The sequence below is a fragment of the Tsukamurella strandjordii genome (assembly GCF_039525985.1).
Lineage (GTDB): Bacteria > Actinomycetota > Actinomycetes > Mycobacteriales > Mycobacteriaceae > Tsukamurella > Tsukamurella strandjordii.
Genome location: NZ_BAAAII010000004.1, coordinates 15,056 through 69,931, shown reverse-complemented (window position 1 = coordinate 69,931; position 54,876 = coordinate 15,056). Strand labels below are relative to the sequence as shown.

55 protein-coding genes and 1 tRNA gene (1 of these 56 running past the window's edge) are annotated in these 54,876 nt (G+C 70.5%); 33 read left to right on the top strand and 23 right to left on the bottom strand.

Annotated elements, in window-relative coordinates:
* Nucleotides 1-744: the 5' portion of an acyl-CoA dehydrogenase family protein gene (locus ABD108_RS06275; RefSeq protein WP_343930080.1), read on the bottom strand. The gene continues 405 nt to the left of window position 1, outside the view; 744 of the gene's 1,149 nt are visible here — the first part of the coding sequence; its start codon is at nucleotides 742-744; the stop codon falls past the left edge of the window.
* Between the two features lie 122 nt (nucleotides 745-866).
* Between ABD108_RS06275 and ABD108_RS06270 the strand changes: the two genes are divergently transcribed.
* The 6 genes from ABD108_RS06270 (at nucleotide 867) to ABD108_RS06245 (ending at nucleotide 7,498) form a co-directional block, all read left to right on the top strand.
* Nucleotides 867-2,396, top strand: coding sequence for a FadD3 family acyl-CoA ligase (locus ABD108_RS06270; RefSeq protein ID WP_220657569.1), 1,530 nt, complete (start codon nucleotides 867-869; stop codon nucleotides 2,394-2,396).
* Complete coding sequence (locus ABD108_RS06265) at nucleotides 2,393-3,295, top strand: enoyl-CoA hydratase (RefSeq protein ID WP_220657568.1); 903 nt, start codon at nucleotides 2,393-2,395, stop codon at nucleotides 3,293-3,295. Before ABD108_RS06270 ends, ABD108_RS06265 begins: the two co-directional genes overlap by 4 nt.
* A complete protein-coding gene (locus tag ABD108_RS06260; protein ID WP_220657567.1) occupies nucleotides 3,295-4,455 on the top strand; it encodes an acyl-CoA dehydrogenase family protein in 1,161 nt (386 codons plus the stop codon). Before ABD108_RS06265 ends, ABD108_RS06260 begins: the two co-directional genes overlap by 1 nt.
* Nucleotides 4,452-5,453 (top strand): acyl-CoA dehydrogenase family protein, encoded by a 1,002-nt coding sequence (locus tag ABD108_RS06255; protein ID WP_343929800.1) that lies wholly within the window; start codon nucleotides 4,452-4,454, stop codon nucleotides 5,451-5,453. Before ABD108_RS06260 ends, ABD108_RS06255 begins: the two co-directional genes overlap by 4 nt.
* Nucleotides 5,450-6,508 (top strand): acyl-CoA dehydrogenase family protein, encoded by a 1,059-nt coding sequence (locus tag ABD108_RS06250; RefSeq protein WP_343929799.1) that lies wholly within the window; start codon nucleotides 5,450-5,452, stop codon nucleotides 6,506-6,508. The genes ABD108_RS06255 and ABD108_RS06250 overlap by 4 nt, the downstream gene beginning before the upstream one ends.
* Nucleotides 6,509-6,580: 72 nt before the next feature.
* Complete coding sequence (locus tag ABD108_RS06245; RefSeq protein ID WP_343929798.1) at nucleotides 6,581-7,498, top strand: SAM-dependent methyltransferase; 918 nt, start codon at nucleotides 6,581-6,583, stop codon at nucleotides 7,496-7,498.
* Nucleotides 7,499-7,588: 90 nt separating this feature from the next.
* Here ABD108_RS06245 and hsaB read toward each other — a convergent pair whose 3' ends face one another.
* From hsaB to hsaA, 4 genes are read right to left on the bottom strand one after another with little or no spacing between them, the layout of a single operon-like run.
* Complete coding sequence (gene hsaB / locus ABD108_RS06240; RefSeq protein ID WP_343929797.1) at nucleotides 7,589-8,170, bottom strand: 3-hydroxy-9,10-secoandrosta-1,3,5(10)-triene-9,17-dione monooxygenase reductase subunit; 582 nt, start codon at nucleotides 8,168-8,170, stop codon at nucleotides 7,589-7,591.
* Nucleotides 8,170-9,075, bottom strand: a complete 906-nt coding sequence (hsaC, locus tag ABD108_RS06235) for an iron-dependent extradiol dioxygenase HsaC (protein WP_220657562.1) — start codon at nucleotides 9,073-9,075, stop codon at nucleotides 8,170-8,172. The genes hsaB and hsaC overlap by 1 nt, the downstream gene beginning before the upstream one ends.
* 3 nt (nucleotides 9,076-9,078) lie before the next feature.
* Nucleotides 9,079-9,960, bottom strand: coding sequence for a 4,5:9,10-diseco-3-hydroxy-5,9,17-trioxoandrosta-1(10),2-diene-4-oate hydrolase (hsaD, locus tag ABD108_RS06230; protein WP_220657561.1), 882 nt, complete (start codon nucleotides 9,958-9,960; stop codon nucleotides 9,079-9,081).
* Between the two features lie 2 nt (nucleotides 9,961-9,962).
* Nucleotides 9,963-11,138, bottom strand: a complete 1,176-nt coding sequence (gene hsaA / locus ABD108_RS06225) for a 3-hydroxy-9,10-secoandrosta-1,3,5(10)-triene-9,17-dione monooxygenase oxygenase subunit (protein WP_220657560.1) — start codon at nucleotides 11,136-11,138, stop codon at nucleotides 9,963-9,965.
* Between the two features lie 208 nt (nucleotides 11,139-11,346).
* Here hsaA and ABD108_RS06220 point away from each other — a divergent pair, with 208 nt between their 5' ends.
* The 7 genes from ABD108_RS06220 (at nucleotide 11,347) to ABD108_RS06190 (ending at nucleotide 18,893) form a co-directional block, all read left to right on the top strand.
* On the top strand, nucleotides 11,347-12,807 hold the full coding sequence (locus ABD108_RS06220) for an FAD-dependent oxidoreductase (protein ID WP_220657559.1): 1,461 nt from the start codon (nucleotides 11,347-11,349) through the stop codon (nucleotides 12,805-12,807).
* Between the two features lie 241 nt (nucleotides 12,808-13,048).
* Nucleotides 13,049-13,501 carry a hypothetical protein gene (locus tag ABD108_RS06215; RefSeq protein ID WP_343929796.1) on the top strand — a complete coding sequence of 151 codons (453 nt, stop codon included), beginning with the start codon at nucleotides 13,049-13,051 and terminating at the stop codon, nucleotides 13,499-13,501.
* Between the two features lie 187 nt (nucleotides 13,502-13,688).
* On the top strand, nucleotides 13,689-15,407 hold the full coding sequence (gene kstD, locus ABD108_RS06210) for a 3-oxosteroid 1-dehydrogenase (protein ID WP_343929795.1): 1,719 nt from the start codon (nucleotides 13,689-13,691) through the stop codon (nucleotides 15,405-15,407).
* Nucleotides 15,404-16,582, top strand: coding sequence for a 3-ketosteroid-9-alpha-monooxygenase, oxygenase component (locus ABD108_RS06205; RefSeq protein WP_220657556.1), 1,179 nt, complete (start codon nucleotides 15,404-15,406; stop codon nucleotides 16,580-16,582). Before kstD ends, ABD108_RS06205 begins: the two co-directional genes overlap by 4 nt.
* A 5-nt stretch (nucleotides 16,583-16,587) precedes the next feature.
* Entirely contained in the window at nucleotides 16,588-16,920 is a 333-nt protein-coding gene (locus ABD108_RS06200) for a hypothetical protein (protein WP_220657555.1), read from the top strand.
* Between the two features lie 14 nt (nucleotides 16,921-16,934).
* A complete protein-coding gene (locus ABD108_RS06195; RefSeq protein ID WP_343929794.1) occupies nucleotides 16,935-18,014 on the top strand; it encodes a 2Fe-2S iron-sulfur cluster-binding protein in 1,080 nt (359 codons plus the stop codon).
* A 21-nt stretch (nucleotides 18,015-18,035) separates the two neighbouring features.
* Nucleotides 18,036-18,893 (top strand): MaoC/PaaZ C-terminal domain-containing protein, encoded by an 858-nt coding sequence (locus ABD108_RS06190; protein ID WP_343929793.1) that lies wholly within the window; start codon nucleotides 18,036-18,038, stop codon nucleotides 18,891-18,893.
* A 78-nt stretch (nucleotides 18,894-18,971) separates the two neighbouring features.
* Here ABD108_RS06190 and ABD108_RS06185 read toward each other — a convergent pair whose 3' ends face one another.
* On the bottom strand, nucleotides 18,972-19,382 hold the full coding sequence (locus tag ABD108_RS06185; protein ID WP_305111345.1) for a nuclear transport factor 2 family protein: 411 nt from the start codon (nucleotides 19,380-19,382) through the stop codon (nucleotides 18,972-18,974).
* An 8-nt stretch (nucleotides 19,383-19,390) separates the two neighbouring features.
* The gene (locus ABD108_RS06180) at nucleotides 19,391-20,257 is read right to left on the bottom strand and encodes a TIGR03619 family F420-dependent LLM class oxidoreductase (protein WP_220657551.1); all 867 of its coding nucleotides are present in this window, start codon (nucleotides 20,255-20,257) and stop codon (nucleotides 19,391-19,393) included.
* A gap of 133 nt (nucleotides 20,258-20,390) precedes the next feature.
* Between ABD108_RS06180 and ABD108_RS06175 the strand changes: the two genes are divergently transcribed.
* Genes ABD108_RS06175 through ABD108_RS06155 form a run of 5 tightly spaced genes read left to right on the top strand, consistent with a single transcriptional unit; the run spans nucleotide 20,391 to nucleotide 25,841 of the window.
* A complete protein-coding gene (locus ABD108_RS06175) occupies nucleotides 20,391-22,646 on the top strand; it encodes an acyl-CoA dehydrogenase family protein (RefSeq protein ID WP_343929792.1) in 2,256 nt (751 codons plus the stop codon).
* Complete coding sequence (locus ABD108_RS06170; RefSeq protein ID WP_343929791.1) at nucleotides 22,643-23,629, top strand: bifunctional MaoC family dehydratase N-terminal/OB-fold nucleic acid binding domain-containing protein; 987 nt, start codon at nucleotides 22,643-22,645, stop codon at nucleotides 23,627-23,629. Before ABD108_RS06175 ends, ABD108_RS06170 begins: the two co-directional genes overlap by 4 nt.
* Nucleotides 23,626-24,042: a MaoC family dehydratase gene (locus ABD108_RS06165; RefSeq protein WP_220657548.1), complete on the top strand. Its 417-nt coding sequence runs from the start codon at nucleotides 23,626-23,628 to the stop codon at nucleotides 24,040-24,042. The genes ABD108_RS06170 and ABD108_RS06165 overlap by 4 nt, the downstream gene beginning before the upstream one ends.
* Entirely contained in the window at nucleotides 24,039-25,211 is a 1,173-nt protein-coding gene (locus tag ABD108_RS06160) for a lipid-transfer protein (RefSeq protein ID WP_220657547.1), read from the top strand. Before ABD108_RS06165 ends, ABD108_RS06160 begins: the two co-directional genes overlap by 4 nt.
* Nucleotides 25,212-25,214: 3 nt before the next feature.
* Nucleotides 25,215-25,841, top strand: a complete 627-nt coding sequence (locus tag ABD108_RS06155; protein WP_305111348.1) for a hotdog fold domain-containing protein — start codon at nucleotides 25,215-25,217, stop codon at nucleotides 25,839-25,841.
* Here ABD108_RS06155 and ABD108_RS06150 read toward each other — a convergent pair whose 3' ends face one another.
* Both ABD108_RS06150 and ABD108_RS06145 read right to left on the bottom strand, forming a co-directional pair.
* On the bottom strand, nucleotides 25,842-26,537 hold the full coding sequence (locus ABD108_RS06150; RefSeq protein ID WP_305111349.1) for a hypothetical protein: 696 nt from the start codon (nucleotides 26,535-26,537) through the stop codon (nucleotides 25,842-25,844). It abuts the gene before it with no gap.
* Nucleotides 26,538-26,673: 136 nt separating this feature from the next.
* Nucleotides 26,674-27,147 (bottom strand): SgcJ/EcaC family oxidoreductase, encoded by a 474-nt coding sequence (locus ABD108_RS06145; protein WP_220657544.1) that lies wholly within the window; start codon nucleotides 27,145-27,147, stop codon nucleotides 26,674-26,676.
* Nucleotides 27,148-27,422: 275 nt separating this feature from the next.
* Between ABD108_RS06145 and ABD108_RS06140 the strand changes: the two genes are divergently transcribed.
* The 5 genes from ABD108_RS06140 (at nucleotide 27,423) to ABD108_RS06120 (ending at nucleotide 30,216) form a co-directional block, all read left to right on the top strand.
* Nucleotides 27,423-28,343 (top strand): SPFH domain-containing protein, encoded by a 921-nt coding sequence (locus tag ABD108_RS06140; protein WP_305111350.1) that lies wholly within the window; start codon nucleotides 27,423-27,425, stop codon nucleotides 28,341-28,343.
* Nucleotides 28,343-28,570 carry a type II toxin-antitoxin system antitoxin gene (locus ABD108_RS06135; RefSeq protein ID WP_013128435.1) on the top strand — a complete coding sequence of 76 codons (228 nt, stop codon included), beginning with the start codon at nucleotides 28,343-28,345 and terminating at the stop codon, nucleotides 28,568-28,570. The genes ABD108_RS06140 and ABD108_RS06135 overlap by 1 nt, the downstream gene beginning before the upstream one ends.
* A gap of 63 nt (nucleotides 28,571-28,633) precedes the next feature.
* Nucleotides 28,634-29,134 carry a DinB family protein gene (locus ABD108_RS06130; RefSeq protein WP_343929790.1) on the top strand — a complete coding sequence of 167 codons (501 nt, stop codon included), beginning with the start codon at nucleotides 28,634-28,636 and terminating at the stop codon, nucleotides 29,132-29,134.
* Nucleotides 29,135-29,202: 68 nt separating this feature from the next.
* A tRNA-Thr gene (locus ABD108_RS06125) sits at nucleotides 29,203-29,278 on the top strand.
* 164 nt (nucleotides 29,279-29,442) lie between these two features.
* Nucleotides 29,443-30,216, top strand: a complete 774-nt coding sequence (locus tag ABD108_RS06120; protein ID WP_220657540.1) for a S1 family peptidase — start codon at nucleotides 29,443-29,445, stop codon at nucleotides 30,214-30,216.
* 10 nt (nucleotides 30,217-30,226) lie between these two features.
* On the opposite strand, the gene ABD108_RS06115 is transcribed toward ABD108_RS06120, so the two are convergent.
* Together ABD108_RS06115 and ABD108_RS06110 are read right to left on the bottom strand one after the other, a co-directional pair.
* Nucleotides 30,227-31,108, bottom strand: a complete 882-nt coding sequence (locus tag ABD108_RS06115; protein ID WP_343929789.1) for a dihydrodipicolinate synthase family protein — start codon at nucleotides 31,106-31,108, stop codon at nucleotides 30,227-30,229.
* A gap of 30 nt (nucleotides 31,109-31,138) precedes the next feature.
* On the bottom strand, nucleotides 31,139-31,918 hold the full coding sequence (locus ABD108_RS06110) for an aldolase (protein ID WP_305111353.1): 780 nt from the start codon (nucleotides 31,916-31,918) through the stop codon (nucleotides 31,139-31,141).
* A 158-nt stretch (nucleotides 31,919-32,076) separates the two neighbouring features.
* Here ABD108_RS06110 and ABD108_RS06105 point away from each other — a divergent pair, with 158 nt between their 5' ends.
* The 5 genes from ABD108_RS06105 to ABD108_RS06085 all read left to right on the top strand — a co-directional run bounded on the left by ABD108_RS06105 (nucleotide 32,077) and on the right by ABD108_RS06085 (nucleotide 38,061).
* Nucleotides 32,077-32,625: a helix-turn-helix domain-containing protein gene (locus ABD108_RS06105; RefSeq protein WP_305111354.1), complete on the top strand. Its 549-nt coding sequence runs from the start codon at nucleotides 32,077-32,079 to the stop codon at nucleotides 32,623-32,625.
* 107 nt (nucleotides 32,626-32,732) lie between these two features.
* Nucleotides 32,733-33,950 carry a PucR family transcriptional regulator gene (locus tag ABD108_RS06100; protein WP_343929788.1) on the top strand — a complete coding sequence of 406 codons (1,218 nt, stop codon included), beginning with the start codon at nucleotides 32,733-32,735 and terminating at the stop codon, nucleotides 33,948-33,950.
* Nucleotides 33,951-34,157: 207 nt separating this feature from the next.
* Nucleotides 34,158-35,654: a flavin-containing monooxygenase gene (locus tag ABD108_RS06095; RefSeq protein ID WP_343929787.1), complete on the top strand. Its 1,497-nt coding sequence runs from the start codon at nucleotides 34,158-34,160 to the stop codon at nucleotides 35,652-35,654.
* A 110-nt stretch (nucleotides 35,655-35,764) separates the two neighbouring features.
* The gene (locus ABD108_RS06090; protein WP_305111356.1) at nucleotides 35,765-36,310 is read left to right on the top strand and encodes a dihydrofolate reductase family protein; all 546 of its coding nucleotides are present in this window, start codon (nucleotides 35,765-35,767) and stop codon (nucleotides 36,308-36,310) included.
* Nucleotides 36,311-36,381: 71 nt separating this feature from the next.
* The gene (locus ABD108_RS06085; protein ID WP_343929786.1) at nucleotides 36,382-38,061 is read left to right on the top strand and encodes a serine/threonine-protein kinase; all 1,680 of its coding nucleotides are present in this window, start codon (nucleotides 36,382-36,384) and stop codon (nucleotides 38,059-38,061) included.
* Here ABD108_RS06085 and ABD108_RS06080 read toward each other — a convergent pair.
* The gene (locus ABD108_RS06080; RefSeq protein ID WP_343929785.1) at nucleotides 38,058-39,278 is read right to left on the bottom strand and encodes a DNA polymerase III subunit delta'; all 1,221 of its coding nucleotides are present in this window, start codon (nucleotides 39,276-39,278) and stop codon (nucleotides 38,058-38,060) included. The genes ABD108_RS06085 and ABD108_RS06080 overlap by 4 nt on opposite strands.
* Nucleotides 39,279-39,363: 85 nt before the next feature.
* Here ABD108_RS06080 and ABD108_RS06075 point away from each other — a divergent pair, with 85 nt between their 5' ends.
* Nucleotides 39,364-40,863 carry an adenylate/guanylate cyclase domain-containing protein gene (locus ABD108_RS06075; RefSeq protein ID WP_220657532.1) on the top strand — a complete coding sequence of 500 codons (1,500 nt, stop codon included), beginning with the start codon at nucleotides 39,364-39,366 and terminating at the stop codon, nucleotides 40,861-40,863.
* Here the strand turns inward: ABD108_RS06075 and topA are convergent.
* The 3 genes from topA to ABD108_RS06060 form a co-directional block, all read right to left on the bottom strand.
* Complete coding sequence (gene topA, locus ABD108_RS06070; RefSeq protein WP_343929784.1) at nucleotides 40,860-43,811, bottom strand: type I DNA topoisomerase; 2,952 nt, start codon at nucleotides 43,809-43,811, stop codon at nucleotides 40,860-40,862. The genes ABD108_RS06075 and topA overlap by 4 nt on opposite strands.
* 177 nt (nucleotides 43,812-43,988) lie before the next feature.
* Nucleotides 43,989-44,567 (bottom strand): hypothetical protein, encoded by a 579-nt coding sequence (locus ABD108_RS06065; protein WP_220657530.1) that lies wholly within the window; start codon nucleotides 44,565-44,567, stop codon nucleotides 43,989-43,991.
* A 146-nt stretch (nucleotides 44,568-44,713) separates the two neighbouring features.
* A complete protein-coding gene (locus ABD108_RS06060; protein WP_220657529.1) occupies nucleotides 44,714-44,917 on the bottom strand; it encodes a cold-shock protein in 204 nt (67 codons plus the stop codon).
* Between the two features lie 321 nt (nucleotides 44,918-45,238).
* Between ABD108_RS06060 and ABD108_RS06055 the strand changes: the two genes are divergently transcribed.
* Nucleotides 45,239-47,602 carry a DEAD/DEAH box helicase gene (locus ABD108_RS06055; protein WP_343929783.1) on the top strand — a complete coding sequence of 788 codons (2,364 nt, stop codon included), beginning with the start codon at nucleotides 45,239-45,241 and terminating at the stop codon, nucleotides 47,600-47,602.
* A 4-nt stretch (nucleotides 47,603-47,606) separates the two neighbouring features.
* Here the strand turns inward: ABD108_RS06055 and ABD108_RS06050 are convergent, their stop codons facing one another.
* Entirely contained in the window at nucleotides 47,607-47,936 is a 330-nt protein-coding gene (locus ABD108_RS06050) for a TfoX/Sxy family protein (protein WP_305111360.1), read from the bottom strand.
* Nucleotides 47,937-48,002: 66 nt separating this feature from the next.
* Between ABD108_RS06050 and ABD108_RS06045 the strand changes: the two genes are divergently transcribed.
* From ABD108_RS06045 to ABD108_RS06035, 3 genes are all read left to right on the top strand, one after another.
* On the top strand, nucleotides 48,003-48,479 hold the full coding sequence (locus ABD108_RS06045) for a tetratricopeptide repeat protein (RefSeq protein ID WP_220657526.1): 477 nt from the start codon (nucleotides 48,003-48,005) through the stop codon (nucleotides 48,477-48,479).
* A 98-nt stretch (nucleotides 48,480-48,577) separates the two neighbouring features.
* Nucleotides 48,578-50,077, top strand: a complete 1,500-nt coding sequence (locus ABD108_RS06040; protein WP_343929782.1) for a SulP family inorganic anion transporter — start codon at nucleotides 48,578-48,580, stop codon at nucleotides 50,075-50,077.
* Nucleotides 50,078-50,087: 10 nt separating this feature from the next.
* Nucleotides 50,088-50,501 (top strand): MerR family transcriptional regulator, encoded by a 414-nt coding sequence (locus ABD108_RS06035; RefSeq protein WP_220657524.1) that lies wholly within the window; start codon nucleotides 50,088-50,090, stop codon nucleotides 50,499-50,501.
* A gap of 12 nt (nucleotides 50,502-50,513) precedes the next feature.
* On the opposite strand, the gene ABD108_RS06030 is transcribed toward ABD108_RS06035, so the two are convergent.
* From ABD108_RS06030 to ssd, 7 genes are all read right to left on the bottom strand, one after another.
* On the bottom strand, nucleotides 50,514-50,867 hold the full coding sequence (locus ABD108_RS06030; RefSeq protein WP_305111363.1) for an Rv3654c family TadE-like protein: 354 nt from the start codon (nucleotides 50,865-50,867) through the stop codon (nucleotides 50,514-50,516).
* On the bottom strand, nucleotides 50,864-51,172 hold the full coding sequence (locus ABD108_RS06025) for a TadE family type IV pilus minor pilin (protein ID WP_305111364.1): 309 nt from the start codon (nucleotides 51,170-51,172) through the stop codon (nucleotides 50,864-50,866). Before ABD108_RS06025 ends, ABD108_RS06030 begins: the two co-directional genes overlap by 4 nt.
* A gap of 23 nt (nucleotides 51,173-51,195) precedes the next feature.
* Nucleotides 51,196-51,390 carry a DUF4244 domain-containing protein gene (locus tag ABD108_RS06020; RefSeq protein ID WP_220657522.1) on the bottom strand — a complete coding sequence of 65 codons (195 nt, stop codon included), beginning with the start codon at nucleotides 51,388-51,390 and terminating at the stop codon, nucleotides 51,196-51,198.
* A 23-nt stretch (nucleotides 51,391-51,413) separates the two neighbouring features.
* Nucleotides 51,414-52,010: a type II secretion system F family protein gene (locus tag ABD108_RS06015; protein ID WP_220657521.1), complete on the bottom strand. Its 597-nt coding sequence runs from the start codon at nucleotides 52,008-52,010 to the stop codon at nucleotides 51,414-51,416.
* Entirely contained in the window at nucleotides 52,007-52,813 is an 807-nt protein-coding gene (locus ABD108_RS06010) for a type II secretion system F family protein (protein ID WP_343929781.1), read from the bottom strand. Before ABD108_RS06010 ends, ABD108_RS06015 begins: the two co-directional genes overlap by 4 nt.
* Entirely contained in the window at nucleotides 52,810-53,994 is a 1,185-nt protein-coding gene (locus ABD108_RS06005) for a TadA family conjugal transfer-associated ATPase (protein ID WP_343929780.1), read from the bottom strand. Before ABD108_RS06005 ends, ABD108_RS06010 begins: the two co-directional genes overlap by 4 nt.
* Nucleotides 53,991-54,876, bottom strand: an 886-nt coding sequence (ssd, locus tag ABD108_RS06000; protein WP_343929779.1) for a septum site-determining protein Ssd, incomplete at its 5' end; no start/stop codon positions are given. The genes ssd and ABD108_RS06005, both read right to left, overlap by 4 nt.

Here is a 54,876-nt window from a genome sequence, read left to right as displayed (position 1 = left end):
GACACCGCGCTCGAAGGCGAGGGTGCCCATCGCGACCCGCCAGCCCTCGCCGGGTTCGCCGACCACATTGGCGGCGGCCGTGCGCGCACCGTCGAAGAAGACCTCGTTGAACTCGGAGGTGCCGGTGAGCTGCACGATCGGTCGCACCTCGATACCCGGCTGATCCATGGGCACCAGGAGGTACGACAGGCCCTTGTGCCGAGCGCTCCCCGGCTCGGTGCGGGCGACCACGAAGCACCAGTCGGCCACGTGCGCGAGAGAGGTCCACACCTTCTGCCCGGAGATCACCCACTCGTCGCCCTCGAGCCGGGCCTGCGTGCTGACATTGGCGAGGTCGGATCCCGCGCCCGGCTCCGAATAGCCCTGGCACCACAGCTCGCGGACGTCGCGGATCGCGGGGAGGAAGCGCTGCTTCTGCTCCTCGGTGCCGAAGGCGATGAGCGTGGGGCCCAGCAGTTCCTGGCCGAGGTGCGAGACCTTGGCCGGCGCCTCGGCGCGGGCGTACTCCTCGTGGAAGATCACCTGCTGGGCGAGCGTGGCCCCCGCCCCTCCGTACTCGGTGGGCCACCCCACGCAGTTCAGCCCCGCGGCCGCGAGATGGCGCTCCCACACCATCCGCTCCTCGAAGAACTCGTGTTCGCGGCCCGGGCCGCCGGCGCCCCGCAGGCCGGCGAACTCGCCGGCCAGGTTCGTCGCGAGCCAGTCCCGGATCCGCGCGCGGTACTGCGCATCGGACTCGTCCATCGCCGTGGCCACCGCTCTCCTTCCCGCTCACCAAGCGATTGCTTGGTGGAATCAGGTTACATAGAAACCACCGGCACTGTAACGTGTTCTACCAAGCACTTGCTAGGTAGGAGGCTTTTCGCATGTCGGGCACCATTGCATCGGTCCTGCGCGCGGCCGCAGAGCGGTTCGCGGACCACCCCGCGGTGGTCGACGGCGAGCGCCGCATCGGCTACGCGGAGCTCCACGATCGGGCTCGGGCGGTGGCCAAGGCGCTGCTGGCCGACGGGGTCCGCCCGGGCGACCGGGTGGCGATCTGCGCACCCAACGGGCACGAGTGGATCGAGGCGGCGCTGGGCCTGGCCTACATCGGCGCCGTGCTGGTACCGGTGAACACCCGCTACACGGGCCCCGAGATCGTGGACCTCCTGGTGCGCACCCGTGCACGGGCCTTCGTGGTGGCCGGCCCCTTCCTCGGGGTCGACCGGCTCGAACTCGTACGGAGCACCGCCGGGGAGCTGCCCGCCGACATCGTCTCCGTGCTGCGGCTTCCCGAGTGGGAGGGCGTCCCCGCGCGCGGCGCGACCGTCCCGGACGCGGAACTCGACGCGGTGGCCGCCACCGTGACCGCGCAGTCACCGTCGGACATCTTCTTCACCTCGGGCACATCGGGCCGCAGCAAGGGTGCCGTGAGTACCCACGCGCAGACCCTCGCCAACGCGGCCAACTGGGCCGAACTGGTCGGCGTCAGCGAGGCGGACCGCTACCTGATCCTCAGCCCGTTCTTCCACATCTTCGGATTCAAGGCGGGCATCCTGGCCGCGCTCCAGCACGGTGCCACCATCTACCCCGAGCAGACCTTCGACGTGGTGCGCGCCTTCGAACTCATCGCGCGCGAACGGATCTCGATCCTTCCCGGCGTCCCCACCATCCACCAGATGATGCTGGACCATCCCGAGCGCGAGCACTACGACCTGTCGAGCCTGCGCGCCGCGACCACCGGAGCAGCGACGATTCCGGTGGTGCTGATCGAGCGGATGCGCGATGAACTGCGCTACGACCGCGTGCTCACCGCGTACGGGCTGTCCGAGGCCCCGGTGGTCACCATGTGCCACGCCGACGACGATCCCGCGGTCATCGCCACCACGTCCGGACGGGCCGTGCGCGATATGCAGGTCCGCATCGCCGAGGACGGCGAGATCCTGGTGCGCGGCCCCAACGTGATCACCGAGTACTTCGAGGATCCCGAGGCCACCGCCAAGGCCTTCGACGACGCCGGGTGGTTCCACACCGGCGACGCCGGGAGCATGGACGAGGCGGGGAACCTGCGGATCACCGACCGCATCAAGGACATGTTCACCAACGGCGGCTTCAACGTGTATCCCGCCGAGGTGGAACAGGTGATCGCGCGGATCCCCGGGGTCTCGGAGAGCGCGGTCGTGGGAGTGCCCGAGCCCCGGCTGGGCGAGGTGGGCAAGGCCTTCGTCGTGCTCACCGCCGGCCAGGCGCTCACCGAGGATGCCGTGATCGAGCACTGCCGCGGCTCCCTCGCGAACTTCAAAGTCCCCCGCAGCGTGGAGTTCGTCGCCGAGCTCCCCCGCAACGCCACCGGAAAGGTGCTCAAGCGCGTCCTGCGCGGCGAGCCCGATCCCGTATCAGGAGAGAAGCGATGACCGACAGCCCCACGTCCGCGAGCGAGCAGGAGCCCGTGACCTACGAGGTCCGCGGGCCCGTCGCCGTGGTCACCATGAACCGTCCGGAGTACCGCAATGCGCAGAACTCCGCGATGACCTACGCCCTCGATGCGGCCTTCGTACGCGCCGTGGAGGATCCGGCGGTCAAGGCGATCGTGCTGGCGGGAGCGGGCAAGCACTTCTCGGCGGGGCACGACATCGGAACGCCCGGACGCGATGTGGACACCCGGTTCGAGAACAAGGCCGTGCTGTGGTGGGACCACGTGGGACGCGAGGGCGGCGACCAGCGCTTCGCCCGCGAATCCGAGGTGTACCTCGGGATGTGCCGCCGCTGGCGGGAGATCCCGAAGCCCGTGATCGCCTCGGTGCAGGGCGCCTGCATCGCCGGTGCGCTCATGCTGGCCTGGAGCTGTGACCTGATCGTGGCCTCCGAGGACGCCTTCTTCTCCGATCCCGTGGTGCGGATGGGCATCCCGGGCGTGGAGTACTTCGCCCATCCGTGGGTGATGGGACCGCGGGCGGCGAAGGAGTTCCTGTTCACCGGCGACCGGTTCTCGGCGCAGCAGGCCAAGGAATGGGGCATGGTGAACCGGGTGGTGCCGCGCGCCGAGCTCGAGGAGGAGACGCTCGCGCTGGCCGAGCGGATCGCCGAGATGCCGAGTTTCGGCCTGGCGCTGACGAAGAAGGCCGTGAACCAGTGCGAGGACCTGATGGGGATGCGCGCCGGAATGGACTCGGTGTTCGGGCTGCATCACTTCGCGCACGCGCACAACGCCGAACTCTCGGGCGGGGATTCGCTGGGCGGCCAGGACGCCAAATCGATGGCGTCCGGCGCACGCAGCGCCACCGATGACAAGGCCACCGGGAAGGCCGAGTAGTGGACCTCGAGTTCGACGAGGCCACCCTCGCCTTCCGCGATGAGGTGCGGGCCTGGCTCGCCGCGAACGTTCCGGCGCAGCCGCTTCCGTCCTTCGACACCGTCGAGGGATTCGCGGCGCACCGGGCCTGGGACGCGGTGCTGGCCGATGCCGGCCTCGCCGCCGTCTCGTGGCCGCGCGAGTACGGCGGCCGCGAGGCCACGCTGCTGCAGTGGGTGCTGTTCGAGGAGGAGTACTACGCCTCGGGCGCACCGCTGCGAGTGAACCAGAACGGCCTGTTCATGCTGGCCCCCACGTTGTTCAGCCACGGGACCGAGGAGCAGCGCGCCCGCATCCTTCCCGCGATGGCGCGGTCGGAGCGGGTGTGGGCGCAGGCGTGGTCGGAGCCCGAAGCGGGCAGCGATATCGCCTCCCTGCGTTCCACGGCGACCCGCGTCGAGGGCGGCTGGAAACTCTCGGGACAGAAGACCTGGAGCTCGCGCGCCGCCTTCGCGGACAGCGCCTTCGGTCTGTTCCGCAGCGAACCCGGTTCGGAGCGGCACCGCGGCCTCACCTACCTGATGTTCGACCTGCGGGCGCCCGGTGTGACGGTGCGGCCGATCCCCCAGCTCGACGGCGAACCGGGCTTCGCCGAGATCTTCCTCGACGAGGTCTTCGTTCCGGACGCCGATGTGATCGGCGAGCCCGGCCAGGGGTGGCGGGTCGCGATGACCACGGCGAACAACGAGCGCGGACTCTCCCTGCGCAGCCCCGGCCGGTTCCTGTCCGCGGCGGATGCGCTGGTGGACCTGTGGGATCGGGAGGACGGATCAGCCGATTCGGCTGCTGCCCAGCGGGTGGCCGATGCCTGGATCGGGGCGCGGGCGTACCAGCTGTACACCTTCGGCACCGTCACCCGGCTGCAGGACGGCGGCGAGCTGGGCCCGGAGTCGAGCGTCAACAAGCTGTTCTGGAGCCACCTGGACGTGGGCCTGCACGAGACCGCGCTCGACGTGCTCGGCGCGCGTGGCGAGCTCACCGGAGCGGACGCGCCCGACGGTGGGCGGTGGCCCGCCGGCTACCTGTTCTCCCTGGCCGGCCCGATCTACGGCGGCACCGACCAGATCCAGCGCAACACCATCGCCGAGCGTCTCCTCGGCCTACCTCGGGGGTCCCGATGAGATTCGCACCGTCGGACGAGAACCGCGCCTTCGCGGCGTCCCTGAACGATCTGCTGTCGTCGGCGGGCACCGTGTCCGCCGCGCGGGCCTGGGCCACCGGCGACCATGAACCCGGCCGCAAGATCTGGGCCTCGCTCGCCGACCTCGGCGTCACCGCGCTCGCGATCGATGAGGTCCACGACGGTGTGGGCGCCGATGCCGCCGACCTCGCCGTCGCGCTCGAAGCCCTGGGATACCACGGCGTTCCGGGACCGGTGGTCGAATCGATCGCAGTGCTTCCGGCGCTGCTCACGGGCGATCTCGGCGACCGGCACCTGCCCGCGCTCGCGGGCGGGGCGATGGGCACCGTCGCGCTCGCGCCGCGCACGCCCTACCTGCTCGACGCCGATGCGGCGGACCTGCGATTCGTGGTCGCGGAGGACGGCGCTGTCGCGGAAGCCGCTGCCCCCGAGGCGGGTCCGCATCGATCGGTGGATCCCACCCGTCGCCTGTTCCCGGCGCCCGCAGCCGCGGGCGGCGTGAGCGGTGACCGCGATCGCGCGCTCCTGCTCGGCGCCTTCGGTGTCGCCGCGCAGTCGCTCGGCGCGGGGCGGCGACTCCTCGACGAGGCCGTCGCCTACGCGAAGGCCCGTGCGCAGTACGGCCACCTGATCGGCGAGTACCAGGCGATCAAGCACCTGTTGGCCGATGTGGTGACCCGCCTGGAACTGGCGGCGCCGCTGGTGCAGGGCGCCGCGGTCGCACTGTCCGGAAGCGGTACCGGTGTCGATCTCGATGCGGCGCGGGACGTCTCGGCGGCCCGGGTCGCCGCGGCCGATGCGGCGAACCTGGCGGCGCGCACCGCGCTGCAGGTGCACGGCGCCATCGGCTACACCGCTGAGCACGACCTCGGGATCTGGCTCACCAAGGTCCGGGCGCTGCAATCGGCGTGGGGCACCCAGGCCGAGCACCGCACCGTCGTGCTGGAGTCGGTGCGCGGCCGGGCGGTGGCCCGATGAGCTCGGAACTCGACGATCTGGCGAGTGCGGTCCGCAGCGTGCTGGACCGGCGCTGGTCGGACGCGGCACTGCGTGCGGCGATCGACTCCCCCGCCGGCTACGACGCCGACCTGTGGGCGGTGCTGTGCGAGCAGGTGGGCGTCGCGGCGCTGGCCGTCCCCGAGGAGTTCGACGGTGTCGGCGCCGGGGTCCGCGCCCTGCAGACCGTGGCGCAGGAGCTCGGTCGGCGGCTGATCCCGTCGCCCTTCCTGGGCTCGGCGGTATTCGCGACCACGCTGCTCAGCGCAGCCGGAACGCCCGCAGCGGGCACGCTCGGCGATCTCGCGGCGGGCACCCGCACGGCGGCGGTCGCCTTCGCCGGCGAGGATTTCGCCGACCGGGCGCTGCGCGTGCGCGACGGCTCGGTATCCGGGACGGCGCGCTTCGTCCTCGACGGCGATCTCGCGGACGATCTGCTGCTGGTCGCCGGCGACGGCGACCGGACGGTGGTGCACCTGATCGACGGCGAGTCCGCGTCGCGGCGGCACACACCCACGATGGATCCCACCCGGCGCCTCGCCGAGGTCACCGTCGACGGTGCGACCGGGACCGTGGTGCTCGACGACGCGGGCTCCGTGTTCGCGCACGCACTGGACGTGACCTGCGCGGTGCTCGCCGCGGAGCAGGTGGGCGCGGCCGCGCAGGCGCTGGCGGCGACCGTCGAGTACGCGAAGTCGCGGGTGCAGTTCGGTCGCGCGATCGGCTCCTTCCAGGCCCTCAAGCACCGGATGGCGGACATGTTCGTCCTGGTCGAGGCGGCACGCTCGGCGGCCTACGCGGCGGGCGAGGCCCTCGACCGCGGCGATGCCGATGCCGGGCTCGCGGTGGCCACGGCGAAGGCCTACTGCTCGGAGGCCTTCGAGGCGGTGGCCGGCGAGATGATCCAGTTGCACGGCGGTATCGGCATCACCTGGGAACACGATGCGCACCTGTACTTCAAGCGTGCGCACGGCAGCGCCCAGCTGTTCGGCGATCCGGCCTCGTTCCTGAACCGCCGCGCGCTCATCCATTCCTGAAACAGGTTCTTGTCCTGCGCCCGCAACGCGGGTACTTTCGTTAGCGAAGTACCCCACGAGGCGGAGGTTCACATGACGGACAGCGTGCGCACGGACGGCGACACCTGGGACATCACCACCAGCGTGGGGTTCACCGCCCTCCTGGTGGCGGCGGCACGTGCCGTGGAGAACGATCGCCCGGACGCCCTCGCCCACGACCCGTACGCGCGCGTCTTCCTGGAGGCGGCCGGCGACCCGCGCACCCTGGCGATGCTCGCCTCCGCCGACGATTCGGGCAGCCCGATCAGTGCGAGCCGCCACCTCGGCATCCGCACGCGGTTCTTCGACGACTTCGTGATCGACGCCATCGCCGCCGGCCTCCGGCAGGTGGTGATCCTGGCCTCCGGGCTGGATTCCCGCGGATACCGCCTGGAGCTGCCCAGCACCACCGTGGTCTTCGAACTCGACCAGCCCGAGGTGCTCGCGTTCAAGTCCGCCACGCTCGGTGAGCACGGGGCGACCCCGGCGGCCCACCTGCGCGCGGTGCCCGTCGACCTGCGCGACGACTGGCCCGCCGCACTCAGCGCCGCCGGTTTCGACCCGGGCGCACCGTCGGCCTGGCTGGTGGAGGGACTGCTCCCGTACCTGCCCTCGGACGCCCAGAAGCTGCTGTTCGAGCGCATCGTGACGCTCGCGGCACCGGGGAGTCGGGTGGCCGTCGAGGGCCAGATCGGCAAGCTCGACCTGGACGGCTTCCGCGCCGTGCAGCAGAAGTACTCGACGCCCGACAATCCGCTCGGCGACTTCGACGTGACCTCGTTGTTCGTGGCCGATGCCGAGCGCGAGGACCCCGCCGAGTACCTCGCGAGCGAGGGGTGGACGGTGCGGCGCGAGGGCGGCCCCGTGGAGCTGGGCAGCCGGTACGGGGTGGACGGCGCGGTGCTCCCGGAGGACGCGGCGCGACTGTCGGGCGTGATCGAGTACTTCAGCGCTGAGCTCCCCGCGAGCTGACTGTCCCGGATCGCGATCGGACGTCGGCCCGCCGGACCCGTGCGGCCTCGCGCTACGCCGGGCTCACGAACGGGGACTGAACACCGAGGACTACATCCAGTCGTCGCCGACCGGCCAGGTGAGGAAGGCGTCGAGCGAGAGGGCGCGCGGGATCGCCTGCCCGGGATCGGTCACCGTCTGGGTGTACCGGCCGCGGTAGAACAGCAGCGGGCGACCGGGATTCGGCGGGCTCAGTTGCTGGACCCGGCCGATCACGATGTGGTGGTCGCCGCCGTCGTGCACGGTCTCGACGGTGCAGTCGATCCAGCTGAGCGCGTCGTCGAGCAGCGGCGATCCCGTGGGCGACGGCCGCCACCGGACCTCCCCGAATTTGTCGGGGTGCCGGGAACCGAAGACCGAGCTCACGGCCTGTTGGTTCTCCGACAGCACGTTCACGGCGAACCGGCCGGTGCGCTCGATGGTGCGCCAGGCACCCGAGGTCTTCATCGGGCAGAACAGCACCAGCGGCGGGTCGAGCGACAGTGCGGAGAAGGACTGGCAGGCGAAGCCCACCGGTCCCTCCTCGTCGGCCGCGGTGATCACGGTGACGCCGGTGCAGAAGTGCCCCATGGCCGTGCGATACGCCAGCGGTTCGATCGGATCGATCTTCACGGGGGACGTCTGCTCGGTCATCACTGCTCCTTGAAGCCGATGGTGAAGTCGTGGCCCCACAGGCTGACCGCGGTGGACTCGCGAGCGATCCAGTTCTCGTCCTCGACCTCCATACCCTCGCAGCCGAATTCGATATCGAATCCGCCGGGGGTCTTCATGTAGAAGGACAGCATCTTGTCGTTGATGTGCCGCCCGAGGGTGGCCGACATCTTGACCTTCTTGCGGTAGGCGCGATCGAGGGCCAGACCCACATCGTCACTGTTCTCCACCTCGACCATGAGGTGGACGATGCCGGTGGGGTTGGGCAGCGGCAGGAAGGCCAGCGCATGGTGGCGCGGGTTGCACCCGTAGAACCGCAGCCAGGCCGGATCGCCATCGGCCGGACGGCCCACCATCTGCGGCGGGAGACGCATCGAATCGCGCAGCCGGAAGCCGAGCACGCCCTGGTAGAAGTCCTGCGCGGCGGCGTCATCGGTGCACGTGAGCACCACGTGGCCGAGGCCCTGTTCCGCCGTGACGAACTTGTGCCCGTACGGGCTGACGAACCGGCGGCCCAGGTACTGCGCGCCGTGGAAGGCCTCGAGCGTGTTGCCCGCGGGATCCTGGAACCGGATCAGACCCTCGACGCGGCGCTCGCCCTTCTCCTCCTTCGTGCCCTCCTCGAAGGCGACGCCCGCGGCGGCGAGCGTCTCCCGGAGTTCCTGGAGGGCAGGCGCGTCGGTGACCTCCCAGCCGGAGACCAGCAGCCGGTCCTTCTCGCCCGGCACGATCACCAGGCGGGCCGCGAAATCGTCCATCCGCAGGTAGAGCGAGTCGGGGTCGTTGCCCGTGCCCTCCATCATGCCGAGCACCTTGAGCCCGTACTCGCGCCAGGCCGCCATATCGGTGGCCTCGATGCGCATGTACCCGAGCGCCTTGATCGCCATCGCCTACTTCTCCTTGGACCCGGCCAGGAAATCCGCTGTGAGCCGGTTGAACTCGTCGAACTTTTCCAACTGCGCCCAGTGTCCGCACTGCCCGAAGACGTGCAGCTGCGCGCGCGGGATCTGCTTGAGCGCGAGTAGCGCACCGTCGAGCGGGTTCACCCTGTCTTCCCGGCCCCAGATCATGAGCACGGGCTGGCGCAGCTTGTAGGCGTCGCGCCAGAGCATGCCCTTCTCGTAGTCCGCCGAGGCGAAGGACTTCCCCATCGCCTTGAACGCCGCGATCGCCTCGGGGTCGAGCGCGAGCTCGAACCGCTCCTCGATCAGCTCGGGCGTGATCATCTTCTGGTCGAAGACCATGATCCGCAGGAAGTCCTCCAGCCGCTCCTTACTGGGCGCGGCGTAGAACTTCTGCAAGGTGCGCAGCCCCTCGGTGGGGTCGGGCGCGAAGGTGTTCACGCTGAGGCCGCCGGGGCCCATCAGCACGAGGCGTCCCGCCCGCTCCGGGAAATCGAGAGCGAACCGCACCGAGGTGCCGCCGCCCAGCGAGTTGCCCACCAGGTGCACGCGTTCCGTGATCCCGAGGGTGTCGAGCAGGCCCGCGAGCGCCGTCGCGCTGTGCACGAAGTACTGCGGGTGCTCCGTGGGCTTGTCCGATCGCCCGAACCCGGGCTGATCGACGGCGAGCACGTGGAAGCGCTGCGCCAGCACCGGGATGTTGCGTCCGAAGTTGCTCCACGAGGAGACACCCGGGCCGCTGCCGTGCAGCAGCACGACGGTGCCGTTGGCCCGGTTCTCCTCGCCGGCCTCGTGGTAGTGCAGCGTGAGACCGGCTGCGGTGGTGGCGAACTTGCCCTCCTTGAGGACGTCGACCTCGGTCTCGGGCACGGTCAGACCATCCCGTCCATGACCGGCTCGCCGAACTCGCCGGTGCCGAACATCTTGTACGCCCGCTCGGGATCGTTCGCGGCGTGCACCCGGCCCGCGTGGGCATCGCGCCAGAACCGCTGGATCGGGGTGCCCTCGGCGAGCGCGCGGCCGCCGGAGTTCTCGAACATCCGATCCACCGCGAAGATCGCGCGCTCGGTGCCGCGCACCTGATCGCGCCGGACCTTCAGGCGCAGGTTGAACGGGATCTTCTCGCCGGCCTTGACCAGCTCGAACTCCTCGCGGATGTTGCTGGTGAGCTGCAGCCAGGCGGCGTCGATCTCACTGCCCGCCTCGGCCACCCGGACCTTGGCGAACGGGTCCTCCTTGGCGTTCTCGCCCGCGTAGGCGGCGCGCACGCGGCTGCGCTGATGCTCGACGTGGGCGTCGTAGGCGCCCTGCGCCATACCGATGATCGGGGCGGTGATGGTGGACGGGTGCACCGAGCCGAAGGGCAGCTTGTACAGCGGGCTGGTGTTGACCTCCTGGCCCGGCCCCTTGCACTTGGAGACCTGCTGGAAGCTGAGCGCGCGGTGGGCGGGCACGAAGACGTCCTCGACCACGATGTCGTTGCTGCCGGTGCCGCGCAGGCCGACGGTGCGCCACACGTCGTTGATCGTGTAATCACTGATCGGCACCAGGTAGGTGAGGAAGTCGACCGGCTTGCCGTCCTGGAACGCCGGGCCGCCGAGCAGCGCCCACGTGGCGTGGTCGCAGCCGGACGAGAAGCTCCACTTGCCGGAGAGCCGGTAGCCGCCCTCGACGATCTCGGACTTGCCCATCGGCGCGTACGACGAGGAGACCAGCGTGTCCTGATCCTCGCCCCACACCTCCTGCTGCGCGCGGTCGTCGAAGAGCGCGATGTTCCAGGGATGGATGCCCAGGATCGATGCCACCCAGCCGGTGGAACCGCAGGCGCTGGCGAGCGCCTTGACCGCGGTGTAGAACTCGATCGGATCGGCCTCGAAGCCGCCGTACCGCTTCGGCTGGAGCAGCCGGAAGAAGCCGCTCTGCTGCAGCGCCTTGATGGATTCGGCCGGAACGCGACGCGCGTCCTCCGTCTCCTGCGCGCGATCCCGGAGCGTGGGCAGCAACTCCGCCACCTCGGCCAGCACGGCGCTGACGCTCTGTTCGCTCATGTTTCCTCGCTCTCTGCGACTCTCGGACGGGCATCGCGCCTGCCGGTGGAACCGATACTAGAACACGTTCTCATTTTCTGGACGGAAACGCTACATCAAGGCCGCGGATCCGCCTATCTTGCTGGTATCTCCCGTGGCCGCGGCCCTCGTGGACCGCGGGCACGATAGAGATGCAACCGGTTTCCATCACTGCTGCCGAGGAGCCCCGATGACCACCAGCCGACGCCCGATCGACGCCGAATCCGTGACCGCCTGGGATCTCGAGGCCGATGTGGTGATCGCCGGCTACGGCATCGCCGGTGTGTGCGCCGCCATCGAGGCCGCCCGCGCCGGCGCCGAGGTCCTGGTCCTGGAACGGGCGGGCGGCTGGGGCGGCGCCGCCGCGGCCTCGGGTGGCTGGATCTACCTCGGCGGTGGCACCGGGCTGCAGCGCTCGCTCGGCTTCGAGGACACCGCGGAGAACATGGAGAAGTTCATGTCGGCCGCGCTGGGTCCGGGGGTCGACGAGGCGAAGATCCACGACTACGCCCACGGCAGCACCGAGCACTACGACTGGCTGGTGGACTGCGGCGTGGTCTTCAAGGAGGAGTTCTGGGGTGAGCCGGGATGGGAGGTACCGCACGACGAGGGCCTCGGGTACTCCGGCGGCGAGAACGCGGCCCCGTTCAACACCCTCGCGCAGCCCGCTCCGCGCGGTCACGTTCCGCAGATGGCCGACAAGCAGACCGGCGTCCGCGGCGCGGGCTACATGTTGATGAAGCCTCTGGTGGAGACGGCGGAAACGTTGGGCGTCCGTGGCGAATTCGATATCCGCGCGCACACGTTGATCAGTGACGCGCAGGGCCGGGTGTGCGGAGTCCAGGCCCGCCGGTTCGGCCAGGACCTCACCGTGCGCGCCCGCCGGGGCGTGGTTCTCGCCACCGGCAGCTTCGCCTACAACGCGGAGATGATCGCGACCTACGCGCCGCGGCTCATCGGGCGGCCCGCGGCGGCCGTCGAGGAGCACGACGGTGCGGGCATCCTCATGGCACAGGCCGCCGGCGCCGGACTCGCGCACATGGACGCCACCGAGGTGGCGTTCTTCGGCGACCCGCAGATGATGGCGCGCGGGATCCTGGTCAACGGCCGCGGCCAGCGCTTCATCGCCGAGGACACCTACGGCGGCCGGATCGGGCAGGCCGCGCTGATCCAGCAGGACAACGCGGTGTTCCTGGTGATGGACATGGATTCGCACGAGGAGGCGCTCGGTACCGAGACCTCCACGCCCTACTTCCGGCAGCCGCCCACCTGGGCCGCGGAGACGGTCGAGGAGTTGGAGTCCGATATGGGGCTGCCCGCCGGGGCGCTCACGAGCACCGTCGAGACCTACAACCGGCACGCGGCGGACGGTGACGACCCGCTACTGCACAAGAAGCAGCAGTGGGTGCGCCCGCTCACCGGTCCGGTCGCGGCCTGGGACATGCGGGGCTTCACGGCGGGGTTCACGCTGGGCGGGCTGCGCACCGATGTCGATTCGCGGGTGCTGCACGTGGACGGGGCGCCAATCCCCGGCCTGTTCGCCGCCGGGCGCTGCACCTCCGGCGTCTGCGCGGGCGGCTACGCCAGCGGGACCAGCCTCGGCGACGGCAGCTTCTTCGGCCGGCGGGCCGGGATCTCCGCCGCAACCTGATCGCTTCTCGTTTTGCAACCGCGCCGCCCTGTCGGGTGAGCCCAACTGGCCGCCGGCGTGATCGCAAAACCGAGGCTGATTCACCTCTGTGCACACAAGTGTGCCGGATGAATCATCGCTGTCCCGTTGGCTATTCGACGTTCTCCCCTCCTCGCCCACGGCCGCCTCCGCACTGAGAGGATGTGGCCATGAACGCGATATCAACGACCGCGTCGACCGCCCGGCGAGAGAGTCGCGCAGCATGACGCACCGCCTCGACAAGTCCACCGGCGGGACCGGGCTGCTACGCGGATCGTCGGGCCGATTCCTCGCGCTGGGAGCGGCCGCCGTGCTGTGCGCCGCGGCGATCGCGGTGGTCGTCGGTCTGAGCCTGCGCGACGACACCACGCCGGTGCCCGCATCCGCACCGTCGAGCGTGGCGCCCACCTCGGCCGTGCACGCGGTCGCTCCCGCACCGAACACCCCGTCGCCGAGCGGCGCACCGTCGTCCGCCCCGGCCGAGCCCACTGCGGCGCCGACCACCGCGGCGCCCGCCCCCACGACGGCGCAGCAGGCACCGGCGGCCACCGCACCCGTTCGCACCGCCGTCCCGCGGACCACGGCGCGGCCCGCACCGTCGACCTGTCGACCGCAGACCAAGTGGGTCTTCCGGCCCAGCACCGGCAGCTACGAGCGGATGACCATCCCCTGCTGACCCCTCGCTGATCGCCGCCCTGCGGCCGCACCCGTGAGCCCCCGGCTCACGGGCCTCTCGGGTACCCGGTTCACTCCATCCCTGGATACTGGAACACGTTCTAGTCTATGCTGCACTGAGAGCTAGAACACACTGCGCATCGGTGCAGTTCAAGCCAGAGAACCTGTTACATCGACGAGGAGAGCCGATGACGGCGGAAGCCACCGAATACGACGTGATCGTGGTGGGAAGCGGTGCCGCGGGCATGGCGGCGGCACTCAAGGCCGCGGACAGCGGACTGAGCGCGCTGATCGTGGAGAAGGCGCCGCACTACGGCGGTTCGACGGCCCGCTCGGGCGGCGGCGTGTGGATCCCCGGCAACGAGGCCCTCGCGAAGGCCGGCGTCAAGGACAGCCCCGACGAGGCCCGCAAGTACCTGCACTCGATCATCGGCGATGTGGTCCCGGCGGAGCGGATCGACACCTACATCGATCGCGGCCCCGAGGTGATCTCGATGCTGCACCGGATGAGCCCCCTGGAACTCACCTGGGTGCCCGGCTACTCGGACTACTACCCGGAGGCGCCGGGCGGGCGCGCGCACGGCCGCTCCTGCGAGCCGAAGCCCTTCGACGGCAACCAGCTCGGCGACGAGCTGAAGAACCTGGAGCCCGACTACACCAAGGCGCCGATGAACCTGGTGGTCACGCAGGCCGACTTCAAGTGGCTCAACCTGATCATGCGCCACCCCAAGGGCATCCTCCGGGCACTCCGGGTGGGCGGCCGGTTCTACGCCGCCAAGGCCCGCGGCAAGCACCTGCTGGGCCGCGGGCAGGCACTCGTGGCCGCGCTCCGCGTGGGCCTGCAGCGCGCGAACGTCCCACTGTGGCTGAACACCTCGCTCGTCGCGCTCACCGAGGCGAACGGCCGGATCACCGGCGTCACGGTGGAGCGCGACGGGAAGCAGGTGCAGCTCACGGCCCGCCGCGGCGTGATCCTGGCCGCGGGCGGCTTCGAGTCCAGCGAGGAGATGCGCGCGCAGTACCAGCGCCAGCCCATCGGCACCGAGTGGACCAACGGCGTGCCCGCCAACACCGGTGACGCGATCCGCGCCGGCGAGGCCGTGGGCGGCGCCCTCGAATTCATGGACGACGCCTGGTGGGGGCCGTCGATCCTGCTGCCCAAGATGGCCTGGTTCGCCCTCTCGGAGCGATCGCTACCCGGCAGCCTGATGGTCAACACCGACGGTGAGCGGTTCGTCAACGAATCCGCCCCGTACGTCGAGGCCGTGCACTCGATGTACGGCGGCGAGTACGGCCAGGGCGAGGGGCCCGGCGAGAACGTGCCCTGCTGGCTCGTCTTCGACCAGCGGTACCGCAACCGCTACCTGTTCGCCGGCCAGCCGCCGCGCCAGCCGCTGCCCAAGCGCTGGTTCGAGTCCGGGTGCATGGTGCGCGCCACCACGCTCGCCGAACTCGCCGAGAAGATGGGCGTGCCCGCCGACACGCTGACCGGCACCGTCGAGCGGTTCAACGGTTTCGCCCGCGCCGGCCGGGACGAGGACTTCGGCCGCGGCGTGAGCGCCTACGACCACTACTACGGCGATCCGCGGAACAAGCCGAATCCCAGTCTCGCCGAATTGTCCACCGGGCCGTTCTACGCTGCTCGTATGGTTCCCGGCGACCTCGGCACCAAGGGCGGCCTGCGCACCGACGTGGCCGGCCGGGTCCAGCGCGAGGACGGTTCCGTGATCGACGGCCTGTACGCCGCCGGCAACACCAGCTCCCCCGTCATGGGCCACACCTACGCCGGCCCCGGCGCCACCATCGGCCCCGCCATGGTGTTCGCCTACCTCGCCGTGGAGGACATGGCGGCAGCCCCCGCCGCCTCCACCTCAGCCCCCGTTCGCGCGGAAGAGGAGATCTCATGAGTAACACCGAAACCGCCGCCCGCCTGATCGACAGCGGCACCGCACCCACCCGGTACGCCCGGGGCTGGCACTGCATCGGCCTGCTCAAGGACTTCGCCGACGGGAAGCCCCATGCGGTCGAGGCCTTCGGCACCAAGCTCGTGGTCTTCGCGGGCGAGGACGGCAAGGTGAACGTGCTCGACGGGTACTGCCGGCACATGGGCGGCGACCTGACGCAGGGCACCGTCAAGGGCAACGAGGTGGCCTGCCCGTTCCACGACTGGCGCTGGGGCGGCGACGGCAAGTGCAAGGGCATCCCCTACGCCAAGCGCGTCCCGCTCCGCGCCCGGACCCGCACCTGGCCCACCATGATCGAGAACGATCAGCTGTTCATCTGGCACGACGTGGAGAACTCCAAGCCGACCGAGGACGTGGCCATCCCCAGGATCGACGGCGACGTCGACGGACCGGAGTGGTCGAACTGGGTGTGGAACGAGATCATCATCGAGGGCAGCAACTGCCGCGAGATCGTCGACAACGTGGTCGACATGCCGCACTTCTTCTACATCCACTACGGCCTGCCCACGTACTTCAAGAACGTCTTCGACGGACACATCGCCTCGCAGTACCTGGATACCAAGGGCCGCAACGACGTCACCGACATCGGACTGTCCGGCGGCGACGACGTGCTGCTCAAGTCCGAGGCGCACTACTTCGGGCCGTCGTACATGATCAACTACCTGCACAACGACTACAAGGGCTTCCAGATCGAGAACATCTTGATCAACTGCCACTACCCGATCGATCAGCACTCGTTCAAGCTGATGTACGGCGTGAAGGTCAAGAAGCTCCCCGGCTTCGACGACGAGAAGTCCGACTACCTGGCGGGCAAGTTCGCCAAGAACGTGGGCCTGGGTTTCCTGCAGGACGTGGAGATCTGGAAGAACAAGACCCGCATCGACAACCCCCTCCTGTGCGAGGAGGACGGGCCCGTCTACCAGCTGCGCCGGTGGTACGAGCAGTTCTACGTGGATGCCGCCGAGGTCTCCGAGGACATGACGCAGCGCTTCGAGTTCGAGATCGACACCACCCACGCCGTGGAGGCCTGGGAGGCGGAGGTCGCCGACAACATCGCGCGCCAGGAGGCCGAGAAGGCCTCGGATCAGGCCGCCGACAAGCAGTCCGCGGAGGCCTGATCGCCATGTCCCCCACGGTGACGATGTTCGGCGAGCCGGTCACGCAGCCGGCCACGGTGGCCGACCGCGAGGCCTTCCTCACGGACGGTTTCACCCCGCTGAACTGCGGCACCTGCGGCGTCGCGGTGCAGGTGCGCAAGAACAGCCGCGAGCAGACCTCCATCCAGTGGTGCGGGTCGGCACGCGACTGCTCCGTCTTCGCCGCCGACGGTGCCGGTTCCGCCCTGCGGGCCACCTGCCCGCGGCTGATGGACTCGATCACCCGGGCGGCCAAGCTGGGCGCGGTCCCCGTTCCACCGGAACCCCTCCCGTCGACCAACGACGCGGACGCCGACTAGGAGAGACAGAACAAGTGAGCATCCACCGACTGCTCGTCGCCAAGGTGGTCGCGGAGACGCACGACGCGCACTCCATCGAGTTCGAGGTGCCCGCCGAGCTGGCGGACCAGTTCACCTACAAGCCCGGCCAGTTCCTCACCGTGCGGGTTCCCAGCGACCGCACCGGGTCGGTGGCCCGCTGCTACTCGCTGTGCAGCGCACCGCACGACGGCGGCCCGCTGCGGGTGGCCGTCAAACGCACCGCCGAGGGATACGCCTCGAACTGGCTGTGCGACAACGCCACCCCGGGCCTCGAACTCGATGTCCTCGTGCCCGCCGGCATCTTCACGCCGAAGTCCTTCGACACCGATATGCTGCTCTTCGCCGGAGGCAGCGGTGTCACGCCGATCCTGTCGATCCTGCGATCGGTGTTGGAAGCGGGCACCGGCTTGGTCGCGTTGATCTACGCCAACCGCGACGCACAGTCGGTGATCTTCGCCTCCGCCCTCGCCGAGCTCACCCGGAAGTACCCGGAGCGCCTGGTGGTGGTGCACTGGCTGGAATCGGTACAGGGACTGCCCAGCGCCGCCAACCTCGCCGCCCTGGCCGCGCCGTACGTGGCCCGCGAGGTCTTCGTGTGCGGTCCCGGCCCGTTCATGGACGCGGTCTCCGAGGCCATGACCTCACTCGGCAAGGGCCGCCGAGAGGTGCACGTCGAGAAGTTCCGCTCGCTGCCGCGCAACCCCTTCGAGGTGGAGGCCTCCAAGGAGGAGGCGGAGGAGAAGGCCGCCATCGCCGAGGCGGAGGACCTGCCGGATCCGGCCGCACCCGTTGCGGACGACGGCGGCACCGTGACCGTCGAGCTCGACGGGAAGACCACCGAACTGGCCTGGCCGGCGGAGAAGAAGCTGCTGGACGTGATGCTCGACGCCGGCCTGGACGCGCCGTACTCCTGCCGCGAGGGCGCGTGCAGTGCGTGCGCCTGCCGCATCGTCGACGGCGACGTCGAACTCGCGCACAACGAGGTGCTCGATCAGGAGGACCTCGACGACGGCCTGATCCTGGCCTGCCAGTCGCTGCGCCGGTCCCAGACCGTGCACATCACCTACGAATAGACCTACTGCACAGGGAGCTTCATGCCCATCGATCCGTCCGTCGCGATCGGTGCCGATCTCGGCACCGCCGAATTCGCCTGGAGCACCTCCGATGTGCTGCTGTATCAGCTGGCCCTCGGCGCCGGTGCCGACCCGGTGTCGTCGCGCGAGCTGCGCTACGCCACCGAGAAGGACACCGTGGTGCTGCCGACCTTCGCCACGGTCGCGCAGAACTTCCATGCCACCGAGCCGCCGAAGGTGTCCTTCCCCGGCGTCGAGATCGACCTCGCGAAGGTGGTGCACGGCAGCCAGTCGGTGACCGCGCACCGCCCCCTTCCCACCAGCGGGAAGGCCGTCTCGCGCACCCGGATCAGCGATGTGCACGACAAGGGCAAGGCCGCGGTGATCTGGCAGGAGACCGAGGTGGTCGACGAGTCCGGCGAACCGCTGTGGACCGCCCGCTCGTCGATCTTCGCCCGCGGCGAGGGCGGCTTCGGCGGCGAGCGCGGACCATCGGACAGGATCGAGCTGCCCGACCGCGACGCCGATGTCACCGTGGACGTGCCCACACTCGGCCAGCAGGCGCTGCTCTACCGGCTCTGCGGCGACCGGAACCCGCTGCACTCCGACCCCGGCTTCGCGAAGGCCGCCGGCTTCGACGCGCCGATCCTGCACGGCCTGTGCACCTACGGGATCGTCGCCAAGGCCGTCACGGACGCCGTACTCGACGGTGACGCCTCCGCAGTGGGGTCGTGGTCGGCCAAGTTCGCCGGCATCATGCTGCCGGGCGAGACCCTGCGCGTGCGGATCTGGCACGACGGTGACCGGCACCTGGTGACCGCGGAGTCGGTGGAGCGGGCCGCGCCGGTACTCGCCGACGCGGTCTTCACCGCGCGCTAGCTACTGAAACCGGCGGTTTCCTCGGCGATACGACGTGACGCGTCGCAACGCGGAGGAAACCGCCGGTTTCCGTTCGGCTCAGGCGGGGCGGGCGGTGGCCATCGCGCGGTCGACCTCCCAGAAGGCACGCAGCGCCACGATCTTCCCGGCGTCGTCGACCTTGTACGTGAACACGCCCTCGGCGTCGATGATGTGGCCGCCGATCACGGTGCGGATCAGGCCGGTGAAGGCCACCTCGTCGCCGCAGGCGAAGCCGTCGCCGAACAGGAACTCCAGCGATTCGGCCACGCCGATGGTCTTGTCGTAGAACGCCGCGATCTCCTCGCGACCGTGGTGCCCCTTGCCCTCCGGGTCGAATCCCGATGGGCCCACCGGATCCTCGACCACGCCGTCGGCGGCGAACAGATCGAGCCAGGCCTGCTTGTCGTGGGCGCTGGCGGCGGCCTGCGAGGCGCGGCCGGCACGGACGGCGGGGTGGTCTTCGTTCATCGTGTCTCCTAGAACTTGCTGATCACGGAATCGGCGTAGCGGCGCAGGTTGTCGATCTTCGGCTGCAGCGGCTCCGTATCGGGGCCCAGCTGGTAGGGCAGCCGGAAGCCCACGATCACATCGGTCACGCCCTTGTCCTCCAGCCGCTTGATGCCGTCCACCGTGTAGGCGTCGAGCGAGATCACGTGGATCTCGAAGTCCTTCTTGTCGTGTTCGGCGCGCAGCTCGTCGATCCGGGCCAGCATCCGGTCGAGCTCCTCGCCGTCGCCGCCCGCGTGCATCCAGCCGTCGCACAGCCGCACCGCCCGCCGCAGGGCAGCGTCGGCATGGCCGCCCACCAGGATCGGCAGCGGCTCAGTGGGCACCGGCGAGATCTTGATCGAGGGGATGTCGTAGAACTCCCCGTGGTACTCGAAGTACTCCCCTGTGGACAGGCCGCGGACGATCTCGATGCACTCGTCCATGCGCTTGCCGCGCCGCTCGAAGGGCACGCCCATTATCTCGAAGTCCTCGGGCCACGGACTGATTCCCACGCCGAGCGAGAAGCGGTTGCCGCTGATCGCGGCGAGCGAGGCCGCCTGCTTGGCGACCAGCACCGGCGGCCGAATGGGGAGCTTGAGCACGAACGGGGTGAACCGCAGCGTGGTGGTGGAGGCGGCGAGCGTGGCGGCGAGCACGAAGGTCTCAACGAACTCCTTCCCGTCCAGGAACTCCCGGCTACCGTCCGGGGTGTACGGGTAGGTCGAGTCGGAGACCTCCGGATAGGCCACGCTGTCGGCCACGCACATGCCGTGGTAGCCCGCCTCCTCCGCCGCCTGCGCCAGGGGCACGTAGAAGGCCGGATCCGTCATCGCCTCCGCGTAGGTGAATCGCATCGTGGTCCCGTCTCTCGATCCGCTCTCTGTGAGCTGCCGGTCAGTTTCCCGACTCGCTTGCGGGCGCTGCGCCCACCTTGCTAAAAATAGAACACGTTTCACTGATTTTCAGCCGTATGAACCAGGAGTGTGCGTGGACTTCCACCCGGACGAGAACCAGGCCGCCGTCGCCGGTCTGGCGGCGGACGTGCTCGCGCGTTCGACGGAGCAGGGCGACTGGCGCGCCACCTGGACCGACCTCGCGCGCGCCGACCTGCTGGGCCTGCCCGCACCGGAGAGTGCCGGCGGCGCCGGACTCGGCGCGGAGGAGGTGGCCGCAGTCCTCACCGAGGCGGGGCGGCTGCACAGCACCGCTCCCCTGCTGCCCGCGCTGGCACTGGGCATCGCCCCGGTGGCCGCGTACGGCACGGAGGAGCAGCAACAGCGACTCCTGCCCGCGGCGCTGCGCGGCGAACAGCTCGTGGTGGGTGCCCTCAACGAGGCCGGGGCCGCGCTGCCCCGCCGGCCCCGCACCCGCGCGGAGCGCACCGCCGAGGGCTGGACGCTCACCGGCCGCAAGGTGGCGGTCGGCTACGGCCAGCACGCGACACACCTGCTGGTGAGCGCGACCACCGATTCCGGAGCCGCGGTCTTCCTCGTGGATCCCGAGGCGCCCGGCGTCACCGTGCGGCCGAGCCCCACCTCGTCCTCGGCGCCCGAGGCCACCGTCTACCTCGATGCGGTCGCAGTGCCGGACGACGCGGTGCTCGGCGCCGACGTCGACGGCGTGGTCGCTCGATCGGTGCGCGAGTACGGCCTACTCGGTGCCGCCGCGCTGGCCGACGGTGCGCTCGCCGGGGCCCTCGCGCTCACGGTCGACCATCTGCGCAAGCGGGAACAGTTCGGGCGGCCGCTGGCGGCCTTCCAGGCCGTCGCGCAGCAGATCGCCGACGTGTACATCGCCTCACGCACCCTGCACCTGGCCGCCACCAGCGCGGCGTGGCGCGTGGGCACCGGATCGGCGGCCGACGAGGCCACCGCGCTCGCCGCGTACTGGCTGGCCGCCGAGGCACCGGCGGCCGCGCGGACGTGCCATCACCTGCACGGCGGCGTCGGCGTGGATGCGACCTACCCGCTGCACCGGTTCTCCTCGCAGCTCAAGGATCTCGTCCGGTTCGTGGGCGGCGAGGTCGCGACGCTGCGCGATCTCACGATCGCCGACCGCGACGATTCCGTAACCGGCGGCGAAAACGGCAGGTTCATCGCCCTCACGGACGCGCAGCGCGCCCTGCAGTCCGAGCTGCGCGATTACTTCTCCACCCTGATGACGCCGGAGGAGCGCACCGCGATGCTGGTGCAGCGGCACGGCGAGGTGTTCCGGAACGTGGTGCGCCGCATGGGGCTCGACGACCGCCTGGGCGTGGGATGGCCCGCCGAGTTCGGCGGGCAGGGCTTCGGCCCCATCGAGCAGTACCTGTTCGTCAACGAGGCCTCCCGCGCCGATGTGCAGCTGCCCTCGGTGACCCTGCAGACCGTGGGCCCCACGCTGCAGGCCTTCGGCACCGATGCCCAGAAGGCGCAGTTCCTCCCGAAGATCCTCTCGGGCGAGGTGCATTTCGCGATCGGCTACACCGAGCCCGAGGCGGGCACCGACCTCGCCTCGCTGCGCACCACCGCCGTCCGCGACGGGGACCACTACGTGGTGACCGGGCAGAAGATCTTCACCACGGGCGGGCACGACGCCGACTACGTGTGGATGGCGGTGCGCACCGACCCGGACGCCCCCAAGCACAAGGGCATCTCGATCCTGATCCTGGACACGAGCGATCCCGGGTACAGCTGGACCCCGATCATCACCGCCGACGGCGCGCATCACGTGAACGCCACGTACTACAACGACGTCCGGGTGCCGGTGGACATGCTGGTGGGCGTCGAGAACGAGGGCTGGAAGCTGATCACCACCCAGCTCAATCACGAGCGGGTCATGCTCGGCCCGTCCGGCCGGATCGGCTCGCTGTACGACCGGGTGACCGCCTGGGCGGCGGACCACGGCCTCGACGCCGACCCCGATGTGGCCGCGGCACTCGCGAAGGTGCGCGCCGCCGAGCTCATCAACGAGCTGTTGAACTGGCAGGTGGCCGCCGCCGAGGCGGGCGGCCCCGTGGACGTGGCGGACGCCTCCGCCACCAAGGTCTTCGGCTCCGACCGGATCCAGGGCCTCACCGCGCTGCTCGAGGACGTGGTGGGCACCCACGGCGATCCCGGGGAGGCGGCCACGGGCGAGCTGCTGCACTGGCTGGACGTGCAGGCCAAGCGGAACCTGGTGCTCACCTTCGGCGGTGGCGTCAACGAGATCCAGCGCGAGCTGATCGCCCTCATGGGCCTGCAGTTGCCGCGGGTGCCGCGATGAGCGCGCCCGAGACGGACGCGGTGCTCGCGGCCGCGGAACGCATTCGCGCCCTCGGCGATTCCGCACCGCGCACCGGCCGGGATCCGGTGAACCAGCCGATGATCAACAACTGGACCGAGGCCATCGGCGACACCAATCCGCTGTACTCGGACCCGGCGTTCGCGGAGCGCTCGCGGTTCGGCGGGGCGGTCGCGCCACCGGCGATGGCGCAGGTGTGGACCATGAACGGGCTGCACGGCACGCGCGCCGACGACGATCCGCTGGGCCTGATCACCGCCGCCCTCGACGAGGCCGGCTACACGTCGGTGGTGGCCACCAACTCGAACCAGACCTACCACCGGCACCTGCGCGTCGGCGAGGAGGTGACCGCCTCGTCCCGCCTGGAGGACGTGGTGGGCCCCAAGAAGACCGCCCTCGGCGAGGGCTGGTTCTTCACCACCCGCACGCTGTGGCGAGTGGGCGACGAGGTGGTGGCCGAGATGGTCTTCCGGCTGCTGAAGTTCCGGCCACCGTCCGCCGACACTCCCTCGATCCCGGAGGCCGGGCCGAGCGGACGGATCGTGGACGCCTCGGGATACGCGGGCGGCGTGCTGCGCCCGGTGATCTCACGCGACACCGCCTTCTACTGGGAGGGCGCCAAGGTGGGCGAGCTGCGCATCCAACGCTGGGGCGCGACGGACTCGCCGACGCTACGACACCCGCCCGGACCGATGGACCCGAACGGCGACCTCGCGGCGGTGCCCGACTACGTGGTCTCCCCCGGCACCGGCACGGTGTTCAGCTTCGTGGTGCACCACCACCCGAAGGTGCCCGGCAAGCGGCTCCCCTTCGTGGTGGCCCTCGTGGAACTCGACGAGGGCGTACGCGTGCTGGGCGAACTGATCGACGTCGACCCCGCCGACGTGCGGATCGGCATGGCCGTGCACGCGGTCTTCCTCCGTGTGGACGACGACCTGACCCTGCCCGCCTGGGAGGTGGCATGAGCGCTCCGCAGACCCTGCGCGCCGGTGATGTAACGGTGGGAACACCACTGCCGCCCCTCCAGATCCACGCCACGCCCACGTTCGTGACGAGTACGGCGATCGCGACCCGCGACTTCCAGGACGTGCATCACGACCGCGATGCGGCGCACGCCCGCGGCAGCAAGGACATCTTCGTGAACATCCTCACCGACAACGGCCTCGTGCAGCGGTACGTGACCGACTGGGCGGGACCGGAGGCGTTCGTGCGCGCCATCGACATCCGGCTCGGCGTGCCCTGCTACGCCTACGACACGCTCACCTTCTCCGGCACCGTGACCGCGGTCGAGGGCGACCGCGTGACCGTGGCGGTGACCGCGAAGGACAGCCTCGGCGACCACATCACCGGGACCGCGACGGTGGAGCTGCCCGCATGAGCGCGCTGAGCGGCCGGGCCGCGATCGCCGGTATCGGCGCCACCGAGTTCTCCAAGGACTCCGGCCGCAGCGAGCTGCGGCTGGCGGTCGAATGCGTGCGGGCGGCGCTGGACGACGCCGGCCTCACGCCGCAGGACGTGGACGGGCTGACCACCTTCACGATGGACACCAATTCGGAGATCGCCGTGGCCCGTGAGCTGCGCATCCCCGAGCTGAAGTTCTTCAGCCGCATCAACTTCGGTGGCGGTGCCGCCGCAGCCACGGTGCAGCAGGCGGCCATGGCGGTGGCCACCGGCGTGGCCGATGTGGTGGTGGCCTACCGCGCCTTCAACGAACGCTCGGGTCACCGGTTCGGCCAGGTGTCGAGCGCCGCGGCGCAGCAGGTGAACACCAACGGCATCGACAACGCCTTCCACTACCCGGCCGGAATCGCCACGCCCGCAGCCACCGTCGCGATGGCGGCGCGCCGCTACATGCACGACTTCGGGGCCACCAGCGAGGACTTCGGCCGGGTGGCGGTGATCGACCGGGCCCGCGCCGCGACGAATCCGCTGGCCTGGTTCCACGGCAAGCCGATCACGCTGGAGGAGCACCAGGCGTCGAAGTTCGTGGCGGAACCGCTGCACCTGCTGGACTGCTGCCAGGAGTCCGACGGCGGTGTCGCGCTGGTGATCACCAGCGCCGAGCGCGCACGCGACCTGAAGCAGACGCCGGCCGTGATCGCCGCGGCCGCCCAGGGCAGCGGACCCGATCAGTACGTGATGACCAGCTACTACCGCGACGGCCTCACCGGGCTCCCCGAGATGGGCGTGGTGGGTGGGCAGCTGTGGTCGCAGTCGGGGTTCACCCCGCAGGACATGGACCTCGCGGTGCTCTACGACCACTTCACGCCGTACGTGCTCATGCAGCTCGAGGAGCTCGGCTTCTGCGGGCGCGGCGAGGCACCGGGATACCTGGCGGCCGGTAGCTGCGAGCTCGACGGTGCGCTGCCGCTCAACCCGCACGGCGGGCAGCTCGGCGAGGCGTACATCCACGGCATGAACGGCATCGCGGAGGCGGTGCGCCAGCTGCGCGGCACCGCCGCGAACCAGGTGGCCGGGGCGTCGAGGGCCGTGGTGACCGCGGGGACCGGGGTTCCGACCAGCGGTTTGGTGCTGAGTAAGGTCTGATCCATGACTGAGGCCGATTCGGAGAAGGTGGACCTGCGGAGCGAGATTCCGCGGTTCAAGCCGGCCACCCCGCCGGCGGCGTTCGGCGAGTTCGTGGAGAACATGCGCCGGCTGCAGGACCTCGCGGTGAGCATCGACGCGCCCGACGAGGTGTACGCCGCCGCGCAGGAGAAGACCGCCGAACTGATCGAGCTGCTGGCCCCGTTCGAGGCGCGCGAGGGCAAGGGCCCCGCGAACCGGTCGATGCAGCTACCCGGCCGCGGCAGCCTGCTGATGCCGCCGTGGAAGGTGGAGAAGTTCGACGAGGAGTCCGTGGTCGCCACAGGCGTCCTGCGGCGCTACCACCTGGGCGGGGGCGGCGTGGCGCACGGCGGTGTACTGCCCCTGATCTTCGACGACAACTTCGGCATGGTGGTGTACGCGGCGAAGCGGCCGATCAGCCGCACCGCGTACCTGCACGTCAACTACCGCAAGGTGACTCCGCTGAACGTGCCGCTGGCGATCGAGGGCAAGGTGGACCGCGTGGACGGTCGCAAGACCTTCATCACGGCGCGGCTCACCGAGGAGGACGGCACCCTGCTCGCCGACGGCGAGGGCCTCATGGTGCAGTTGCTCCCCGGCCAGCCCTGATTACTTGCCGCCGCCCAGCGCGGAATCGATGCCGCTGACGTCGGTGATGATCCAGTTCTGCTTGGTGTCGATGGTGACCGCGTAGGTGGCGACCGACGGAATACCCTGCGGCCGCTGCGTGCTCTTGGTGATCACGTTGACGAAGACGTTGGCCTGGATCACGCCGTCCTGATTCGACTTCACCACCGAACCGAGCGGGGTGGCGGTGGACTGCCACTGCATCGGCACGAAGACCTGCTCGAGTTCCGTGGACGCCTGCTGCAGGGAGGTCGCGAGCGACGGAGTGGTATTGGCGCCCAGCGCCGTCCGCCACGGGGCGAGGTTCTGGTAGTCCACCGTGGCGGCACCCACCGCGTACTTCGTGGCCACATCCTCGGCCCGCTTGTTCTGATCCTCGGTGGCCTGCACTGCCGTGAGCTGCGCCCCGGCGTCGTCGCGCTCCGAGGCCGCGGAGGACCAGAGGAATCCGAGGGCGGTGGCGATCACGGCGAGCACCACGACCGCGGCGGCGAGACCCATCGCGAGCGGCGAGACGGTGACGCCCTTCGCCTGCTGCTGGTCCGGAGCCGGCTTCGGCGCGGCGGACGTGCGCGCCGACACGGGCTTAGTGACGGCCTCGGGCTGATCGTCCGGCGTGCCCGGCTCGGCAGTGCCGACGGCGCCGGTCTTCTCGTCGGTCTCCGATGTGGTGGCCATTTCGAGTCCCCTTCCCCGCATGATCACCGACATAAGCCCAGCTGAGAGCCACTACGGATGCGGTTATGTGAGCAGAACTGTAACACGTTCCAGTTCTGCCGCGGGTGGGGTTTCCGCAGATCGATCGGGTGCGAACCTACCCGGCGCGCGACTGCCGCGCGGCGGGATCGTCGAAGACGGCCGTGGACTGGGCCGCGGCGATGCGCCAGGCCCCGTCGTCCTTGGACAGCACGTACAGCGGGGCCGAATCCGGGGCGCCGGGCAGCGGCGCACCGTCGAGCCCGAGGGGCCGCACCCGCACGCTGACCGCGGCCACATCGGGCCGGACGAAGAGGATGCGCTCGACCCGGTAGTGCGCACCGCCGCGGCGCATCGACCCGCTGACGGTGCGGGCGACGAAGGCGTCGATGGCGGCGCGGCCGTGCAGGCGCCGGCCGTGCGCGGTGGTCCACACCGCGTCGTCGCGGAACAGCGTGCGCACGCGAGGAACACTGCCGGTCCGCTGCGCCTCCAGCACCTCGGCCACGAACTCGACGATCGCCGCGGTATCGGCGGGAGCGCCGTCGCCGAGGATCTCCGGGGCAGCGCGATCGAATGCGTCGTCAGACATGCCTCAAGGCTCGCCTATCAACCCCCGTTGAGGTCAAGGCTTCGATTCAGCGTGGTTGGATCACTCGCCGGTCCGAGCGGCGGTAGTACAGCTCGTTGACCAGGCGCAGGATCAGCAGCACGCCCAGGAGGATCAGCAGAAAGGTCATGGGAGAAGACGCTAGATCCGAGTGCGATCGCAGAACAGGGAGCTTGACGCGTTCCTGACGACTCCTTGACGCCCCCTCCAAGAAACTGATATCACTTAAATAAGTGATATCAGAATAAGGAGGGGTGATGACCGACATCGTTCAACCCGAGGACACGCAGGTGGCCATCTCCGAGCGACCCGCCTGGCACGCCGGCTCGGGGGCGGCCGTCGCAGCGTTCTTCGCGGTCATCGTGCTGCTCGGGGGCGCCGCGGGCTTCGTGGCGCTCGCGGCCAAGCAGTCCGCGCCGGGGTTCATCGCGGGCACCGTGATCCTGGTGATCGCCGCCGCGCTGTTGGCCAGCATGATCGTCATGGTCTCGCCCGGCCACACCCTGGTGGTGCAGCTGTTCGGCAAGTACCTCGGCACGGTCCGCTCCACGGGCCTCGGCCTGGTCGTCCCCCTCACCACCCGGCGCCAGGTGTCGGTGCGCGTGCACAACTTCGAGACCGCCGAGCTCAAGGTGAACGACTCCACCGGCAATCCCGTGAACATCGCGTCGATCATCGTGTGGCAGGTGGCCGACACCGCCCGCGCCACGTTCGCCGTGGAGGACTACGAGGAGTTCATCATCTCGCAGGCGGAATCGGCCCTGCGGCACGTGACCACGAGCCACCCCTACGACGCCGACGATGCCGATACCGACGCGACGAGCCTGCGCGGATCGACCGATCAGGTGGCCGCCGAGCTCGCCGAACAGGTGGCCGCGCGCGTCGAGCTGGCCGGCCTGGAGATCCTCGAGGCCCGCATCTCCTCGCTGGCCTACGCCCCCGAGATCGCCCAGGCGATGCTGCAGCGGCAGCAGGCCTCGGCGTTGCTCGCGGCGCGGGAGAAGATCGTGGAGGGCGCGGTGGGCATCGTCGAGAACGCACTGACCCGGCTCGAGGACAACGGCACCGTCGAACTCGACGACGAGCGGCGGGCCGCGATGGTCTCGAACCTGCTGGTGGTGCTCTGCTCCGACAGTCGCACCACCCCGGTGGTGAACACGGGCAGCCTGTACAGCTAGTGGATTCCGAGCACGCACCCGAGCGTCCGGAGCGGGGCCGCAAGGCGGTTCCGCTCCGGATCGACCCGGCGGTCTACCAGGCGCTCGCGAAGTGGGCGGCCGACGATCTGCGCAGCGTGAACGCGCAGATCGAATTCCTGCTGCGCCGCGCGCTCGACGATGCCGGGCGCATGCCCGCCAAGGCCCGCCCGATGCGCGGGCCTGGTCGCCCGTCGCAGAACAACTGATCCTGCCGCGCACCGCGACTTACCCACGGGTGGAGTCCGATGCGCCGCTGCTAGATTCATCTCATGACGCAGCCGACGATCGAGCGCGCCGCAATCGAAGCGCCACTGCGACAACAGCTCGAGGTCTTCCTCGACGAACATCGATCCCGGCTGGCGGCCACTCTCGATGGACTCACAGAGGATGAGGCGCGGGCGGCGCTCGTGCCCTCCCGCACCACGCTGCTGGGACTGGTCAAACACGCCGCGTTCGTCGAGAAGGTGTGGTTCGACTCCGCACTGTCCGGCCGGAGCCGGGGAGAGATCGGCATACCGCAGACCCCCGACGAATCCTTCGTTCTCGACGACAGCGACACCATCGCGGCGGTGCTCGCCGCACACACGGACGCCTGTTCGGCGTCACGGCGCGCCACCGCGGGCCTTGGTCTCGATCATGTCTTCCCCGGGCACCGACTCGGGCCACTGCCGCTCCAGTGGGTGTACCTCCACGCTCTGCGCGAGTACGCGCAGCACCTCGGGCACGCCGACATCCTGCGCGAGCAGGTGCTGGCGAAGCGGCCCAGCTGAGCCGTGCGTTTGGTGCCCGCCGGGACGATCAGTACACTTGGTCCTCGGTCCTGCCTCGGTAGGGCCACGCCGCCTTAGCTCAGTCGGTAGAGCGCTTCACTCGTAATGAAAAGGTCGGGGGTTCGATTCCCCCAGGCGGCTCCACCACGGATTGCCCCTCCCCACCCCCCTGTCGCGCGTTCCATCCCCGCACACGGATTCGTGAATTCACTGTGCCGTAGAGCGAAATGCACTGATCCGCTACCCTAAACTCCGGCCAGGAATTCCGCCGCACCGGAGTGCGGTGCAGAACGAGACGGGGGACAGCAATGCGAGCACGGTCAGCTCTGCCAGGCGCGATCGCCGGAACCATCACCGCGATCCTGACAGCCGGGCTCGGCGCTCCCGCCGCCCAGGCAGTGCCCGCACCGCCTGCGCCCGCACCGGCCGTCACCGTGGGCCCCGGTTCGGCGATCAGCATCGCCAAGAAGGAGAACCCGGACGGCACCGTCGATGCTTCGCGCTGCACCCTGGGCTTCATCGCCGTGCGTCCGGACGGCAGCCGCGTGGGCCTCATCGCCGGTCACTGCGGCACGACCGGGCAGCGCATCGGCGTCCCCGCTCCCGGCAAGCCGAACACCATCCGCGAGATCGGGCGGGTCGCGAACTCGTCCAACCCGCCGACTCGCGTCAACCCGGACACCGGCAAGCGCGGCCCTGCCGACCCGTCGGCCCCCGACTGGGCGGTGCTCGAGTTCCGCCCGAACGTCACGACCACCGCGGGCAAGGGCGCGGTCCAGCCCCGGAGCGTGGGCATCGCTCGCGCCGGCGACCGCGTGTGCCAGCAGGGCGTGACCACCGGGTGGCGGTGCGGTGTGGTGATCAAGGCCGATGCCCGGCAGATCGCGACCGATATCGCCTCGCGGCAGGGCGACAGTGGCGGGCCCCTGATCCGGCTGTCCGACGGGGCCGCGCTCGGCATCGTCTCGTCGATCCTGACCGGTGACCCCGCCGTGGCCAGGACCTACTACTGGACCGTGAGCGACTCGCTGGCCCGCGCCGGTGGCCTCACCCTGGCCACCGTCGGGCCCGCCCGCATCTGACCCGGGCGCGTCAGCCCACGCCGGCTGCGGTGAGGAGCCTGCTCAGCTCCTCCGACTCGGCGTCGTCGAGCGGCAGCAGGGGTCGCCGAGGATGGCCCGCGGCGATGCCCGTGAGCGTGAGCCCCGCCTTCACGGTGGTCGGCAGTCCACGCGCGACGATGAACTCCAGAAGCGGCCGGATCTGCGCGAAGCGTTCTTCGGCGAGGGCGTCGTCGCCCGCCGCGACGGCGGCGTGGAAATCGCGTACCTGCTCCGGGATCAGACACGGTGCGGCCGTGCACCATCCGGCCGCCCCCGCCTGGAAGGCCTTGAGTGCGAGCGGGTTACTGCCGTTGAAGAAGGGCAGTGTTCCTCCGCTGAGCTCGCGGAGCCGGTGCATGCGGTCGATATCGCCGGTGGACTCCTTGACCATGGTGATGTTCTCGACATCACGCACCAGTTCCCAGAGCTGTTCGGGCGCGAGATCGATCCCCGCGGTCGCCGGATTGTTGTAGACCATCACGGGGATCGACACGGCCCCCGCGATCGCCTCGAAGTGCCGCTGCACCTCGGTCGCGGTGAGCTTCCAGTACGAGACCGGCAGTGCCATCACCACATCGGCGCCGAGCCCCTCGGCGATCCGGGCCCGTTCCGCAGCCCCGTGCGTGGTGAGATCGGAGACCCCGACCACGGTGGGGACGCGGCAGCCGATGTGGGTCACGGTGCTCGCCACCACCTGCGTCCACTCCGTGAGGTCCAGATACGCGGATTCGCCGGTGCTCCCGAGCGGGGCCACGGCGGAACAGCCACCGTCCACGAGGCGGTCGAGCACTCGGTGCAGGGCGAGATGATCCACGGTCCCGTCCGCGGCGAACGGGGTGATGGGATAGGCGACGATGCCGGAGACGGTCATGCGATTTCCTTCACTGGTCGGTGTTGACGCTCAGACGGCGTCGGGGTGGGTGCGGAGGGCGCGGCGCGCGTAGTACTGGAAATTCGCCTCGCTGCGGCGGTGCGACAGGGTCCAGTCGTGGGCTTCGCGGGCGAGCCGCGGTGGCAGCGGAGCGATCTCGCCCGCGCTCATGGCGAGCAGTTGCAGGCGGGCCGCCCGCTCGATCAGGTGGGCCAGCGAGCAGGCCTCCTCGATCGTCGTGCCCACCACCAGCTGGCCGTGGTGGGCCAACAGGATCGCGCGCTTATCGCCGAGCGCCTCGGAGATGATCTCGCCCTCCTCGTTCCCGACGGGGACACCCGGCCAGTCCTTGAGGAATGCGCAGTCGTCGTACAGCGGCGCGATGTCCATCTGCGAGACCTGCAGCGGCACTTCGAGCATCGACAGCGCGGCGACGTGCAGCGGATGCGTGTGCACGATGCAGTTCACATCCGGCCGCGCGCGGTAGACCCAGCTGTGGAAGCGGTTCGCGGGGTTGGCCATGCCGTCGCCGGCGAGGACGGTGAGATCCTCGTCGACCAGTAGGAGGTTGTCGGCGGTGATCTCGTCGAAACCGAGGCCGAGACGCTGCGTCCAGAAGGTGCCCGGCTCGTCTCCGCGGGCGGAGATCTGCCCGGCGAGCCCGGAATCGTGCCCCGCGTCGTACAGGGCGCGGCAGGTGAGCGCGAGCTTCTGCCGATCGGTCCACTCCTGCGTGATCATCGTCGTGTCCATCGCCCGCTGGGCGGTGTCCATCAACTCCTGTTTGCCGAGCCCCATCGTCGATGCCATATCAGCACAAGACCTTTCAGTTCCGGGTCCGCTGGTCGAACCCGATTCCCACCGTAGGACACTTGTGTCCTATCATCAACTGGGGTCCTGTGCGGTAGGATCGATCCCGCTACCGGATGGAGCACAAGCAACGAAGAAGAACAGGGCGGGCGAGACCGATGTCGGCGATGGTGCGGGCGCGACGATTGAGCGCGGGACTGACCCTCGACGCCCTCGCCGAGCGCGTGGGGGTCACGAAGAGCTACCTGTCGAAGGTCGAACGAGGCCGCAGCACACCGTCGATCGCGATCGCGCTGCGGATCGCCGAGGCGCTCGGCGTGGACGCCGCCGAGATCTTCGTGGACCGGGATGAGACCGATTCCGGCGGTGTCACCATTGAACGCGCCGCACAGCGCATCACCCCGGGCCGAGCCGACCGTCCGATCTACGATCCGGTCGCCGCGGCACTCTCGGGCAAGCAGATGCATCCCTTCGTGGTCCACCCCCCGCACGAGAAGTCCGACCCGGTGCACCACGACGGCGACGAATTCGTCTACGTCATCGCCGGCACGCTCGGTCTCACCGTGGACGGCACCGAGACACCGCTCGAGACCGGCGACTGCGCATACTTCTCCGCGACGCTGCCCCACCGGCTCCGCTCACTGTCCGAGACCCCGGCCACCGCACTCCTCGTGACCACCGTGACGCGACACCACGCCCCGGCCTGACATCCTCACTGCGCCCCGGTGACCGTCATCCTGGGACGAGTCCGGCCCGGTGCCCCCGGGCCGCTGGCGCCTGCGCGAGAATCGACGGACAGATCGAAGGGACCTCGATGCGCAAGACCTGGCCCGAACCGTCGGAGCGGGTGAAGGAGCTGATCCGCCGCGGCGCGGAGATCGCGAGCAATCCGCCCGAGGAATGGGTGGCCGAGCTCCACGACGCGACGCTGGCCGGGGCCATCATGCAGGGCATCGCCGCCGATCCCACGCTCGCCGAACTGGTCCGCCAGTCCAACACCGCCGCGATGCTGCTGTGGGCCACCCACAACCTGCGCCACCCCGGCGCCCGGGTACCGCCCAACACCGACGACGAGGCCCTCGCCGTCGCCCGTGACCTGGTGCGACGGGGCCTCGACCTGCACGGCATCGACTCCTACCGCACCGGACTGAACGCGGCGTGGCGACGCTGGATGGAGCTGTGCTTCACCCTCACCGACGATCCGGAGGAACTGCGCGACCTGCTCGCCGTGACCTGGGAATCGATGTCGGTGTACATCGACGACACCATCACCGCGATCGCCGTGCGCATGGCCGCCGAACGCGACCAACTGACCACCGGGACCAACGCGGACCGTCTGGCCACGATCTCTCTGGTCCTGCAGGGCGCGCCCATCGCCCGGGACCGGGCCGAACAACAGCTCGGCTACCGCCTCACCGGACCGCACACGGCCGCCGTCGTCTGGACCACCGGCGATGCCGCCGACCTCGACGCCGCCGCGCAGGCCCTGGCCCGGCACGCGGGGACCGCGCGACCGCTCACCGTGGTGGCCAGCGCCTCGGCCCTGTGGGTATGGCTCCCCGGCACCGTGGTCCCCCACAGCGCCGAACTGGCACGCGAACTGGCCGATCACCCCGAGGTCCGGGTGGCACTGGGCCGGCCGGGCGACGACCTCGACGGCTTCCGGCGCAGCCACCTCGACGCCGGTGCGGCGCAGCGCCTCCTCAGCCGGCTCGGCTCGCCGCGGCACGTGGCCCGCTACGACGACATCGCGCTGATCTCACTGATCACGGCCGACACCGCCAAGGCCGACGAGTTCGTGCACGACACCCTGGGCGAGCTGCTGACCGCCGACCAGGACACCCGCGACACCGTGGCCACCTACGTGAGCGAGCAGTTCAACACCTCCCGCACCGCGGAGCGGCTGTACACCCACCGCAACACGGTGATCCGCCGCCTGGCCCGCGCCGACGAGCTGCTCCCCCGCCCGCTCGCCGAGAACCCGACCGGGGTGGCCGTCGCCCTCGACGTACTGCGCTGGCTGGCGCCCTGAGCGCTCGCGAAACTGCTCCGCAGCGGCTTGGCGTGGACATAGTGTCCGCGGCGGCCCTGTGGTGTGCATTTTCGCGAGGCACCGCGTGACGATCTGCACAACGCCGTAGGGCAACCGGGTGCATTCTGCTGTGGCCCGCGCCACCGCCGCCGCGAGAGAGTAGGGCATCGGTTCTATCACTGAGCCCCATCAGCAGGAGAAACAGCTATGACGAGCAGCACCCCCGAGCACCTCGACATCCTGGTCATCGGCGCCGGAATCTCCGGCATCGGCGCCGGCCACTACATCCGCACCGAGCTGCCCACCAAGACCTTCGCCATCCTCGAGGGCCGCGACACCTTCGGCGGCACCTGGGACCTGTTCAAGTACCCCGGCATCCGCTCGGACTCCGACCTGCACACCTTCGGCTACGAGTTCAAGCCCTGGGAGAGCAAGGACTCCATCGCCGACGCGCACAAGATCATCGACTACCTGCAGGAGACGATCGACGAGAACGACCTCGGCGACAAGATCCGCTACAACCACAAGGTGATCTCGGCCGACTGGTCGAGCGAGGACGCCCGCTGGACACTGACCATCGAGCGCGACGGCGAGCCCACCACGCTGACCGCGAACTGGATCCTGTTCGGCAGCGGCTACTACGACTACGAGCAGGGCTTCACCCCCGAGTTCGCCGGCCGCGACCGCTTCGCCGGCCAGATCATCCACCCGCAGTTCTGGCCCGAAGACCTCGACTACACGGGCAAGAAGGTGGTCGTGATCGGCTCCGGCGCCACCGCCGTGACCCTGGTCCCGTCGCTGCTGACCGGCGACAAGACCGCCGGCCACGTCACCATGCTGCAGCGCACGCCGACGTACATCATGCCGGTGCCCAAGCAGGACCCCATCACGAACACCCTGCACAAGGTGTTCGGCCACAAGATCGGTCACGATCTGTCCCGCAAGCGCTTCATCTGGCAGCAACGCGGCGTGTACGTCTTCGCGCAGCGCTTCCCGAAGGCCGCCCGCAAGATCATCCGCAACGAGAACGCCAAGCGCCTACCCAAGGACTTCCCGGTGGACGTGCACTTCAACCCGCCCTACAACCCCTGGGACCAGCGGCTGTGCGCCGTGCCCGACGGCGACCTGTTCAAAGCGATCCGCAGCGGCAAGGCCGACGTGGCCACCGACAAGATCGCCACGTTCGACGAGACCGGCATCGAGCTGGCCAGCGGCGAGCGCCTGGACGCCGACATCATCGTGACGGCCACGGGCCTGAAGCTGAAGCTGCTCGGCGGCGTGACGCTCTCGGTCGACGGCCGCGAGGTGGACGTGCCGAACGCCGTGATCCACCGCGGCGCGATGCTCTCCGGCGTCCCGAACGCCGCGCTGGCGATCGGCTACACGAACTCGTCGTGGACGCTCAAGGTGGGCATGCTGTGGAAGTACATCACCAAGCTGATCAACACCATGGACCGGCAGGGGCAGGACGTGGCCGTGGCCGTGGCCGATCCCGATATGGCCACCCGCCCCGCCCTCGATTTCGAGGCCGGCTACGTGCAGCGCGCCCTCGCCGAGCTGCCGCGGCAGGGCGAGGCCGATGACTGGCGCATGTCGATGAGCTACTTCGAGGACGCCAAGCGGCTCAGCAGCGAACTGTCGCTGGACGAGAGCTCGGGCCTGCGCCTGTCGTCGAGCACGCGGACGGCGCCCGCGAGCGTCTGACCGGTTCCACCGAGGCGCCCTCTCCCGCGTTCCGCAGCACCGCGCACCCGCGCGGGGTACCTTCGCTGCGGACGCCGAGTGGGCGCGTCGGTCTATCCGGAAGAGGGATCATGGGCACCATTCACGCACACGAATTCGTCACGCTCGACGGCTATTTCGACGACCCCAGCTTCACCTTCCCGTTCGGATTCGATCCGGCCATGGGCGAGACACTGGGGGCGATCACCGGCGCCGCGAGCGATATCCTGCTGGGCCGCACGACCTACGAGATGTTCGCGCCCGCATGGCGGGACCGCACCCCCGACGACGATCCGGGCGCACCCTTCTTCAACGACACCACCAAGCACGTGGTGGGCGCGAACCCGCTCGTGGAGCAGTGGAACAACACCGTCGCGCTGGGCGCCTACGACCCCGCGGCCATCGCCGACCTCAAGGCCACGGCGCAGGGCGACATCTACATCAGCGGCAGCGGCCAGCTGGTCCGCGGGCTGCTGCACGACGGCCTGCTCGACTCGCTGCACCTGTTCGTGTACCCCGTGGTGCTCGGCCGCGGCGAGCGCCTGTTCACCGACCAGGAGATGACCCTCACGCTGCAGGAGTCGCAGTCCTACGACAACGGCGTGCTGCACCTGGCGTACGGGCCCGCCGCGACCTGAGCCGCGCCCGTTCCGCCTCCCTGACCTGCAAGAACATGGCAAGCTCAGGGTGTCCCGCTACCGTGGAACGGATGCGTGAAGACAGTCTGGCCGTGGCGCAGAGGGAGCGGATGAACGAGCAGTACATCGCGGGATACCGCGTGGTGCGCCGCCTGGGCGGTGGCGGCATGGGTGAGGTGTACCTCGTGGAGCACCCCCGGCTGCCCCGCCAGGACGCGCTCAAACTGCTGCACTCCTCGGTGAGCAGCAACCCCCAGTACAAGGCCCGCTTCGAGCGCGAGGCCTATCTGTTGGCCCAGCTCAACCACCGCAACATCATCCACCTGTACGACCGGGGCGAGCACGACGGCCGGCTGTGGATCGCGATGGAGTACGTGGCCGGACCGGACACGGCGCAGATGCTCGCCGAACGCGGGCCCATGCCGCTGCCCCTGGCGATCGAGATCGCGGCGGGCGCGGGCGCCGGGCTCGATTACGCGTACCGGCACGCGAACATCACCCACCGCGATGTGAAGCCCGCCAACATCCTGGTGGCCTTCGACGCCGACGGTGCGCCACAGGTCAAGCTCGCCGATTTCGGCATCGCGAAGGCCGCGGGCGAGGCTCTCGGCGTCACCTCCACCGGCGTCACTGTGGGGACGATGGCCTACATGTCGCCGGAGGCCTTCGACAACAAGAATCTGGACAACCGGGCCGACCTGTACTCGCTGGGCTGCACCGTCTTCGAGCTGCTCACCGGCACCCCGCCCTTCCCGGGCGATTCGCCCGCCGCGGTGATCTCCGCACACCTGAATCAGCCGGCCCCGAAGATCACCTCGCGCAATCCGGACCTCCCGCCGCATCTCGACCTCGTCTTCCGCAAGGCGCTCGCGAAGCGGCCCGAGGACCGCTACGCCTCGTGTGCGGAGTTCGTCGCCGGCCTGCGCGGCGAGATCCCGACGATGCCGGCGCAGGCGGGGACGGCCGAGCACCCGTCACCGTCGACCGGCGCCTACCCGGCCGGCGGCGGCGACACCGGCTCGTACGGTCCCGCCACCGGCTCCTACGGTCCGCCGACGGGCGCGTACCCGCCGCCCCGGCACACCGCGCCGCAGCCCGCCCCCACCCGCGCGCAGGCCTATCCCCCGGCGACCGCGGCCGAACGCTATCCGGCGGAGCAGTACCCGCCCGCCGAGTACCGCGGCGACACCAAGCCCCGCAAGCGCAGCCTGCCGATCGTGATCGGTGCGCTGATCGTGATCGTGGCGCTGGTGGCGGGCGGTTTCTACCTGTTCTCCCCGACCGGGAAGGGCGGCGCGGCCAGTGGTTCGCCGCTGACCGGCACCTCGGTCCAGCTGGTGAACTTCCAGGACAGTCCGGAGCAGTCGAAGAACCTCGAGAACGTGCTCACCGGCGCCTCCCCGTCGTGGCGCACCTACGAGTACTACTCGGGACCGCAGTTCGGCGGGCTGAAGAAGGGCACCGGCTTCCTGATCACCCTGGACCGCGAGGCCTCGGTCACCTCCGGCACCATCACCTCGCCCAGCGCGGGATCGACGGTGCAGGTGCGCACGGCATCGTCGGCGTCGGTGAGCTCGCTCGATCAGACCTCGACGGTGTGGGACGGCACGCTGAGCAGCGGCGACACCGCCTTCGCGGCCGGCGGCTCGGAGAAGACCCGCTACGTGCTGGTGTGGATCACCGGGCTGTCGCAGATCTCGGGCGGCAAGTGGCAGACCACCATCGACCAGGTGCAGCTGCGCGGAGACTAGCGGCGGTAATCCCGCAGCGCCGAGGACACCCCGGCGGCCATCGCGTCCAGCGCCACCACCGGCTTGACGTTGAGATCGATGGCCTCGCGGCAGTCGAGCACCGACTCCACGCAGCGCAGCAGCCCCTCGGGCCGCGCGTAGCCGGCCAGCCGGCTGGTCTGCTCGGCCTCGTCGGGATGCATCAGTGTGACCCGCGCACCGGAACCCTGCACCAGGGCATCGCGGAACAGCGCGGCCAGGTCGATGAGCGCCCGGTCGAGCGCATCGCGCACGGCCCGGGTGCTGCGCGCCTTCTGCCGCTTCTCCAGGTCTTTGAGCTGTCCCGCGCTACCGCGCATGACCCCGGCCGTGCCGCGGCCGGTACCGCCCGCACCGAGCGCGGTCCGCAGTTCCTCGGTCTCGCGTTCGTTGAGGTCGGCGTTGAGCTCCTTGGCGGTGGACTCGGCATCGCGCAGCAACTGCTCGACCACGCCGTAGACGCCCTCGGAGGTGGCGGCCCGGGCCACGCCCAGGGCCTGCCGGCGCTGCTTCTGCGACTCCGGATCGGTGGCGAGGCGCTTCGCGCGCCCCACGTGTCCGCCGCACACCCCGGCCGCCCAGGCGGCGCGTTCGGGGTCGATGCCGTCGCGTTCGAGCACCGCCGCGATCGCCTCCGCCGACGGCGTGACGAGCGGCACATGTCGGCATCGCGACTTCAGCGTGACGGAGATGTCCTCGGGATCGACGGTGGGCGCGCACAGCAGCACGATGGTCTGCGCGGGCGGCTCCTCGACCATCTTCAGCAACGCGTTACCGGCCTGCTCGGTGAGGCGGTCGGCGTCCTCGATCAGCACGATCTGCCAGCTGCCCACGGACGGCCGCCGCGACGCATCGGCCACCACCTCACGCATCTGCTTGACCGCGATCGACAGCCCGTCCGGCGCGATTGCGCGCACGTCAGCGTGGGTTCCGGCGAGCACGGTGGTGCAGGCGCGGCATTCGCCGCAGCCCGGCTCGCCCGGGGTCTCGCACTGCAACGCGGCCGCCAGGGCGCGGGCGGCGACCGACCGTCCGGAGCCGGGCGGGCCGGTGAACAGCCAGGCGTGGGTCATCGCGGACCCGGCCAGATCGGCGACGGTGCCGGACCCGGCCGCGACCTCGCGTGCGGCCACCGCGGCCGCGCGTAGCTCCGTCACCACCGCGTCCTGCCCGACCAGCCGACTGAACACCCCACTCACGCCACCAGCCTAGCCCTCGTCCCACGAGCCGAGTGCAAGCTAAGTTGGACCCGTGGTCACGCCAGCTAGCAGGTTCAGTCGCTTCATGCGGCTGGCGCGCTGGCTGGCCAAGACCCCGTGGCCGATCTTCGCGCTGGACATCCTGCGGTCGAACATCCTGGGCGCGGTTTTCGTCTTCGGTTTCCTGCGGTTCGCGCTGCCGGTCAACCAGTCGGTGCAGATCCAGCAGATCAGCGGTGTGAACCTGCTGGTGTTCGTGTCCTATCTGCTGTTCGCGACCGCGATCGGCACCATCGTGGGCCTGCGCCTGGTGCTGCCCGTGCTGCGCTGGCACCGCCGCAGCGCCCCCAACGACCTCGACATCTCCCAGCGGGTGCTGGCGCTGCCCAGCCGGATGGCGCTGCTCCAGGCGATCCTGTGGATCGTGGGCGGCGCGATCTTCGTGGTGATCAACTACGACGCCCCCACCGGCACCCCCGCCGTGATCGCGATGACGGTCTTCCTGGGCGCAGCCACCACGTGCGCGCTGAGCTACATGCAGACCGAGCGGGTGCTGCGGCCGATCACGGTGGCCGCGCTGGCGCAGGAGCCGCAGGGCACCGCCGGACTGTCCGTGAACACGCGCATCATGCTCAGCTGGCTGCTGGGCACCGCGGTGCCGATCATCGGCATCCTCATGGTGATCCTGTTGCAGCACTTCGGCCTGGTCGACCCCGACGCGCCCAGCATGATCGACCCCATCCTGCTGCTGTCGCTGGTGGCGCTGGCCGCCGGCCTGCTCGGCATGGTGCGGGCGGCGAAGTCCATCGGCGATCCGATCCGCGACCTGTTCCGGGCGCAGCGCCGCGTGCGCGACGGTGATTTCAACACCTCGGTGAAGATCTACGACTCCAGCGAGCTGGGGCTGCTGCAGGCCGGTTTCAACGACATGGTGCACGATCTGGCCGAGCGGCAGCGGATGCGCGACATGTTCGGCCGGTACGTGGGCGAGGACGTGGCGCGGCAGGCGCTGGAGCACGGCACTCACCTGGGCGGCGAGACCCGCGAGGTGGGCGTGCTGTTCGTCGACCTGGTCGGGTCCACCAAGCTGGCCGTCACCGAGGAGCCGGCCGCGGTGGTCGACCTGCTCAACGACTTCTTCAAGGTGGTCGTCGACCTCGTCGACCTGCACGGCGGTTTCGTCAACAAGTTCCAGGGCGATGCGGCCCTGGCCATCTTCGGCGCCCCGCTGCCGCACCCCGATTCCGCGGGCGCCGCGCTGGCGGCGGCGCGGGAGATGCGGTTCCAGCTGCGGGACGTGCTCGGCGGCACCGGCTTCGGCATCGGTGTCTCCGCCGGTCAGGTGGTGGCCGGGCACATCGGCGCGAAGGCGCGGTTCGAGTACACCGTGATCGGCGATCCGGTGAACGAGGCGGCGCGGATCACCGAGATCGCGAAGTCCGAGCCCTCGTCGTTGCTCGCCGCCGGTCGCGCGGTACAGGCGGCGACGGAGGCCGAGCAGGCCCTGTGGACGCTGGGTGAGGCGATCGAGCTGCGGGGACGCGGCCAGCTCACGCAGCTGGCGCGCCCCCTCTACGACGACTAGACGGTCTCGTCGGCCGCCGGTGCGGCCTTCTTCGCCGGTGCCTTCTTCGCGGGCGCGGCCTTCTTGGCGGTGGTCTTCTTCGCCACCGTCTTCTTCGCCACTGCCTTCTTCGCCGCGGCCTTCTTGGCCGGTGCCTTCTTCGCGGGAGCCTTCTTGGCCGCCGCCTTCTTGGTGGCCTTCTTCTTCACCGGTCCGCGGGCGCGACGGTCCGCGAGCAGCTCGGAGGCGCGCTCGTCGGTGATCGACGCGACCTCGTCGCCCTTGCGGAGCGAGGCGTTGGTCTCGCCGTCGGTGACGTACGGACCGAACCGGCCGTCCTTGATCACCATCGCGGCACCGGACACCGGGTCGTTGCCCAGCTCCCGCAGCGGCGGCGCGGCGGCGGCGCCACGGCCCCGTCGCTTCGGCTCGGCGTACAGCTTGAGCGCCTCGTCGAGGGTCACCGTGAACAGCTGCTCCTCGGTGGCCAGCGACCGGGAGTCGGTACCCTTCTTCAGGTACGGCCCGTAGCGGCCGTTCTGCGCGGTGATCTCCTCCTTGGACTCGGGATCGACACCCACCACGCGGGGCAGCGACAGCAGCCGCAGCGCGTCCTCGAGGGTCACCGTCTCGATGTCCATGGTCTTGAGCAGTGAACCGGTGCGCGGCTTCGGCGCATCGGTCTTCTTCTTGCGCTTGGTCTTGGTGGTCGCCGCCTCGTCGAGGTTCTCCGCCTCGGGATCGGTCTCGGGCTCCGGCAGGATCTCCGTGACGTACGGGCCGAAACGGCCCTCCTTGGCGACGATCTCGTGGCCCGTCGCCGGGTCCACGCCCAGCGGGCGGCCGTCCTGCGGGGTCGCGAACAGCTTCTCGGCGACCTCCTCGGTGAGCTCGTCCGGGGTCATCGAAGCGAGGATGTTGGCCCGCTGGACCGTGGGCTCGCCGGGCTCGGTCTCCCCGTCCTGGGGGGCGACGGTGCGCTCCAGGTACGGGCCGTAGCGGCCGACGCGCACGTAGACCACGTTGCCGTTGGTGTCGGTGTACAGCGGGATCGAGTTGATCTCGCGGGCGTCGATCGCGTCCAGGTTGGCGGCGACCAGGTTCTTCAGGCCGGGGCTGTCGGGGCCGGGGCCGTCCGCGGAAACCGTTGCGGCATCGCCGTTGTCGCCGAAGTAGAACCGGGTGAGCCAGTCGACCCGGCCCTCGCGGCCGCCGGCGATCTCGTCGAGATCGTCCTCCATGGAGGCGGTGAAGTTGTAGTCCACGAGGCCGCCGAAGTGGCCCTCCAGCAGGCCGATCACGGCGAAGGCGACCCACTGCGGCACGAGGGCGTTGCCCTTCTTCACCACGTAGCCGCGGTCCTGGATCGTCTTGATGATCGAGGCGTAGGTCGACGGGCGGCCGATGCCCAGCTCTTCGAGGGTCTTGACCAGCGAGGCCTCGGTGTAGCGGGCGGGCGGGCTGGTCACGTGATCGGCGGCGATGAGCTCGGCGGCGGTCACGCTCTGGCCCTTGGTGAGCTGCGGCAGACGCGATTCCGCGTCATCGGCCTCGCCGCCAGCTTGATCGTCGACGGTCTCGACGTAGGCCGAGAGGAAGCCGGGGAAGGTGATGGTGCGGCCGGAGGCGGCGAACTCCACCGTCTCGCCGCTGGTCGCGGTGCCGCCGATGCGCAGGCTCAGGGTGGTGCCCTTGACGTCGGCCATCTGGGAGGCGACGGTGCGCTGCCAGATCAGCTCGTAGAGCCGGAACTCGTCGGTGCCCAGCACGGAGTTCAGCGCGCCGGGGGTCTGGAAGACCTCGCCGGCGGGGCGGATCGCCTCGTGCGCCTCCTGCGCGTTCTTCACCTTGCGGGTGTACTGCCGCGGGGTGGGGTGCACGTACTCGTCGCCGTACAGCTGCCGCGCCTGATCGCGGGCGGCGGCGATGGCCGTCTCGGACAGCGTGGTCGAGTCGGTACGCATGTAGGTGATGTAGCCGCCCTCGTAGAGGCGCTGCGCCACCTGCATGGTGCGGTCGGTGTTGAACCGCAGCTTGCGGCTGGCCTCCTGCTGCAGCGTGGAGGTCATGAAGGGCGCGTAGGGCTTGCGGGTGTACGGCTTCTCCTCGACGGAGTTCACCGTGAGGGTCGCGTTCTGCAGGCCTGCGACCAGGGCGTTCGCGCGCGCACCGTCGAGCACGGTGGTGCCGGCCGGCTTCTTGAGCTGGCCCTGCGCGTCGAAGTCGCGGCCGGTGGCCACGCGGTTGCCGTCCACGCCCACGAGGCGGGCGCCGAAGGTGCGCGGGGTGGCCTGCGCGCCGGCGTCGAGCTGCGCGGCGATGTCCCAGTAGCCGGCGGTGCGGAAGGCGATCCGCTCGCGCTCGCGGTCGACGATGATTCGGGTGGCGACGGACTGCACGCGGCCGGCCGAGAGGCCCTGGTTCACCTTGCGCCACAGCACGGGGCTGACCTCGTAGCCGTAGAGACGATCGAGGATGCGGCGGGTCTCCTGCGCGTCGACGAGGTTCATGTCCAGTTCGCGGGGTTCCTGCGCGGCGGCCTGGATGGCCTGCTGGGTGATCTCGTGGAAGACCATCCGCTTGACCGGGACCTTGGGCTTGAGCACCTCTTGCAGGTGCCACGCGATGGCCTCGCCCTCGCGGTCACCGTCTGTCGCGAGGTACAGCTCGTCGGCCTGCTTGAGCAGCGACTTCAGCTCGGAGACCGTGGAGCGCTTGCTCGCGGAGGTCACGTAGTGGGCCTCGAAGTCGTGGTCGACGTCCACGCCGAGCCGGGACCAGGACTTGCCCTGATCGGCCTCGGGCAGCGGGTTGTCGCGGCTGGGGAGGTCGCGGATGTGTCCCATGGACGCCCGGACGGTGTAGTTCGGCCCCAGGTAATCGCCGATCTTCTTGCCCTTGGCAGGGGACTCCACGATCACCAGACGATGCAAGCCGTCCTCGCCTGCTGCCTTCCCGCGTGCCGCCATGGACCCTCCTGCCTGTTACCGGTGGTCGCCTCGCGCCACCTGCACCCCGTACGTCTCCTCCGACGCTGGGGTCACGGGTGCCCATTCTGCCGCACCCGAATCGGACTTGCTACCGGACACCTTATATCTAGGGGTGCCGTGCACGCCGCGCACAGCCGGATCCTCGCCAGTCGGCGGTCAGGGAACCGGCCACTCGGCGGATGCCTCCGGGACGGGCGGCGGGTCGCCGATGCTCTCCCGCAGGCGCAGCAGCCGACGGTGCCCGGACACCCGCAGCGCGGGGCGGTTACCGCGGGTGCCCACCAGGGTGGGTGCGATGCCCGCGCGCATGAGGGCGGTCGCGAGCACGGGCGCGGTCTCGGGCGTGTGCGGGTCGAGGTGGAGAAGGTAGTGCGCCCCGTCGGGCTCGCCGGCGGCCAGGGCCCAGGCGCGCAGGGCGCGGGGTCCGGGCACCCAGGTGGGCGGGGCCACCTTGGCGGCGCCGCGGGTCCACTCGAGCGCGAGCGGCTGCAGTTCGGGGCTGGCCAGCGTCCGGACCAGGGGCGATCCCTCGTCGGAGGTGCCGGTCTCGCCGCGGAGGCCGGCCTCGGCGATCATCGCGGCCAGGGCGTCGGCGCGCCAGGGGGCGGAGACGACCACGGAGATCCGGGCGCTACCGCCGAGCTGCACGATCTGCCCCGGGGCCGCCAGGACTCCGGCGAGGTCGCGCGGCGACGGCGCGGTCTGCTCGGCGGAGAAGAGTGACAGTTGGGACACCGGTTAAGAGTAGTTCGCCCGCACGCCCGGCCCGGTGCCGACACGATCTCGATCGCGTCGCGAACCGGTCGCGAATGCACGACACCCCCTCACCGTGCGGTGAGGGGGTGTCGCGAGAAACGCTTATCGCGTGGTGCGGAGGTTTCTTAGATAGCGCGGACGCCGGTGGCCTGCGGGCCCTTGGTGCCCTGGCCGACCTCGAACTCGACCTGCTGGTTCTCCTCGAGCGTACGGAAGCCGTTGCCCTGGATCTCCGAGTAGTGGACGAACACGTCATCCGAGCCGTCGGCGGGAGCGATGAAGCCGAAGCCCTTCTCCGCGTTGAACCACTTCACAGTGCCCTGTGCCATTGAGATGTTTCCTAACTTGTCTTACTACCGGTGTAGGAACTCACCCAAGATGAGGGCGTGTTCCTGGCCGGTTCCGGCCGCCATACTTTCTGGAGCCGTTTGCGGAGTCCGCACACAAAAACCTTCAGTACCACGCCCGCAACATCGATCCCCCGATGGTCCACTCGGACCCCCGGCGGGAGCTGCGACCGCATACAGTCAATCACGATTTCGAATCGAGCGACAGCGGGCGGGGTGAATTCGCCTGCTGTTAACCCGGCGGGCGTCGAATCGTATCCGAGTTCCTACCCGCGAGTAGAGTGGGATACCGCCTCGGAAGGGATGCGCGGGGCGATCGGTACAGGTGCAGCGTCGGGGGCAATCGCAGTGGAGCACAACACCTTCGGGCGAGAGCTGCTGGCCCGGATCCAGGCGGGTACCGGCGCCGGGGGCGATGGGGTCACCCACATCGCGGACATCCCGTCACGGCGAGCGGAATTCGGGGAGTGGCCCACCTGGCTTCCGGCGGACATCCGCGACGGCCTCATCGAGACCGGGGTCGAACGGCCGTGGCGGCACCAGGTGGAGGCCGCCGAGCACGCCCACGCCGGCCGGCACGTGGTGATCTCCACCGGTACGGCGTCAGGAAAGTCCTTGGCGTATCAGCTTCCCGTGCTGGCGGCGCTGGCAGACGATCCGCGCGCCACTGTCCTCTACCTCTCTCCCACCAAGGCATTGGGCACCGATCAGCACGCCGCCGCGGTGCGCCTGATGTCGCTGTTCGACGGTTCGGACACCGTATCGCCGGCGATGTACGACGGCGACACCTCGCAGGAGATGCGGCGGTGGGCGCGGTCCGACAGCCGGTGGGTGTTCACGAACCCCGACATGATCCACGTGGGAATGCTTCCGCGGCACGCGAAGTGGGCACGTTTCCTACGAGGGCTGAAGTACGTGGTGGTGGACGAGTGCCATCACTACCGCGGCGTCTTCGGATCGCACACGGCGTTGGTACTGCGGCGGCTGCTGCGGGTGGCGGCGAAGTACGGCGCCGCCCCTACGGTGATCTGCGCATCGGCCACCACGTCCGATCCCGCCGGCGCCGCCTCCCGTCTCATCGGCGCGGACTGCGTGGCGGTGGACACCGATTCCTCGCCGCACGGGCCGCGCACCGTGGTGCTGTGGGAGCCGCCGCTGATCCCGGACCTGGAGGGCGAGAACGGCGCCCCGGTGCGGCGGCAGGCCACCACGGAGGCGTCCCGGATGATCGCCGATCTCGTGGTGGAGGGCGCCCGCACACTGGCCTTCGTCCGTTCCCGACGGTCCGCGGAGACCGTCGCGCTGTCCGCCCGGCGGATGCTGGCCGAGGCCACACCGGAACTCGCCGGCCGGGTGGCCGCCTATCGCGCCGGGTACCTCGCGGAGGATCGTCGGGCCCTGGAACGCGGCCTGGGCGACGGTGAGCTGCTGGCGGTGGCCACCACCAACGCGCTCGAATTGGGCGTGGACATCGCGGGATTGGATGCCGTGCTGATGGCGGGTTTCCCGGGGACGGTGGCCTCGTTCTGGCAGCAGGCCGGGCGCAGTGGGCGCCGCGGGCAGGGTTCGCTGATCCTGCTGATCGCGCGCGACGATCCGCTGGACACGTACCTGGTGCACCACCCGCAGTCGCTGCTGGGCCGTCCGGTGGAGGCCACGATCACCGATCCTTGGAACCCGTACGTCCTTGGGCCGCAGCTGCTCTGCGCCGCGGGCGAGTTGCCGCTGACCCGCGAGGAGGTGGCCACGCTCGGTGCGGTGGACGTGGTGGGACGGCTCGCAGCCGACGGCCTGCTGCGGGAGCGTCCCGCCGGGTACTTCCTGGCCGCCGGGATCGATCCCCATGCGCGCGTGAACATTCGGGGCGGGGCGGGCAGCGAGGTACTGATCGTGGAGGAGTCCACCGGCCGGCTGCTGGGCACCGTCGATTTCCATCGCGCGCTGTCCACGGTGTACCAGGGCGCGGTGCACGTGCATCAGGGCGAGTCGTACGTGGTCGACGAGCTCGATCTCGACGAGGGCCTGGCCATGGTGCACGCCGAGGAGCCGGAGTGGACCACCTCGGCCCGCGAGGACTCCGATGTCCGGATCACGGCGGTGCACCAGACCGAGGAGCTGGGGGCGGTCACCGCGCGGTTCGTCTCGGTGGAGGTCACCAGCCAGGTGGTGGGATACCTGCGCACGCTGCGCACCGGCGAGGTACTCGATGCGGTGGAGTTGGACCTGCCGGAGACCTCGCTGGCCACGCAGGCTGCGCTGATCACGATCGATCCGGAGGCCCTGCTGGCCGCGGACCTCGCCCCGGAGCACTGGCCGGGCGCGCTGCACGCCGCCGAGCACGCGGCGATCGGCCTGCTGCCGCTCGTGGCCTCGTGCGACCGGTGGGACATCGGCGGGCTCTCGACGGCGCTGCACGAGGACACCGGCCTGCCGTCGATCTTCGTCTACGACGGGTACCCGGGCGGCGCCGGCTTCGCCGAGCGCGGCTATGAGGCGCTCGCGACGTGGCTGCTCGCCACCCGCGATGCCGTGGCCGCCTGCGAATGCCCAGCGGGTTGCCCGTCGTGCGTGCAATCCCCCAAGTGCGGCAACGGGAACGACCCACTCGACAAGGCCGGCGCGATCGTGGTGCTCGACCTGGTGCTGGCCGCTCTGGCCCGGGGGTGATCCGCTACTTCGGCGGCAGCGTCCGCGAGTAGTCGACGGTGCGCCGCACCCACTCCGCGAGGTCGATATCGGAGGCGATCTCCTCCTCGTCGAGCACGAGCCAGCCGCGCATCTCCCGTCCGCCCATCACGGCGAGCGAGACGTGCTCGCCGATGTACTCGTCGGCCACCTCGCGCGGCAGCCGGACCATGGCGCCACCGTCGTTGCGGACGGCGATGCTCATGTGGCCGTCCACCAGGAAGGCGAGGCCGCCGAACATCTTCTTCTCCGTGATGCCCGGGGCCGCCCCCAGTGCGTCGCGGATCCGATCGGCCAGGCCCTCGTCGTACGCCATGGATTCAGTGTGCGCGCGTGCGCTCGACGCTGCTAGGTTCCAAGCGTATCGATCGGAGGGGGCGCGATGACCTGGGAAGACGATCTCGAGGCGGCGTGGGCGGCGGACCTCGGCGAGGACGAACTGCGGGCCCGGATCGGTCGGATCGTGGGCGATCCCGCGGTCCCCGAGGGCGTCGCGGAGTTCGAGCGCGCGGGTGTCGAGGATTCGACGGGGCACCCCGAGCGGGCGGTTCCGGGCTACCGGCGCGCCCTCGCCGCGGGTCTCGACGAGAGCCGCGCGCGGCAGGCGACGATCCAGTTGGCCAGCTCGCTGCGCAACCTGGGCGAGCCCGGCGACGGGCTGATGCTGCTGGACGGCCTCGACCGCACTCTCGGCGACGGCCTCGATCCCGCCATCGCGGTCTTCCGGGCCCTCTGCCTGACCGACCTACGGCGCACCGACGAGGCGGTGGCGCTCCTGATCGACACCGTGGCCGAGGGAATGACCCGCTATCAGCGCTCAGCGCGCGCCTACGCCCAGGAACTCAGAGACAAGGACTGACCGCACGGGCTCCGTCCGATTCGTCATCCGCACCGGCCCTCGTTAACCTTACCCTCACGGGAGGGTAGATTTTCCCTCCGCAGCAACGGAGGGCCGCCATGATCACGCGATTCGCACGCGCAGCGCAACGGAGCGAGGTGCTCGCGGCTCTGCGAAGCCCGCAGCGGCTGCGCACCGAGACGCTCGCCGGGCTCGTCGTCGCGCTCGCGCTGATCCCCGAGGCCATCTCGTTCTCGATCATCGCGGGCGTCGATCCGCGGGTCGGCCTGTTCGCGTCGTTCACCATGGCGGTGACCATCGCCGTCGTCGGCGGCCGACCCGCGATGATCTCCGCCGCGACGGGCGCCATCGCGCTGGTCATCGCGCCGATCGCCCGCGAACACGGGCTCGACTACCTGCTGGCCACTGTGGTCCTCGCGGGCATCCTGCAGGTGCTGCTGAGCATGCTCGGAGTGGCGAAGCTGATGCGCTTCATCCCCCGCAGCGTGATGATCGGCTTCGTCAACGCCCTCGCGATTCTCATCTTCCTCGCTCAGCTCCCCCACATGACCGGCGTTCCCTGGGCCGTCTACCCGCTGATCGCCGCGGGTCTCGTGCTCATGGTCGGCCTGCCGAAGTTGACCCATGTGGTGCCGGCGCCCCTCGTGGCGATCGTCGTCCTCACCGGGTTCACGCTCGCCTCCGGACTCACCGTGCCCACCGTGGGCGACGAGGGCGAACTGCCTAGTACGTTGCCGCAGTGGCTGATTCCGGACGTCCCGTTCACCCTCGAGACCTTGCGACTGATCGCCCCGTACGCGCTGGCCATGGCGCTGGTGGGCCTCCTCGAATCACTGATGACCGCCACCCTCGTCGACGACATCACCGATACCCCCTCTGATAAGACCCGGGAGGGTTGGGGCCAGGGGGTGGCGAACGTGGTCACCGGATTCTTCGGCGGGATGGGCGGATGCGCGATGATCGGCCAGACGATGATCAACGTCAAAAGCGCCGGCGCGCGCACGCGGATCTCCACCTTCCTCGCCGGTCTGTTCCTGCTGATCCTCGTGGTCGGGCTCGGAGACCTGGTGGCGAGGATCCCGATGGCGGCGCTCGTGGCGGTGATGGTGATGGTGGCCGTGGGCACCTTCGACTGGCACAGCATCGCCCCCGCCACGCTCCGCCGGATGCCACGCAGCGAGACCGCGGTGATGCTCGTGACCGTGGCGATCACCGTGGCCACGCACAATCTGGCCTACGGGGTGATCGGCGGCGTGATCGTCGCGACACTGCTGTTCGTCCGCCGGGTCTCGCACTTCACCGAGGTCTCACGGTCTCCCGAGGGAGCGGATGGCACGCGGACCTATCGTGTGCGGGGCGAGCTGTTCTTCGCGTCCAGCAACGATCTGGTGCATCGATTCGACTACGCGGACGATCCCGAGCGGGTGCTCGTCGACCTGTCCGACACCCACGTGTGGGACGCGTCCACGGTGGCGACGCTGGACGCGATCGAGATGAAGTACCGGGCCCGCGGTAAGACGGTGGTCTTCACCGGCCTCAACCCGGCCTCGGCGGAACGCCACGGGCGCCTGACCGGCAGGCTGGGCGCAGGCCACTAGGCTCGTGGGCATGGCTGATCAGATGCGCCTGCCCGAGGCCCGGCTGCTGCAGATCGGCCAGGTCGCGGAGGCCACCGGGCTCTCCCTCAAGACGATCCGGCACTACGACGAGATGGGCCTGGTCGAGCCGTCGGAGCGCAGCCCCGGAGGTTTCCGGCTGTACACCGCGGCCGACGTCGAACGCCTCCTGGTGATCCGCAGGATGAAGCCGCTCGGCTTCACCCTCGAGCAGATGCGTGATCTGCTGTCGGCGCTCGACGCCCTCGCCGATCCGGACACCGATGGCGAGGTCCGTTCCGATGCCGCGGAATTCATCGACCAGTGCTCGGCCGCCGCCCAGCAGCGATGTGCCGAACTCCGCACGCAATTGGCGATGGCGGAGGAGTTCGCGGCGGTGCTCAGCGACCGGGCTCAGCACCGCTAGCGGGCCGGACCGTCATTCCGGACCTGCCCGCGCTATCGCGACCGCCTCGCCGTTGCCGAACACGGAGAAGGCGACGGGCACACCCACCCGGACGGTGACCTCGAACTCCCGCTCCACCGTGCACGCGAGTAGCCGCGCCGAATTCTCCTGCGCCAGACGAGTCGCCGCCGCACAGGCGGCGTCGACGTCGAGCGCATCGGCGGCTCCCGCGAGCGCGGCGAGATCGGCCGCCGCCTGCGCGCGGTGCCGCGCCGACACCGCGGCGCCCACGTCGATGATCATCACCGCCACCACCACGATCACGGCCACCATCACTGCGCCCAGCACCGTGGCGACCCCGTCGTCATCACGGAGTACCCGTCTCACCCCGCCTCCCCCGGTTCGAGCGCCGCGACCGCCGTGGCCGAGACCGTGAGGCCCGGCAGAGCGGGCACGGGTGCCTGCACCCGCACGGTCACCGTGTCGCCGGACCGTGTCGTCGATGCCGTGGCGCCAGGCGGTCCCACTGCGGAGATCGCCTGGGCGGCACGGGCATCGTCGCCGCGGGCGGTGAGCCGGGCGGCCTCGCGTGCGGCGTCCACACACCGCACCTGGGCGGTGACGCCGACGATCGCCCCGACGCTCAGCACCAGCACCGTGATCAGGCTGGCGACGGCGAGCGCGGCCTCCACGGTGACCGCGCCCGCATCGCCGGCTATCCGGTGGAGGTGCCCAGAGCCTTCCCGATGATCGACGTGAGGCCGCTGACGATGTTGTCGCCGGTGACCACGCCGTAGAGCACCGCACCGAAGGCCGCGGCCGCGATCGTCCCGATCGCGTACTCCACCGTGCTCATCCCCTCCTCCTGCATCATCAGTTCGGTCATCGTGCACCGCAGACGAATCCACATTCCATCCCCCTCTCGTCGGGCCGCTACAGCAGCCCCTCACCGAGCACTTTGCCCGCGAGTCCCATCACCACCGGAACGATGCCGAGGCACACGAACGCCGGTAGGAAGCACAATCCGAGCGGGCCGGCCACCATGACCCCCGCTCGTTCACCCGCCGCCACCGCGCGGTCCTCGGCCTGCGCGCGCTCCGTGCGCGCGAGATCCGCGAGGCCGGCCGCGGGCGAGGAACCGGCGCGTGCGGAGCGGCGCAGCATCCGCGTGAGCGCGACCACCTGCGGGTCGTCGGACTCGGTGCGCCAGGCGGTCTCCGGATCGGAACCGAGCGCCAGCAGTTCCGCCGCCCGGTGCAGCACCGCGGCCAGGGCCGGCGCCGCGGTGGCCCCCACGGCGCGGGCCGCGTCCGCGGTGGGCATGCCCGCGCGAAGACACACGGCGAACAGGTCGTACGCGGCGGCGGCCTCGAACGGATCGGGCTTCGGCGCGCGCCGCGGCAGGTGCCGACGGCGGGAATCGGAGCCGTCACCGGACCGGTGCAGCCGAGCACGCGCCTGCACGGGCAGGGCCACCAGCGCGGTCGCGATGAGGGCGAACGCGGCCGCGAACGGACCGTATCCGCTCATGCCGGCACTCCTTCGCCCTGGTCGGTGCCCGCCGCACCGTCGGCGATCGACCGCGACCACAGCAGCCCCACCGAGGTCAGACACACCCCCACCACCAGCAGGATTCCGCCGGCCCCGGTACCGAGGAGGGTGCGCAGCGGATTCGCGCCGATCAGTTGCCCCATCGCCACCCCGAGCACCGGCAGCGCCGCCAGCACCTGTGCGGTGGCGCGCGCTCCCGCGAGCGCGGAGTGCGCACGGCGTTCGTACCGCTCGCGGGCCCGCAGATCCTCGCGGACCGAGGCCAGCAGCTCGCCCATGCCGATGCCGTGCCGCGTCCCGGTGTCCCAGGCGGCCGCGAGCCGCGACCAGGCGGCGCTCTCGCCCGCGTGCCCGCGCAGGCCTGCGGCCACGTCGCCCCCGAGTTCGGCGCGGCCCGCCATCTCCGCGAAGACGTCCCGGACGTGCCGATCCTCGGCGTCGCGCCCGGCGGTGGCGCACGCGGCGGCGGGGTGCGCGCCGACCGACAGCTCGGCGACCATCGCATCGACGCCGGCGAGGATCGCGGTCAGCCGGTCGGCTCTTGCCCGGCGGGCGTGGTTCCGCGACCACAGCTCGCGCACGGTCCCGGCGGCGAGCGCCGCGGCGAGGGCCTGCGCGGGACCGACCAGCAGCGCCCCGGCGGGTACCGCGAGGGCGAGCCAGCCCCACCGCAGCACGCGTTCGCGCCGCGCCGGACGGTGCGCGGCATGCAGCCGGGCCGCCCCGGCGCCGCCCGGCCACAGGAGTGCGGCCACTGCGAGCACCGCCACTGCCCCGCTCACGCTGCGCCCCGTTCGGCCAGCAGCTCCCGGAGCACGGCGTCGGCACCGGTGAAACCCTCGTCCCGATCCCACGCCGGGCGCACCCGCACGTACCCGTCGTCGGCTCTGTCGACCACGCCGATGCTGCGCAACCCGCGGCGCCCGTCGGGCCAGCGATGCACCGCGAAGACCACCTGGAAGGCGGCGGCAAGCTGCGCATGCAGCGCCTCCCGACCGAGCCCGCCCAGGGCCGCGAGCGCCTCCAGGCGCGCCGGGACCTCGCGGGGCGAGTTGGCGTGGACGGTGCCCGCGCCGCCGTCGTGCCCGGTGTTGAGCGCGGTCAGCAGGTCGACCACCTCCGCGCCGCGGACCTCGCCCACCACGATCCGGTCCGGCCGCATCCGCAACGACTGCCGCACCAGATCGCGCACCGTGACCTCGCCGACGCCCTCCACGTTGGCGCCGCGCGCGATCAGCGAGATCACATGGGGATGAACGGGATCGAGTTCGTGCGCGTCCTCCACGCAGAGCACGCGCTCACCGGGGGACACCTCGCCCAGCAACCCGTTGAGCAAGGTGGTCTTGCCGCTGCCGGTGCCGCCGACCACGAGGAAGGCGAGCCGCGCGGCCACCACCGCGCGCACCGTCTCCGCCACCTCGGGCGGCACTGCGCCCGAGGCGATCAGCGCGGCCAGGCTCTGGGTGGCGGGCCGCAGGACGCGCAGCGAGATGCAGGTACCACCGTGCGCGAGCGGTGGCAGCACGGCGTGCAACCGGATTCCACTGCCCGCACGGCCGCCGGGCCCGGCGGGAAGGTGCCCGTCCACCCAGGGCTGGGCGTCGTCGATCCGGCGGCCCGCCGCCAACGCGAGCCGGGCGGCGAGGCGGCGCACCGCATCGTCGTCCTCGAAGGTCACCTCCGTGCGTTCGAGACCGGCCCCGCGATCGATCCACACCCTGTCGGGCCCCGCGACCAGCACGTCCGCGACCGCCGGATCGGCGAGCAGCGGCTCCAGGCGGCCCGCGCCGACCAGCTCGGTCTCCAGGTAGGCCAGACCGTCGAGCAGCTCGGTATCGCCCAGCACCCCGCCGCACTCCGCACGGAGCGCGGCCGCCATGACGTCGGGGGTGAGCACGGCCGCGGTGTGCGCGAGCCGCTCCCGCACCCGGGCCAGCAGGTCCGCACTCGTGGCGGGATTCATGCGGCGCCCCGGCGGACACCGTCGAGTACGCGGCCGGCCGCGGCGGCGAGCGGCGAACCGCGGCGCAGGCGCAGGCCTCCCTCATCGAGCTGGGCGTCGAGCCCCGGCTGCGGCCGCATCGATGTGAGCAGGGGCAGGCCGACGGCCCGTTCGACGTCCCGAGCGGACAGGCCGCCCGGTGCCGGACCCCGCACCACGAGCCGCGCCGCTCGCGCCCGGCGCGCCACCCCGTCGGCCACCGAGCGGGCCGCCGCGCAGGCCCGCACCGTGGCACCGCACACCACGAGCACCACATCGGCCACCTCCAGGCAGGCATCGGTGGCGGCATCGGAGCGGCGCGGCAGGTCGACCACCGTGACCCCCACGCTGCGACGCCCCGCATCGAGCACCGCGAGCAGCGCCTCCGCCGGGATCTCGGGCGCGGGGGAACCGCCGGACGCGAGCACGGCGACGGCGTCCGCGCGCCCCGGCAGCGCGGCCACGAGCGCCTCCGAGGGCACGTGCCCGCCGCGCAGGGCGAGATCGCCCCAGCGCAGACCGGGGAGATCGGCGCAGCCCAGGAGCAGGTCGAGGCCGCCGCCCCAGGGATCGGCGTCCACCGCGAGCGCCGTGATCCCGCGCCCCGGCGCCGCCACCGCGACGGCCGCGGCCAGCACCGACGCCCCCGCTCCGCCGTGCCCGCCGAGGACCGCCACCACCCGGGACCGGGCACCGTCGTCGGGCTCGCGCGCGGCGAGGAACCGGGCCAGGTCGCGGACCTGCGCGGGCAGTTCGAAGACCTGGGCCGCCCCCACGTCGACCGCCGCGGCCAGCTCCGGGAGCCCGGCCTGCGCCGCCACCATCGCCACGCCCTCCCGGCGGGGCAGGCCGCCGGCCCCGGCC

What these genes read in the sequence shown, in the direction of transcription:
- ABD108_RS06270 (WP_220657569.1), top strand. Translation starts at nt 867, where the DNA reads ATGTCGGGCACCATTGCATCGGTCCTGCGCGCGGCCGCAGAGCGGTTC.
- ABD108_RS06265 (WP_220657568.1), top strand. Translation starts at nt 2,393, where the DNA reads ATGACCGACAGCCCCACGTCCGCGAGCGAGCAGGAGCCCGTGACCTAC.
- ABD108_RS06255 (WP_343929800.1), top strand. Translation starts at nt 4,452, where the DNA reads ATGAGATTCGCACCGTCGGACGAGAACCGCGCCTTCGCGGCGTCCCTG.
- ABD108_RS06250 (WP_343929799.1), top strand. Translation starts at nt 5,450, where the DNA reads ATGAGCTCGGAACTCGACGATCTGGCGAGTGCGGTCCGCAGCGTGCTG.
- ABD108_RS06245 (WP_343929798.1), top strand. Translation starts at nt 6,581, where the DNA reads ATGACGGACAGCGTGCGCACGGACGGCGACACCTGGGACATCACCACC.
- hsaB (WP_343929797.1), bottom strand. Translation starts at nt 8,170, where the DNA reads ATGACCGAGCAGACGTCCCCCGTGAAGATCGATCCGATCGAACCGCTG.
- hsaC (WP_220657562.1), bottom strand. Translation starts at nt 9,075, where the DNA reads ATGGCGATCAAGGCGCTCGGGTACATGCGCATCGAGGCCACCGATATG.
- hsaA (WP_220657560.1), bottom strand. Translation starts at nt 11,138, where the DNA reads ATGAGCGAACAGAGCGTCAGCGCCGTGCTGGCCGAGGTGGCGGAGTTG.
- ABD108_RS06220 (WP_220657559.1), top strand. Translation starts at nt 11,347, where the DNA reads ATGACCACCAGCCGACGCCCGATCGACGCCGAATCCGTGACCGCCTGG.
- ABD108_RS06215 (WP_343929796.1), top strand. Translation starts at nt 13,049, where the DNA reads ATGACGCACCGCCTCGACAAGTCCACCGGCGGGACCGGGCTGCTACGC.
- kstD (WP_343929795.1), top strand. Translation starts at nt 13,689, where the DNA reads ATGACGGCGGAAGCCACCGAATACGACGTGATCGTGGTGGGAAGCGGT.
- ABD108_RS06205 (WP_220657556.1), top strand. Translation starts at nt 15,404, where the DNA reads ATGAGTAACACCGAAACCGCCGCCCGCCTGATCGACAGCGGCACCGCA.
- ABD108_RS06200 (WP_220657555.1), top strand. Translation starts at nt 16,588, where the DNA reads ATGTCCCCCACGGTGACGATGTTCGGCGAGCCGGTCACGCAGCCGGCC.
- ABD108_RS06190 (WP_343929793.1), top strand. Translation starts at nt 18,036, where the DNA reads ATGCCCATCGATCCGTCCGTCGCGATCGGTGCCGATCTCGGCACCGCC.
- ABD108_RS06185 (WP_305111345.1), bottom strand. Translation starts at nt 19,382, where the DNA reads ATGAACGAAGACCACCCCGCCGTCCGTGCCGGCCGCGCCTCGCAGGCC.
- ABD108_RS06180 (WP_220657551.1), bottom strand. Translation starts at nt 20,257, where the DNA reads ATGCGATTCACCTACGCGGAGGCGATGACGGATCCGGCCTTCTACGTG.
- ABD108_RS06170 (WP_343929791.1), top strand. Translation starts at nt 22,643, where the DNA reads ATGAGCGCGCCCGAGACGGACGCGGTGCTCGCGGCCGCGGAACGCATT.
- ABD108_RS06165 (WP_220657548.1), top strand. Translation starts at nt 23,626, where the DNA reads ATGAGCGCTCCGCAGACCCTGCGCGCCGGTGATGTAACGGTGGGAACA.
- ABD108_RS06160 (WP_220657547.1), top strand. Translation starts at nt 24,039, where the DNA reads ATGAGCGCGCTGAGCGGCCGGGCCGCGATCGCCGGTATCGGCGCCACC.
- ABD108_RS06155 (WP_305111348.1), top strand. Translation starts at nt 25,215, where the DNA reads ATGACTGAGGCCGATTCGGAGAAGGTGGACCTGCGGAGCGAGATTCCG.
- ABD108_RS06150 (WP_305111349.1), bottom strand. Translation starts at nt 26,537, where the DNA reads ATGGCCACCACATCGGAGACCGACGAGAAGACCGGCGCCGTCGGCACT.
- ABD108_RS06145 (WP_220657544.1), bottom strand. Translation starts at nt 27,147, where the DNA reads ATGTCTGACGACGCATTCGATCGCGCTGCCCCGGAGATCCTCGGCGAC.
- ABD108_RS06140 (WP_305111350.1), top strand. Translation starts at nt 27,423, where the DNA reads ATGACCGACATCGTTCAACCCGAGGACACGCAGGTGGCCATCTCCGAG.
- ABD108_RS06130 (WP_343929790.1), top strand. Translation starts at nt 28,634, where the DNA reads ATGACGCAGCCGACGATCGAGCGCGCCGCAATCGAAGCGCCACTGCGA.
- ABD108_RS06120 (WP_220657540.1), top strand. Translation starts at nt 29,443, where the DNA reads ATGCGAGCACGGTCAGCTCTGCCAGGCGCGATCGCCGGAACCATCACC.
- ABD108_RS06115 (WP_343929789.1), bottom strand. Translation starts at nt 31,108, where the DNA reads ATGACCGTCTCCGGCATCGTCGCCTATCCCATCACCCCGTTCGCCGCG.
- ABD108_RS06110 (WP_305111353.1), bottom strand. Translation starts at nt 31,918, where the DNA reads ATGGCATCGACGATGGGGCTCGGCAAACAGGAGTTGATGGACACCGCC.
- ABD108_RS06105 (WP_305111354.1), top strand. Translation starts at nt 32,077, where the DNA reads ATGTCGGCGATGGTGCGGGCGCGACGATTGAGCGCGGGACTGACCCTC.
- ABD108_RS06100 (WP_343929788.1), top strand. Translation starts at nt 32,733, where the DNA reads ATGCGCAAGACCTGGCCCGAACCGTCGGAGCGGGTGAAGGAGCTGATC.
- ABD108_RS06095 (WP_343929787.1), top strand. Translation starts at nt 34,158, where the DNA reads ATGACGAGCAGCACCCCCGAGCACCTCGACATCCTGGTCATCGGCGCC.
- ABD108_RS06090 (WP_305111356.1), top strand. Translation starts at nt 35,765, where the DNA reads ATGGGCACCATTCACGCACACGAATTCGTCACGCTCGACGGCTATTTC.
- ABD108_RS06085 (WP_343929786.1), top strand. Translation starts at nt 36,382, where the DNA reads ATGCGTGAAGACAGTCTGGCCGTGGCGCAGAGGGAGCGGATGAACGAG.
- ABD108_RS06075 (WP_220657532.1), top strand. Translation starts at nt 39,364, where the DNA reads ATGCGGCTGGCGCGCTGGCTGGCCAAGACCCCGTGGCCGATCTTCGCG.
- topA (WP_343929784.1), bottom strand. Translation starts at nt 43,811, where the DNA reads ATGGCGGCACGCGGGAAGGCAGCAGGCGAGGACGGCTTGCATCGTCTG.
- ABD108_RS06060 (WP_220657529.1), bottom strand. Translation starts at nt 44,917, where the DNA reads ATGGCACAGGGCACTGTGAAGTGGTTCAACGCGGAGAAGGGCTTCGGC.
- ABD108_RS06055 (WP_343929783.1), top strand. Translation starts at nt 45,239, where the DNA reads ATGCGCGGGGCGATCGGTACAGGTGCAGCGTCGGGGGCAATCGCAGTG.
- ABD108_RS06050 (WP_305111360.1), bottom strand. Translation starts at nt 47,936, where the DNA reads ATGGCGTACGACGAGGGCCTGGCCGATCGGATCCGCGACGCACTGGGG.
- ABD108_RS06045 (WP_220657526.1), top strand. Translation starts at nt 48,003, where the DNA reads ATGACCTGGGAAGACGATCTCGAGGCGGCGTGGGCGGCGGACCTCGGC.
- ABD108_RS06040 (WP_343929782.1), top strand. Translation starts at nt 48,578, where the DNA reads ATGATCACGCGATTCGCACGCGCAGCGCAACGGAGCGAGGTGCTCGCG.
- ABD108_RS06035 (WP_220657524.1), top strand. Translation starts at nt 50,088, where the DNA reads ATGGCTGATCAGATGCGCCTGCCCGAGGCCCGGCTGCTGCAGATCGGC.
- ABD108_RS06020 (WP_220657522.1), bottom strand. Translation starts at nt 51,390, where the DNA reads ATGTGGATTCGTCTGCGGTGCACGATGACCGAACTGATGATGCAGGAG.
- ABD108_RS06015 (WP_220657521.1), bottom strand. Translation starts at nt 52,010, where the DNA reads ATGAGCGGATACGGTCCGTTCGCGGCCGCGTTCGCCCTCATCGCGACC.
- ABD108_RS06005 (WP_343929780.1), bottom strand. Translation starts at nt 53,994, where the DNA reads ATGAATCCCGCCACGAGTGCGGACCTGCTGGCCCGGGTGCGGGAGCGG.